Raw genomic sequence first — 56,067 nt, forward strand, 5'->3', positions numbered from 1 at the left:
TTCAATTCGGCGAATGGCGGCCGATGAGCTGTAACCGAATTCATGCACCATAAACTCGAATAAACTGGGATAGGCTTTATCCAGGAACAATCTACGAGAATCGATTTCCGCAATGTACTCCAAAACCATGTGCGTGATTTTTCGCTCGGTTTGCACAAGTCGACCGAAGCGGGCAAGTAATTCGTCAGAGGGAAGATGACATAGACTGGGATGCGGTTGGAGGGTATTGTCGTTAGCTATTTCTCCAGTGCCGCTGCCGTTACTGCGACAGTCGCCGTCGCTCCCATTTCTTAAAATACTTTTCATTTTATCTCCATATTTCTAAGCACAAATTCTTTCGGGGCTTTTTTGATAAACTATTTCTCAAACCAAATATTTCCCCAATCCTCCGTGCGCAGCAGGGGGATGTGGCGGGTCTTCAGGCGATGCACGACTTCGGCGTGAGGGTGTTTGTAGCGCTCGTAGCGGGCGGAGGCGATGGCAAGCTTCACGCCCGGCAGGCGTTGGAGCAGCTCATCCGAAGTGCTAGTGCGGCTGCCGTGGTGGCCCAATATCAGCACTCGCGCCGAGGACATCCATGACAGATTTTTCCATTGCAGTTCTGACTTCATCGGGGAATCTCCGGGTAAAAGGAAGTCCCCATAGCGCACAACCTGACTCAGACCATTGCTGTCCTTGCGTTTGTTCTTTCCGGAACCAGCAGATGTGTTCACTTTTGTTTCCTGCCAAACGGGTAGTTCCACCGGTTCCGAACAGCGAGGGAATTTTTTAAGCATTTTCATTTTTCCCGAAGACGATTTGCCGATGGGTGGCAACGCAATGCAAGTATCCCAACTTCGTGGCCAGCGGGAAAGGGCACCGATGTGATCCCAATCCCAATGACTAAGGTAGATGAAATTCTTTTTGCTGCGGCAAAGTCGTGCAACTTTTCCCCAGGCGAATCGTTCGCCGCCCACATCAAAATGTCGACAATGATTTTCCTCGACGGCGGTTATCCACAATCCCTGCCCCACGTTCCAAACGATGACGCCGCGGTGCTCGTTGCGGTTACTAACTGGAGTTGCACTAAAAGTAATCAGAAGAAAAGAGATCCACGCAAATCCTAAGAGTCTTACCAAGCGGAATCCTTTCCCTGGCGCAGTTTCAGACGAAGAAAATGCAACAGCACGTGCCAGGAGAATATCCACACCCACAGGTAGGTGATCTCGACAGTCGAGGCCCTAGCTGTGGGCACCGGCTCAGATGTCCAAACCAACATCCAAGAAAAAAACTCGATCACAAAATCAAACACGCCAACAGTGATCGGGAATGCCATCGTAAGAAATCCTAGCGGTAGTAATAGGTAGGATACCAAAGGCCCTAGCAATAGATTGTAGAGGAGGGAGAGTGGATGCAAAGAACTCAAGCCCCAAAGTGGAACCATCATGAAAACAAAAATGCACACTTGAGTGAACACAAGTCGATGTAAAGAATTTTTAATTTTTAAAAGTGAAACACTACTGAGTGCGAGGGCGGCACACCAACTCATCAAAAATGAAGTGGAGTTCCACCATTCAGGAAAAAGTATAAGTGTGAAACAACCCGCAATCAACGTCATGGTGTCCGCAGGAAAAGGCCATTTAAATTTTTTGAATGAACCGCGCAAACCCAATGCAGACAAGGCTCTTACGGCGGGTGGTTGCCAGCCAACGACCAAAGAGTAAAGACTCAAAAGTAAGAATCTTACAAAGAATGGAACGCGCAGAGTTGCGAATAGTTCGTCCAGCAAAAGTAAATGTGAACCGGAGATAACGAAGATATGGATGAGTGATGTTTTCTGCAAATTCTGTTTCAGGTTCTGATCTTGAAGTTGCTCACCACATACGATTGAGGCCAATGCAGTGTGGTTTTCAGACTCGAGAGGCACGAGTGTAAGACACTTTTGTTGATAACTCTGGGAAAGGCGTGATGCATTATTCAGCAATGAGTTGGATGATGAAATGCTTAAGCCCGCAGCAAGTAGAAGTATAATAATCATGAATTCGTGTACTTAGCAAAACTCGCTCCCAGCGCAGATTCTAAAATAATCTGTCTTGAGGTCTCTGCGTCCGTTTCATTCGGATTGTAAGATCTGAAATTGAGCTTTCTAAAAAAGAGGCGATTTTTCTAATTTATCAAGTGAATACATGTGTTTATGCTGTGCTTAAATTTCATGCAAATCGCTGAAACCCTTGAAGTGCAACAGGTCTAAGGTCCAGCATTACAATAACTCAACATTTTGTGTGGATAAGTCTGCTTGTTTGCACTTCTCATTGCATGTCATACTTAGAAAAGATCAAGGAGTGTCGAGAGATGAAGCAACTAGGACGATTGGCAGCAACACTACTTTTAAGCTTACCTGTGACTGCGATGGCAAAGACAACAATGATGCCCAAGAACGCAGCGCCAACTTCGAAACAGCAAGCTTTGCTGGTTGAATTAACAGGTCAGGATTTTACCAAGCAGTCTGACACAGAACTGTATGCTGAAATGATAGGCGCGTCACATCGCGATGATGAGATTGGCTTAAAAAGCCGCATGCAAAGCCTTTTGACACGTTTTCCGGCGAGTACATATGCGGACAATGCATTGTTTCTTGCAGGTAGAATGGCTGTGGACCACGGTAACTTCCCAGAGGCGATTCGTTATTTCGGACGCATTGAAAAAGCTTATCCAAACAGTGACAAGGCAGCGAGTGCAAAGTTCGCAAAGGCGATGACGTATAAAAAAATGAATTTGCCACAGTTTGCAAAACGCACGTTGACGGAAGTCAGAGCGAAATACCCAGGCAGTCCTGAGTCTTTCAGAGCTGACGCGGAATTAAGACTGTTCAACTAGAATAATCACCACTTGCAAGGATGCAAACAGTGACGAACACGAAGTTCTCTGTATCATTGATTCTCATTTTTTGCGCGCTGTTGTTGCAGACGCCTATTGCGCATGGACAGGACGCTCCACCTCCGGATACGACGTGGGAAGCGGATCCGTTGGATGTTCTTGAACCTAAAAATGAAACTCCGGCAGAACCTTCTGTTCCGGAGTTTACGGAAATTCCAGATCCTGAAATTGTAACACCGGATGTGCCGGCTCCAGAAATCGCTCCACCGATGAAATCCGCGCCGGAACCAACGCATGCTGATGCTTCGGCGACGATGTCATTCAGTGATGCAGGTGGTTCCGATCCTGACTTTAACAAAGAAAACTATTTCCATAACATCTACAAAAAATACAACCAGACTCCAACGTCTGATGAGGTTTGGGAAAAGGCAGTAGGAGAGCGCAAGTCCGAAGTTTACAAGGTTCAAAAAGGAAACACGCTTTGGGATATTTCCAATACGTTTTTCGGCGATCCAAATTTCTGGCCAAAGCTTTGGTCATTGAATGACGGCGCTATTTTGAATCCGCATGAAATCACACCGGATATGAATATCAAATTCTATCCGGGCACGATGGTGGATGCGCCAACTGTCGCACTTGCTGAAAAAGAAGGTGCAGAAACTCCTGAAGGGGAAAAGGTTGTGGAAGCCAGCGTGGCAGAGCCTCCTGTTCCTCCGGCTCGTCGCAAATACAATCCCGTGTTAAAGAAACTTCCGCAAAGTTTGCCGCTGGGTCGTTTTGGGATCTATGACGACAGTACAAGCACAGAAATTGAATATCGCAAAATCAATCTGCCAACACCATCGGAGTATCTGGGCTACTTTATCGCGGACAATGAAATCGTCGGTTCCGGTAAAGTAACTTCCACCGAACTGGATTCCAAGACCGCCAATGAATATCAGATCGTGTACGTGGAGATCACCGGTAATCCTGAAAAGAACTACATCGTACAAAAGAATCTTGGTGAGCTGGTTGATCCAGCAGCCAAACGTCGCAAAGCTCAGATGGTGGAAATCCAAGGCGAGCTGGAAATCATGGAGAAGGTCAATCCTACCAAGAATTTATATCGCGCCATTGTTCAAAAGGCGATTCAGCCTATTGAGGTCGGTGCGCAGGTGATTCCGGGTAAGGTGCCGATGATTGATCCTCGCCCAGGAGTGGTGAACAACTCTGCAGGTGCCAAGATCATGGGTGGCGAGTTAATCACGAAGCGCGGTTTGTTCGGAGTTAATGAACTGGTGTTCCTGGATGCAGGCACATCACGTGGTTTGCAGGAAGGTCAGAACCTGACGATCTTTGCGGACAGTGCTCTTCGTAACGGTGAATCCAAGGCGGTCATGAATGATCGTGCTATCGGCAGTGTGAAAATCGTCAAGGCCACGCCGAACTTTGCGACGGCTTATGTGACGAAAGCCAGCGAGGATGTGAAGCTGGGGGACTATGTCGGTAACAGCGGCGCCAAGACAGCTTCCGCAGCCCCGGTCATTGAAAGTCACTCGCCTGAATCTCCAAGTGAGCTCGACACAGAATTTGAGTTGGAGGGGGCGCCGGAAGTCACGCCACCGCCGGACTCCGGATCTGAAGATCTTGATTTGGAATTGTAAAATAATTGAAGGGCTCAGCAGAATTGCAGAGCCCTTTTTTTATGATTGAAATTCTCGCCATCTCTCAACTTATAAAGTCACACCCCTTATACAGCCTTCATCGGGATGAAATTCACCAGATATATCTGCGCTTGGCCCGTCTTGAGTGCCTGACAGAAACTCATCTTCGTCAGGCCCTGGCCGAGTACTTTCCGATGCTGGGGGAGTTCATGGATAAAAATCACTCTCTGTTCAAAGATTTTCGCAGCGAGTTTTTGCGCTGGAATCTAAAGGGCTTTCAATTCGTCGTTTATGGTGAATCCCTTTATCCCTCGCAGTGCTATCGCATGGCGGATCCCCCGTTAGTACTGAGTTACCGTGGCTCACCGGTGTGGATGATCGAAAGATCCTTGTCGATTGTGGGGAGTCGCGAACCCAGTGCGGAATCGTTGCGGTGGATGGAGCAAGAGTTGTCGATATTCCTGGATGCGCAATTGCCACTAGTGATCAGTGGGGGTGCTCGGGGAGTTGACCAAAAAGCCCATTCGTTGGCGCTGCGAAAGAACTGTCAAACGGCGGTGATATTGCCTTCCGGGCTGGATGAGATTTATCCCACCAGCTTGAATGAATGGATGACGCCGGTGTTGGATCAGGGGGGATGCTTCATCAGTGAATACGATCCTGGTCAGAAGATGCACAAGCGACTGTTTCATCATCGCAACCGTTTGATCGCGGCATTAGGGTGTGCCACTTTACTGGTGGAGGCGCGCCGGCGCAGTGGAACGTTGATTACTGCGAATCAGGCCGCAGAATTATCGCGTCCAGTTTGGGTTGTGCCGGGTCATCCCTTGGATCCGCATTTTCAGGGCGGCTTGGATTTGTTATTGGATGGTGCGCAATTGGTACGCGATGCCCAAGATTTATCCACATTATTCCACTCCGAGTTATTATCGGAAAGATTCAAAGGGGTAGGTATTGTGGGTGAAGATGAAATATCCCACTAGGGATAGTGGCGTGTTTCAAGTGACATACTGAGGACGAAAAAAGTGAAATCATCTAAAAAAATCTTTTGCAAGGGGCGGGGAATTGCTCTTACCATTTGATTCAAGGGAGGGGCGATGTGGTCAAGGATGACCGTGGTAGTAAGGATGCTGCTGCATCGCTCTTATTTGTAAAGACCGCCCCAACCTTCAGATTCTAAGTTCTTCTTAATTCCAATTTTTTCTTAAAGTATACAGAGCAATCAAACCAAATATTGCATTCGGCGCCCAAATCGCAAGACCCGCAGGCATTGATCCATTTCGTGCGGCACCTTCAGCTGCCAAGTATAAAACCCAGTAAAAGATAATAATCCCGATACACAGAATCATACCACCGGCTTTGGCTGCACGACGATTTGTGGTTGTCCCCAATCCGACGCCGATCAAGGCGAAGACCAAACACAACACAGAGATTGCCGAGCGTTTATGAAACTCAGTCTGCATTATGCGCAGCTCTTCAGGATCTTTGATACCTTGTTTGAGGCGATTGCGAACTTCATCCAGGGTCAACGACGGCGGAGATTTAGCACGCTCCACGTGTTGGTCCGGTTCTGAAAAATGCACATCGTAAGTGTCAAAGCTGATTTTAGTGTGAGTTTTGGTTTGGCGATGGATTTCGCCATTCTGAAGGCGCAATAAAACTTCCTGTCCCGGGCGATCCGGATCAGGCAGCATGCTTCCTTCTTTTGCGATGACTGTCAGTGGAACATCGCTGTTCTTTTCGTCATAGATAAAAACTTTACGAAGTTTGCCGTTTTTGGAATCCACTTCATTGGCATACACCACCATGTCAAAGAACCCCTCTGCAAAGGTTCCTTCTTTAATGACCGCGGTGGCTTTGGTGTTTGCCAGGCGCGTGTACAGAACCTCAAACTGGCGATTCCCCCAAGGAGCGATCACATAAGAGGTTTGTGCAGACACAGTGCCCACAATCAATGCCAACAGGATTGCGGGTAGCAGCAGGGTGCCCATTGCAAGGCCTGAAGCTTTCATGGCGACGATCTCGGAATCTTGGCTCAGACGTCCGTATGTCAGCAGGACTGAAAACAAAAGTGCCATTGGGAATAAGACGGGCAGCAGGGAAATCACCACGTAGCCGATGATTTGTGCAATGGTTTTAATGGCTATCCCGTGAACAAGGGCGAACTCTGTCAATCGCAACACTTGAAACATCAAAATGATGGATATGAAAACCAGAAGCCCTAAAATGAAGCTAGGAAGCATCTCGAAAAAAATGTACTGAACGGCTTTTTTACCATTAAAGATACTGAACATGCGCTCCATTGTAGACGGCAGGAAATCGTAAGTCATCGCGCCTATCGTCCAGTCTGCGGTTTGACCGAAGCTTAACCTTATCCGACAATAGATGGGTATGAGTAAAGTTCTTCTGGTGTATGAGGATTACGCAGATCTTATGAGCGTGGAGTCCACTTTGAAAAAAGTGGGTTTTGACGTCATTGGTTTGTCGAGCGAATACGCCGTCTCTGACCAAATTATCAGTTTCAACCCCGATGTTGTGATTGGTTCCGGAAAAGGAGCCAAGGTTTCCTCATTGGGTGTTGGCAAACGTCTGAAAGAGATGTCCCGGTGGGGCGGCAAGGCTGTGCTTATTTTTCCAGCGAATTTCAAACCAGCGCCTCAGGATCTGATTAAGATCCGCGTTGATATGATTTTGGAGTCTCCTGTTGCGCCGCTGCGAATCGTCCAGGTGTTGGCAAAGCTTCTGGGGCAGGATGAAGGCGCTTTGTTGGAGAGGCTGAATAAAGCCAGCCACCTTGAAGCTACGGGTGCAAAACCTGGAGCCGTTCCGGTGGGAAGTGGCGTTAAGTTTGCCACGGACAAAGAAGCTATTTTCGTTAAAGGAACCTCTCCTGAAGATCAAGAATCACCGGCGGGTGTTGGTTTTAATATCGATCAGGAATCTCAAGGTGAAGGTGTAGATTTCACGCTAAATAATGAAGAAGAGGCTGAAATTCCGCGCTTTAAGTTCGGCGCGAAGTTTCAGAAAGCGGATCAGGAATCCGACAGTGAAGCGGCCGAGAGCAATGAGTTTCCTGATGTCGATTTGAAGGCCTTGGAGCAAGAGCTTCTGGGGACGGGAACTCCAGAAGTGGAGCGCGTTGAAGCGACACCTGTGCCCGCGGCCCCAGAAAAAACACCGGATGTGCCGCCTTCCAAGGCGCGTCAGGATTTGGAAGCGGCTTCAGCCAAGCTCGCGGAGCGGATGAAAAAATACGCAAAGCTTGTGGAGGATGTGAAAGTAGCTCCAGTTAGTACTATTTCTCGTGTGGAGTCCCGCAAGCGTCAAGTAGACATCGCGTCAGAGTGGGATAAGGAAAGCATCAAGGATCTCGATAAGTTGCGCCAAGATTTCGCAAAAGCCCTTTTTAAAAAGTAATTGCTCCTTTGGGGGCCTTGACTATAAGGTTTCCGTATTCAAATTAAGTATGGTAATTTGGTCTAATACGGAGGCCTTTATGGGCGTTAATACTACAGCAGTAACAGATGGTTCTTTTGAAACAGAAGTTTTGAATTCTTCTACTCCAGTTCTTGTCGATTTCTGGGCTGAATGGTGCGGTCCTTGCCGTGCTTTGGCTCCAAAATTGGAAGAAGTGGCAAGCGAGTTGTCTGGCAAAGTTAAAATCGTAAAAGTAAACGTGGATGAGAACCCAGCGACTCCATCCAAATACGGCATCCGCGGTATTCCGGCGATGTTGTTGTTCAAAGGTGGCAGTGAAGTGGGTCAATTGGTTGGTAACCATCCAAAAGACGCTATCGTTGATTTCTTGACGAAAAACACATAGTTCATACACGAACCTGTTTAAAAAAATTAAGATTTTAAAAGAGGGAGCTTTTTCAAGTTCCCTCTTTTTTTTCACCAAAACTCACTCTTCCGGGTTTCATAGTGGCGAGATTCTTTGCATTGCCAACTATTCGTGGTAGAAATTGAATAGTTAGATTGGTGAATGGAACGTTATGATTGATACTGCTTTAATCTCTGAAAACCACAGCGAATTGAACCTTGCTAAGGAGTCGTACCGACATTCTTTGGTTCAATTTCATTCTCTGCTGACAAAACCACGTGCACTGAAGGGTGATTACCCGGGTTTGGCCTTTGACCGTATGCCGGTTCAGCATCAGGCACCAGTTGCCCAGGCTCTGGCAGAGTGGGTTGATTTTTTCCAGATGCACTCCACGGGCGAGGTCATTTCGGAAAAGCAGTTCTTGTGGCGCTTTTTGAAGAGATTCCGTTTGAAGGCTCATCCGGATTTTTTCTCTTCTGTGGACGATGAAACTTGTTTTGAAGTTGTGAATACCGAAGGTCGCCAGACATTCCGTAGTATCTCTGTGATGGATTTTTGCAGTTATTCACTGGATGAGTTGGTTTCGACGCCGTGGTTTGAGTTGTTCAGTCGTGATCAAAATATCACGGATCGTTACCTGGAGTTCCAGGAGCATTTGACCAGCGGGACATTGGTGCATACGAATCTGGAAGGAATTATTCCGACTCACGATGTGTATGAGAACTTTGGATTCGACAAAATGGTTCTGACGATGAAGCCGCTTTATTTGTCTCCGATTTACGACATGGATGACAATGTGGTGGGTGTGATCAGCGCTATCAAGATTTTAAACTGCCGCAGTCGTCGCACGGAAAATAAAGAGCGCGCGATGGTTGAGTTGGCAGCGGTTAAGTAATTTAGCTTTTAAAAATAAATGCAAAAAGCCCTTGGTTTTCACCAAGGGCTTTTTTGTTTTAAAGGTATATCTTAGTTTGTCGCCACTGTTGTGCGAGTAACTTCTGTGGTTGCAAGTTTCTTATAGAACTCACCGTAATTTTTCATTACGCGAGAGTTGTATTCTGCTGGCATCACGTTTTTAGCTACCAGGCGGCGTACGTTGCGTGGACCCATGTTATAGGCGCTCACGTATTTAGTGGCTTTGCCTGGGAACTGCTTACGAAGGTAGTCCATGTAAGCGGCACCGATGCGCACGTTGGAAACCGGGTTTTGCAAAGTCTTTTTACCCTTCCATGCGATACCGTATTTTTTAGCAATCCACTCAGCCGTGTCAGGCTTGATTTGCATCAGACCGATTTCACCGAAAGAACCCACGATCAAAGGATCGAATGAACTTTCAGTCTTAATGATGGCCAATACAAACACTGGATCCAAGTTGTACTTATCTGACTCAGAGATGATGACACTGGAGATGTCACCAGCACGGTTTTTCCATTGCGGAGCCAGGTAACCCTGAACTTTTTCGTAGATCATCACATTAAGTGCGCTACGGCCCTCGATTTTTTGAGCAGCACTGCCTTTATAGCGTCCACCAAGAAGTTCTTTGGCGTGAGCTACGCGGGAAGCCTCATTAACTGTTTCTACAAGCGGAAGCTTTAGAACCTTACTCCAGTCAACGAATTCGAAGTTATTAAACAGACCCATTACTAGAGTGGCGGTGACTAAAGCGAGTGTCGATTTGAGATGTTTCGTTTTCATTTCCCGTCCTCCTGTTACTGGTTAGGTAGTTCAAGGGTCGGGCCAACTGGTTAAGTCTGCGAAACTGTTGAAGTCCTTATTTGAGGCAGGAATCAGATGGAACGTGGGCGAATGTGAGGGTGGGGGTGTCAACCAATCACTGGACAGTGTCAGATCATTAGTTAGTCAAAACGAATCAACTTCTCACAATGAAACATCCCAAAAGGCGCCTGCCGGTTTTTTGATACGCAATGCGTCTGGGTGCGAGTTTTTTTCTTTATTCTGCCCCGGGGGCAGGTTCGAGCCTACTATCACGAGGTCATGATGAAGAATTGGTTGTCTGTAGGGGAATTTGGGAAAAAAACGGGGCTTAGTCATAAGGCTCTGCGCATTTACGAGGAAAAGGGCTTACTAGTCCCGCACACTCGCAGTGAGGGGCAGCACCGTGTTTATACCGAAACCCAGATAGTGATTGCCGAGAAAATCGTACAGTTTAAAAACTGGGGATTTTCTTTAGAGCAGATCAAGGTGCTTTTGGCTGAAACCAGCGAAGGCACGTTGAAGGAGTTGCTGGAGAGACGTCTTCAGGAAAGCCGTTCTGCTGCGGTTTCGCTGTCACAACAGATTAAAGCCTTGGAATCAGTGTTGGCCTCCTTAACCCTCGGTCACGAGTTGACCGAGCTTGAAAGGAGTCAAGTTATGGAAAATTTGTTGAATAGAAGTGTGAGTAATTTAAAGCGTCGCGGGGTGGTGGATTCTGAAGCCCTTTCGCGAGTGCAGAGCGAAGTCTCTTTGTATTCCGATAGCAAAAAGGAATTGATCGCGGGGGTCCGCAAAATCGTCGACTTCGCAAAAGCCAATAGTCTTCTGTTGGGCCCGGGAAGAGGGAATTCGGCAAGTAGTTTGGTATTATACTCAGAAGGCTATGGTTATTTTAATCCACTGAAGTACGGTCTTGTGCCGGAGTATTTCTCTGCAACAAAAAGCGTTTGGATTGATGTTGAGTATTCTCGCAGTCAGGAAGTTGGCAGACTGGCTGATGAGATTGCACAAAAAACGGGAATCGAAGTTTACGCCTTTAAGAGTCCGGTTTTGGATATTTTAAAGGATGTACAAAATCAGGTTGGAGAAATCGATTTCGATTCGTTCAGTGATGATGACCCGATGATTCTTTCGGCGCCTTCGAAGCTGGGTTTGGCTGGGCTCTGGGGAGTTGAGTACGGTGAAAACTATCATGCCTTTCAATCTCAGGATGAAGCTTCAAAAAAGAAATATTCCCTGAGTCACCTCGACTTTGAATCTTTGTATGCCAAGCCATTTAAATCTGCTTCTGACTTCATGATTAGAACAAGTTTGATTGGCTATAATCGGCTGAATAAGCTGGAGCTTTATAACTCCCGTAATGATGGAGAAGTAGATCCGCTCTATCCTGAGCTCAACGGCACCCGAGGTGTTATGATGTTTCATGAGGATTGGGATCGTGTTTTCTCCAGGGTTGCTGGAATTGACCTGACTGAGGCATCCCGAATTCGTCGACAAATTGTCAGCGAAATCATTGCCGATAAAGAACCCGAATCCGCTCAGCAGGTGCGTGCTCTGGTCAAAGACATGGCGACAGCGGATTTTCTGCTGGAGCACGTGGATAAGAACTTCATGAAAGCCCATGCCCTGACGGTGTGGTGGTACTACAAGCGTACTGCGATTTTGAAGTCCCTATGGCCGAAAGAGTACCGTGCTGCCATTGATCGCTGGGAACAAAAGCATCAGATGTGGTGGCAGGAGTTTGGCTATAAGATGGCTTCGGATGGGAAGCCTTATTTAAAGGCGTAAAAATTACCCAAAAACAGTGCGTTGGATGGATTTTTAGCTGGTCATGGGCTATCTCTAGCGGTTCAATATTTATACATATAACTGCCCGCAGGAGATAGCCTATGAAATCACTTTTGATTGCTTCCCTTTTGATGATCGCAACAAGCGCACAAGCCTCTTTCCTTTGCACTAGCAAAGAAGTTCGCGAAGACGGAAAGCCTGCATACGGCATGACTGTGAACGAATCAGAAACTGTAAACACTCACGTGCAAATCGCGATCTGGGCGACAGGCCGCGCTTCTGAAGCAGAGCAATTCGAATGTGTTCGTGAATCCATGGATTACGGCAATGGTCGTACTTCCCAGTATAAATGCGAAGCGAATGGCGACAAAACTTTGCAAGTCTACGCGCAACGTTCCGGTCAAAAAATCTCTGCAACTGCTGATTTGAAATCTCCAGCAGGTCAGTTGATCCTTTCCAGCATGTACTGCAAATCCATCGAATAGTTTTTAGAAAAAAAATAGAATCCTTAAAGCCGCATCGGAAACTGTGCGGCTTTTTTATTTTCAGCCAGCCAAAAATCTGACAACGCCGTCGCGCAGGTTTTTCATGCTCTCAAAATGACTGCCTTCCCAGTACACGCGCTGGCAGTCCGGACAGATAGAAAACTCGCTGTAGGTTTCGGCGACCAGGGGCGGGACCTGATCCAGAATTTGTTCTTTCGCGATGGGTTCCAGGGGAGTGTTGTCGTGAATACAGCGGGAGCAAAGTTGAGTTTCGCCTCCCAGATCATAACGTTTCATCACTTCCAGCAGTTGTTCCTGGGGAATATCACTGCGAACAAAATAACCCCGATCCACTTCGCGTCGTTTTAACAGGTTGCGGTCGCGAGTCAGCAGTAGACGATTTTCAAATTTTGAAATGCGCGCGATCTCCACATCATCCTGCAACCAGCGATCATAAATTACATCAAAGCCCATCATGCGCAGCAGGTGGGCGAGCTTACCCAGATTCACATCGACAATAAATTTGGGATCGTCACGTTGGTTGCGCAAAGGATCCTGCCGTAAGAGTGTCACATCTCCGACATCGATTTCCTCAAACATCGGATAAACGCTGACTCGATCGCCATCTTTAACCAAATATGTGAACGGGCGGCTGTTGCCATTGACCAGAATCAGGTCGATCTCGGTATGGGGGACTCCCAGGGACTCGATGGCATCCTTGACGGTGGTGGGCTGAAAAGTTTGAAAGATCACCTCTTGATGTCGATGCACCCGGGGCAGAAAATCATTCAGATCGTCATAGAATCTTAATTGCGCTTTCATATCTTAGATTTTATTTGGATTCTTATTCATCCGCGAGACCTGTGCCAAAAGGCAAGTCTCTGCAAGTGGCTGGCTCTCACAGTATAATGGAAAGGTCCATGGGAGGTTTTATGGCTGAAGCTAAAAAACAAAGTAAATTCTCTGATAACTTTTCGCCCGAGAAATTTGAAGATCCCGGCATTCCTCAGCGTGAACCTGAAGCTCCTGCCGGAGTTCAGGAAGCTGGACGTAAGAAAGCCTCCGAAGGAGCGCATCCTGTTCCAACCGAATGGGATCAGCCAGATGGGGAGTATTCGGAAGTGATGGACAGTGAGGGACATCGGGTGCGTATCAATCACTACTAAAAAAAAGGCTTCGAGTTGTCTCGAAGCCTTTTTGAAATGTCTAAAACAGGTATCTGCGGTAGGCGACGGAGGAGACTAATCCCAGGCCGGCCATCGTGGTTAACATACTCGAACCACCGTAGGACAAGAGCGGTAACGGAACCCCTACGATTGGCAACAGTCCGATAACCATTCCTAGGTTCACGAACATATGCCAGAAGACATAGCAGAGGACCCCCACCGTCAGGAGAGCCCCGAACTTATCCCGGGCATTCGTGGCTATTCGAATTCCCGTGATGAAAAGGTAACAGAAAAGACCGATAACTAAAATAGAGCCGACGAAGCCGTGCTCTTCTGAAAGAACAGAATAAATAAAGTCCGTATGGCGCTCTGGCAGGAACTCAAGCTGGGATTGCGTCCCTTTCATAAAGCCCTTACCGAAGAAGCGGCCGGAACCAACAGCAATCTTGGATTGAATCGAGTTATAACCAGTACCGCGCGGGTCACTTGTCGGAGACAAGAACGTCAATACACGATTTTTTTGGTAGTCATGCAAAACGAATTTCCAGGCAATGGGAATTGCCACGATACCCGCAGCGATTGCCGTGACCACGATCCAACGACGAACCTTTGCAAACAACACCATGGAGCTACCGATGGCTGCCAACATCATCGCCGTTCCCAAGTCGGGTTGTTCAACAACCAGCACGAAAGGAATGCCAAGAACAAACAAAGGACCAATCATTTCCTTGAAGCCCATGCCTTGTCCGTGGGTTGTTTTGGTCGAAAGGATTTTTGCCATGAGCATAATCAGGGCAAGCTTCATCGTTTCAGAAGGTTGATAACGGAAGAATCCCAGATCAATCCAACGTTGCGCACCCAGGGCGACCTTACCAAAGAAGGTCACGTAAAGAATGGCTCCCAAATTGAGGAAGTAAATGATCAAGGCGATTCGCGTGACGATCGCATAATCCAGGATGGTCATCACCAGGAAAACTGTCCAACCCACTACGAGCCACATGATTTGTGAAATAAATAGATTGGAAACGTCCACGGAGCTGGGTCCATGGGTCGCGCTGTAAAGATTGATCAATCCGATGATGTTCAATCCCAGGATCACAGCGATGAAATTGATGTCCAGTTTCTTGAAGAGCGTTCTCTCTTCAACGTGTAATGAGCTAAACACGATTACTCTCCCTCAGTCGTGGTCGCAGCTTCGACCTTTTTCTTAACGCCTTTTTGCTTCAGAGCATTGGCGATGATATCCGGATGGTATTTTTGGAAGTAGGCATTGTAAATGTCGCGGGCAATGGGAACACCTCCGGTATTACCGTGGCAAGAGTGCTCTGCCAATACCGCTACGACGATTTCCGGGTTGTCAGCCGGTGCATAGGATACAAACCAACCGTGATGTCGCATGTGAATCGGGCGAGCCGTACAGCTGGCATGGATTTGATCGGCAGAGAAACCCATGACTTGGGCTGTACCGGTTTTTCCTGCGAATTCAACGCCTGGAACTTTCCAGTAACGAGCTGTACCGCGAGGACCATTTGCCACCAGGCGCATGCCTTCCTTCACAACTTTGAAGGTGTCAGCGGAAACCTTGATGCCGTTAGGTTGAGTCTGCTGAAGGTCGCGAACCACTTGCGGGAAGTTTTCACGCAAAACTTTTCCATCCTGATCCAGGACTTTGCGGATGATGAAAGGTTTCACAACTTTTCCTTCAGTCGCAATAGTATTGTAGGCGATCGCCATGGAAATTGGAGTTGTCGTAACGAAACCCTGTCCGATGGCGGTGCTTAGATTTTCCCCGGGTTGCCATTCTTCACCGACAGCGGATTTCTTCCATGCAGAATTCGGCATGATGCCGGCCACTTCACGGCTGAGCTCGATGCCGGTTTTTTGTCCGATACCCATCGGGTTGATGTAGTCGTACATTTTATCAACACCCAGTGCGATACCCATTTTATAGAAGAACACGTTCGAGGATTGTTCAATCGCCTGATAGACCGTGATGTTACCGTGACCTTGCTTCAAAGAGTCATGGTAAGGACGACGACCAAAGTAAAACACGCCCGGAGCAGGGACGATCGTGCTTGGGGTGATCACTTTTTCACTTAAAGCGGCTACTGCCACCAATGGCTTAAATGTCGAGCCCGGTGGATTGTGATCCTGGATGATTTTATTACGAAGCGGTTTGAACGGATCGTTGATCAAGCGAGACCATGTGCCTGGTGTGATACCTGTCGAGAATTCATTCGGATCAAAGGATGGGGCGGAAACCCACGCCAAAACTTCGCCGTTTGTTTTCATAACCAGGATACTGCCGATGTGACCACGATTGTCGATGCCGGTCACAGTGAAGGCTTTGTAAGCGGCTTCTTGAATTTCCCGGTCAATTGTCAGGACAGCATTGTTACCGTGAACTGGAACCTGATCGCGGATTTGCTCACCATAAATATTAGGAGTCTGAGTCACGGCTTCGCGACCATGGGCATCGACCTGAATGAAGCTGATACCATCAGTTCCGCGAATGTCGCGTTCCAATGTTTCCTCAAGACCGCTCTTACCAATAATGTCACCTTGGTCAAACTTGATAAAGTCTTTGTACTGCTCGTTGAAAATAGGGATCTGACGTTTGGAAATCTCACCCACATAGCCGAATAGCTGCGCGCCGTTCTCTCTAAGTGGATAGTAGCGAACGATGGACTCACGGATTTCAAGCCCCGGAGTATCCAGGCGAACGCGTTTCAGACGGAAGACTTCCTCGCGGCTTAAGTTTTCTTTCAGACGAATTTGCGCGAACGGACCATTTTGACGGCGGCTCTTTTGGACTTTCTGAATGACCTTTTCAGGTTCCATTCCCAGAATTGGACCAATGGTTTTTGCCAGATCCGGAAGTGCTTCAATATATTGAGGCGTCAACAGGACTTCAAAGCCCGGAAGGTTTTCCACCAGGACTTTGCCGTCACGATCCAGCATCAGACCACGAGGAGCCGTGATCTTGTTTTGTTTAATACGGTTCTTCTCCGAGAATTCTCGGAGTTCATTTCCAGAAACAATTTGTAGATACCACAGACGCATTGTCAAAACGGTGAAAGTCAAAGCGATCACTATGTAGAACATGCGATAACGGCTGTGATATTCCTTAGCCTCATCAGGATTGCTGACGTAAGTACTCATAGATCCAATCCTCCCGGCTCATTCATAAGCTCGTCCTGCGTGAGCTTGTCTATTCTAGCCAGGATCCAATACATCGGAAGGGCGAACGACGGTGTCAGAATGATCTGCACCAGGCGGTCGACAATCTCGAAACTTGCAGGGTTTTTCTCCAGCACCATGGAGAGAAGAAAGTAAATCAGGTGATAAGCCACTGCCGAGAAACCACACATAATTGTATAGTATCCAGCGCCACTCCAAAAGACGCGACTTTTGATTCCATAGACCAAGGTAAATAAAATCAAAAGTGAGAACAGCATCATTTTAAGAGGCATGGCTGTGAATATGAGCAAAATCGCACCCATCGCGTAAATCGTGAAGATCGCCGGGAATGGTTTGCGATAAAGAGTCAGATACACAATCAGATTCAACCACAATAAAGGAGCAGGCACATTTCCAAAGAACTGAAACCACAATGTGGTTTGAATGCCTGCCACCAAAAGCAGGATCGTCAGAAAAATGAAAAAATTCAAAGTCGCGTTCCAGCGGATTTTCACTGTTGAGACTCCTGAGGTTTAGCTGCTGGAGTCGGAGACGGCTTAGGTGACGTAGCCGGAGATGCAGCCGGAGTCGCTTCCGGTTTTTTCAAAGTGGGAGTTGTCGTTGTTGCCGGTTGATTGACTGGTGGTGCTGTGGTTCCAGGAGTCGGAGCGGCCAAAGCGGCAGCTTCTTCGGCACTGAGAGCAGCTTGCGGAGCAAACTTGTCGCCAAAGTCCTCTTTGGAGGAATCCAGAATAATAAACACTTCTTCAACTTTGTAAGGGTCCACAACAGGACGCAAATCCACTTTCAAAGAAACACTGAAGGTCTTTCTTTCAACGGATTCAACGATCGCAACAGGGAAACCTTTCGGGAAGATATTATCCAGGCCACCGGTGACAACAAGGTCGCCTTCTTTCACGTCTTCCGTGCGCTCGACATATTTAAGAGCACAAATGGATTGGCTTTTGCCTTCGACGATCCCGTGAGCACGAGTGCGTTGAACAATACCATCAACCACGGCGTAGCGGTCGGTGATCAACATAACGTGAGCCGTGAACGGTTCAGGTTTAAAGATATAACCCAGCACACCCGCGGTCGTGATGACTGCCATGCCGCTTTTCAAACCGTCATTGGTGCCTTTATTGATCGTGACAGTGTTGTGATCAATGACCAGGTCGCGGCCGATCACTTGCGCTGATGTCAGCTTCATTTTGGTGGTTTGCTTAAATTCCAGCAAGCCACGCAAACGATCGTTTTCGATTTGCAGTTCATTCATGGATTGCAGGCGGCTTTGCAATTCATTGTTCGTGCTGTGCAGCTGCTCGCTTTGTTTCTTGATATTAATCAAGTCCAAGTACATGGCTGTTGTGTCCTTGACGCCGTGGCTGAAGCCGAAGAACGTTTCGGACACAGCGCTACCCAGCATGCTGAAAGGTTTCACCAGCCAGTGAGATTCTTGAGGACGTTGCTGCATGTTGATGGAAATGAGTGGCAAAGCCAAAACGATTCCGATGAGCACCAGTTTTTTGAGATCAAAGTTGAAAAAGTTCAAATGTCACCTACCTAATACTTTCCAACGCTATCAAAAGAGTTAAGGAATTCAACAATTTCCCCTTGAAAAAAAATAAAAATAGTTGGGTAATGGAGCGGCTTGTTTTGAAGATTGTTTCAGGAAGGAATATTTATGAGCGAAAATTTGGCAGATAAGATGAAGAGAAAGCTCAGTGCAAAGAGCACTGTCGCGATTCTTGTATTCGGTGCGATCATTCTTACTTTCGTGTTCACAGGGACTCAGGGCGGAATGAGCCTGGGTGTTGGTTCTGTAGCTCGTGTAAACAACGCGTTGATCTCAGTTGCTGACTTTCAAAACGAAGAAAACCGTGTTTCTGAATACTACAAATCGATCTTTGGCGATCAAATGGACTTTGGCTCTCAGCGTCAGCTGCTTCGCCAGCAAGCTATCGAGAATTTGATCCGTATGGAGCTGGTTTCTCAAGCTGCTCAAAGCGAAGGCATTTTGGCGACTGACGCAGAAGTACGCGACTTTATCGTTAAGGATGTGCCTTTCTTCCAGCAAAACGGTCAATTCCAACGTGAGTTCTACAATCGTTACCTGGAAGGGACTCGTACATCTCCAGGTGATTTCGAAAATAAAATCAGAAAAGACATCTCCAATATCCGCACGCGTCACTTGTTTGAAATCGCAAGTCGCACATCCGCTGCTGAAGCTGCAAAAATGCAGGAGCTTCGTGGCAGCAAAATCAACGTGGCTTTCGTAAGAATTGACGAAGAAGCTGTGACAAAAGCGATGACCAAGGAAAAAGCAGAAGCTGCTATCAAGGCTTTGGATGAAGCTTTGGCTAAAGGTGACGAAGCGGCAGTGAATGCTCAGTTGAAAGAAATGAAAGCAACTTGGGACGAAACAGGTTTCGTTGAAGTTGGAGCGGATTCTTTCCCGAAAATCACAAGCCGTGTGGCGACAGACTCAATCTTTGAGTTGAGCAAAGCACAGCCGACGTTGAAACGTCTGGTTCGCGATGGCAACCAAAAGTTCGTTTTGAAATTGAAAGAGGTTAAAATGGAAGGTGCGAAAGCACTGGAGCCAATGACTCTTGAAATGGCGCAAAAACGTCGTGGCGATGGTATGTTTGAGACTTGGATCAACCAATTCCGCAAAGACTCTCACGTTTCCATGAACAAACAAGTATTGGAAATGTAAACCAATGCTTCAGTTTGTACGAGAAATTCCTGTTTCCATCGTACTTCAATCAGCCTCGTCCGCAAGACGGGGCTTTTTGTTTAAGATGGCGGCTGGTTTTTCAAAACCTGTCAATCCCATGTCTGGAATGACCGTCAATTTGATGGTGGTGGATGAGTGGTTGGCTAAATTGAAATCGGACCTTGAGGGTTCGGTTTTTGAATCAAAGTCCGATAGCTTGAGTCGTGCTTTTGCCGAAGTGATGGCAGTGGCACGATTGAATCTTATCGAACAATGTGAATCCGAAGAAGCCCAGCTGATCAGTCTTTCTTTCGGGGAAGAACGGGGATGGGGCTTTAGTTGGCAACATCTGCAATCACCGCAAGTGATGACCGTTTCGCACGCACACTTTCTGGAAGCATTTTTACAGAACGCTGCTGATTTCGGATTGCTTAAAGTGGAGTTGAACTGGAATCGGGTTGCCAATTGCGAGGCCGATTTTTCGCATGAGGGATTCAAATTGCTAAAATCTTTGAGTGCACGAAACCTGACTGAGCTTTCCCAGAAGCTTGCACCTTTGAAAGAATTTCGTCTCTCCAGTGGCAGTTTTTTGCAGGAAATACACATTCAAAACCTCTCTGGACAGTACAGTTTAAAGCTCTAAAAGCATATATTCGACCCAAGCTGACTCTTTGCGTTTTATGTCGATTCTTGAGTGAAACCATGAGCATACTCCCCGGGAAACTTCGGGGGGAGTGTTCATGAAAGCATTGATTGGCATTTTGGTGATGTTATCTGCGACTTTGACTGCGACTGCATCTCGCGCAGAAATGGTTTTGTCTCCTGTGCAAACACCGCAGTTTTGTATGCAAAACTTCAACGCTTACGGTCCCATTTATGCTCCGGATACTTACCAGCGCATGGAGTGGATTGGTTCTCTGTTGCAGGCAGCACCTCGTTGCGGTGTGATTCAGCTGCAGGAAGTTTGGAACAGCTCCAATATCGATCAAATTGAAAATGCTCTAAAGTACAACTATCAAATCAGTTCTCCTAATCGTGATAATAAAATTGGCGTGATGTCCTTGTTTGATGGCGACATCAAGGGCGCTTGGACTTATCAGTTCAGAATCAACAATCTGGGTGGATTTCTGGATGAGATCCGCGAAACCTTTGGTGTGACCAAGGCTTTTCACATTGTTCAGACCCGACTTCCGGGAATTGACGAGGACTTTTACTTCGTAAACACTCACTTGCATCCCACCAGCACGGAAATTCGTATCACCCAAATCCTGGATATCTTGAAGTGGCGCCTGCAGAATCCTTCTTTGAAAATGTTGATGTCCGGGGATTTCAACGCCAACGAAAAGTCTTTTGAACGTGACTTTATGATGGCAGTGATGGGACTTCATGATTCTTTCGCAGACGCTTTGGGGGGCAGCTATCCTCCGGGTTATTGTTCGTACTGTGAAACCAATCCTCACAGCTGGATGCCAGGTAATCACATGCTGGATTATATTTTCGTCTCCAATGCCGGCGGGGCAAACTCCAAAATTCAGGCGGTGGCGGGGGAGCTTAATATGCGAGGCCCTTTACGTGATCCATTGTCAGATCACTACGGTGTGCGCGTGAGCTTTAAGCTGGTGCCGGGTGGCGTGGATTCCTTGACAGGTTCTCAGTGGATTCAGCGCCGTGATAAGGTTCTGGCCGTGCTATCCCAGGCCCAGCAGATTCTGGTCTCTTATGATGATGGTGATTTGGATCCCTATATTGCTGAGATCCAAGGGCTAAGTGCGCAGATTCAGAGCCAACAGGGCCCTTACTATCAATATTTTGGACAGTTCCGATAGATATTACAGACGGGGGCGCAATCGCCCTGTTTCATGATAAGTTCCCATTCGATCTACTTAAGGAGATATCCATGAATAAAGCTCTTTCTATGCTTGCGGTATTGGCAGTTTCTGCCTTCACTTTCTCTGCAAATGCAGATGTTAAAAAGCCCACTTTGGTTTGTAACTTCACTGAACCATTCATCCAGATCGTTGTTTTGGCTAAAACTCAAACAATCGGTACAGTAGGTGACCATGTAGCTTTGCGTTCCCCAGGTAAAGACACTGTGATGGGTGCCATTGAAAGCACTTCTTACCATGAAGGTGTGAACTCCTGGAAATTGTCCGGCGAGGGCCTTGATCAATACGTGCTGGATATCGTTTTCGGCAAAAAAGGCAACGACGGCATGTCCGATAAAGAATACGAATTCGAAGGCATCCTAAAAACGGCAGGCGATGAATTCGTCCTATACGGTGGTTGTGACCTGGTAAAATAGTTTAAAAAAAGGCTGGATGATCTCCAGCCTTTTTTTATGCGTTCTGATGCGGCAGTTTTGCCGCACTTTGCGGCTCCAAAATTGGATTTTCAGCTCGTCCAGCTGCTACATTTCTTCTGAAGTTAAATCGAACCTTCAGGAGTATCCATGAAATATCTTATTCTACTTTTAAGTCTTTTGGCGTCCACAGTCGTTTCTGCACAACCCATTGATGATGATGTAAAAATCCTGGCAGTGACATGCCATGAGTTGCGTACTGAAAACTACATGTATGCAAGCGTTGGCGTAGCTCAGGTTCAAGGTGAATCTGGTGAACGTTTTGCTTTGAAGTTGTGGGTAGACCGCTTTGCCGAAGATGCCGATGTCCATGCGGATAAGCTATGTAAAGACCTAAAGCAGGCTCTGAAAGAAAACACACTGGTCGAAGTTCGATATGATCTGTGGTTGGATTCCAACGACACCCTTCATAAATATATCGTGGCTGAGTAGTATTTGGTGAAAATTTACATCTGCGGCACTTTTGCCGCGGATTGCGGCAAAATAAGTGGAAAATGAGTCAATTACCTATTAAAAGCATCCCCATGCTAATCAATCATCTACAGTCGGTTTTTGCAGAACGCAGTCGCAAGAACCCTTCTTATTCACTTCGAGCTTTTTCCAAGTCATTGGACATGGACTCTTCGACGTTGTCAGCGCTTCTTAGTGGCAAGCGTCCGATGACCACGAAAACAGCGATGAAGATCATCGATCGTCTGGAGATCAATGAGCCTTTGCAGGTGCAAAAACTATTGATGGGAGTCCTGGGAGCTGAGGACGCCCCTCAGTCTTATTCAGATATTGATTTGGATTCTGCGGAAATGATCAGCTCGTGGGAGCATTTTGCGATTCTGGCAGTCCTGGAATTGCCAAAGGCAAAAACAGACACGACCTCCATCGCTAAGCGCTTGAACATTCCTATGGGAGTCGCGTTGGAATGCCTGGTTCGCTTGCAAAAGCTGGGATTGGTCGCAAAAGACACGACTCAGTGGAAGCTGACCGGCAATAATATGTCCACACCCAAGAATATCCCGAGCTCGAAGATCCGCGAGGGTCATCGTCAGTTTATTCACAGGGCGATCGAGTCCTTGGAAAGTCACTCAGTCGATCAGCGTGATATTACGGGCATCACCATGGCGATCAATAAAAAGAAATTGGTTGAAGCCAAAGGTCTGATCGAAGACTTCCGTCGCCGTTTGTCCGCTTTCCTTGAAACAGGGAATAGGGATTCTGTTTATCGTTTGAACGTTCAATTGTTTCCCTTAACTCAGGAGAACCAGAAATGATGAAGCGAACCACTTCGCGGCTCATAATGGCGATTCTCATCCTCTCGGTCGTGGGAGCGGATCTGGTACAGGCTAAACCTGTAAGCAGACAGCGCGTAACCACTTGGGCCATGAGAGAGGGATGGGATCACGGCAATGCAGGGGATTCCTTTGCTGCCGAATTTATCATGACTGCCAAGGACTTGGTTCAACATCTGAAAACTCTGCCAAGCACAGAATTAAAGGGATTCAAAATTGAAACCCTGATTGGTGCGATTGAAACCACTACAGTGCGCAGTGAGCCGGTGCTTTACTATGAAGACGGCCGCGAAGTAGAGGGTATTAATAAGCCAGAGCAAAAGTTAATCCTGATCAATCGTCGCATGTGGCGTGAAAATCGCGTCGAAACCGAGACGTTGCATCGCTATACATTCGTTTTGCACGAATACCTGTGGATTATGGGTATTGATGATACTCAGTACAAGGTTTCGGCACCCATCGTGGCTTTGTTGCCGGTGAAAAATTACGATCCATCCAAATGGTGGAATCCACTGAATCCGGTCAACTATTTGACGTTGAACCTGATCTACAACAGTGGTGGTTGCTCCCTTGAAGGTGCTTCTTTTAATTTGGCGAAGACCGAAGAAATGGTCATGGTCGAAACCAAAGGCGACTGCGGTGATGACTACAGAAAAGTGGTTATAGCCAAGAGCTCGTTGACAGCTCCTCCATCATCCAACGCGCGTGGTACGTTCCATCGTTATCAAGTGGCAGTTCTGGATCGCGATGGAAACAATCTGGGACAGTTGACCTACGAACCCGAGTGGGGTCGTTGTCTTGGTCCACAAACCGGGGCTTGTGCCTCGTCCGGCAAGATGCTTGTCGGTGGTGTTGAAATTATTTTTTGGCTAAGACCGTAAGGATACTCGTATGAAATTAAATTTATTTATTCTAATCAGTGCATTGATGATGACTCCCAAAGTATTTGCTTACTCTGCTTGTGTGGGCGAAACCTATCAGGGAAAAATCGTGATCGTGGAAATCATCACGGATGGCCCTTTGGCAAAAGCGCAAAGCGGTGTGGTTACAGTTGCTGAGGCGGGTGTCGGCAAATACACTTACCAACTGAAGCAAGAAGAAATCGCCCAGTACTTTGAAGGTGGCGACACAAATACCGCGATGGTGGGTTTAGCCGCTTATCAGGCAGGTAACAATCCAGTATGGATCATGTATCGTGGAATCAACTATCACGGTGACCTGGTCGCAGTTCTTCGTGATCCCGCCCGCGTAAAACAACCAGGCAATGAAATGCGCGTATGGCGCGGCCCGGGTTACCCGGCAGACCAACAAAGTCAATTTACCGACGTCATCTGCAATTTCTCTTTGGAGCAATAACCTAAAAGGTCGCGCCAGAGGTGAAGACACACCTTCTCCATATATTAAAATCTTCCAAGCCCTGCCTAACCAGCAGGGTTTTTTTATTGTTTTCATCGTGCGGCAAAGTTGCCGCGGTTTCGGTTTCCAGATTTAGGGGTTTTCATAGAGTCGATGTTAAAAAGGTCCCATCGAAAGATAACAACCTTAACTAAGAACACGGAGTCACTATGAAAACATTGATTTTTGCGACACTCTTACTAATCGGAACATCGGCATTTGCGGGGCCCGCAACGCCGCCAGTGGGAGAACGAGTTACTTTGCACTGTACGTTTACGGAACCCTTCTTTAATATCACGATTGTGGGCTTTGATGTCTATGAAGGGTACACGACTGGGATTGTAAACAAAGGTGATGTCGTTATTTACCAGGATCCATACACATCTGAGGATGGTGTCTATCGCAAAGAAACGACAGTCCTCGCGGCCTCTACAAAAGAAGAAAATGTTGTTGTGAAATTTGATTTGGGTGAGCCTTTGGGGATGCTGGTTCTGCATATGGATCGCCAAGAAAAAGGCTCCGACGGAATGTCAGACGAGGTCTATGATATGTCTGTTACTTCGATTCACCTGAACGGATCACGTTTGAGCAATATCGGCGGCTGTAATTTTGGAAAATAGAAGCTGAGAAGTTTACTAAAAAAAAAGCCCGGGAAACCGGGCTTTTTTTGCAGTGGAGAAAGTATGTCTTCACCTCTGGCGCGACCTTTTAGTCCAAATGCTTTGGCGTGAAGGCCTCCGGGAAGATGTCGCCAAACTTGAAAGTCTTCATTTTACCAGAAAGGTTCGCTGTGTAGATAACAGTCTCTTCGCTACCGAACTCCGCGATCACCTGGCGGCAGAAGCCACACGGTGGCCATGGTTTGTCAGCATCACTGATCACCATCACTTCTTTGACAGATTTGGAAGCGCCTTCGCTGACAGCTTTCCACAAAGCCACGCGCTCAGCGCAGACCGTTCCGCCGTAAGAGGCGTTTTCGACATTGCAGCCGTTAAAAATTTGACCATCCGCCATCAAAACAGCAGCACCGATATGGGCGCCAGAGTAAGGGGCATGGGCGCGTTTTTGGGCAACACAAGCGGCATCGTATAGTTTCTTTTGCATGTCGTTCATAGGTAACTCCTGAAGGTGCGCTTAAAGCGGACTACAAGTCTCCAGTATTTTGGATAGTTCAATCAAGGGTAATCCTTGGATCGCCGTAAAATCCTGGGATTCGATCTTGGAAAACAGCATAATCCCATGCTTTTCGATCTTATAGCTTCCGGCGCAGTCCGTCGGCATGTCCAAATCGACATAGCGTTCAATTTGTTCGCGGCTCATGGACTTCATGTGCATGCGGGTGATGTCGGTGTAGGGAATTGCTTTTTCGCCATCGAAAACGCAGATGGCCGTCACTAGTTCGTGAGTTTTCCCCTGCATGCTTAATAATTGCTCAATGGCCTTTTCGCGAGTGTGCGCTTTGCCAATAATCCGGCCCTCAAAGGAGACCAGCTGATCCCCGCCGATGACCACTTTTCCTTCACCTTTAAGGCTGGCCGCTTTTAGGCGCGCCAGATGCTCCGCCAAGGCGCGGGGAGCCAATGACGGGTCTTTCTCTTTATCTTCATCAATGAGGGGAGGTTGTGCAGTAAAAGGCACAGCCAAACGAGAGAGAAGTTCTTGTCTGTACTTGGAAGTCGAAGCCAGGATCAGTTGCTTTTTCATGTTATCGGTTATATTTCATTTTGCCTGTAAAAACTATAAAAACGGAGTCTTTACAGGGATTTTGCGGTAGAAGGCTGAGCTATGACGAACAAACATCTTCCAGACGTCGCTAAGGAAACTCATACAGAAAAATTCGCTCCCATTGACTGGGTGGGTATGGGTTCCATCGAACTTCCGATTTTGCTGAAACAAGCAGACGGTGTGTATCGTATTCCTGCGCGCGCCGACGCAAAAGTCAGCCTTGATAAAAAACCTTCTCGCGGTATTCACATGTCGCGCTTGTATTTGATCACTCAAGAGACATTGTCCAAAAACGAAATGTCCCTGGGGTTGCTCGGGCAGGCGACAGATGAGTTTTTGAAAACTCACGAAGACCTTTCCACGCAAGCTTTGATTCAGGTTCAGTTTGAAGCTCCCTTGGTTCGCAAGGCTTTGAAAAGTGCCAACCAAGCATGGCGCTCGTATCCCGTGGTGCTTTCCGCCTTCAACGAAAATGGCGTTAAGAAATACTACGTGGAAGCAGTGATCACTTATTCTTCCACGTGCCCGGCATCAGCAGCTCTTTCTCGTCAGTTGATTCAGGATAATTTCAAACAGCAATTTGGTGCACAGTCTTTGGATTTCGATGTGGTTCACCAGTGGTTGGGAACAACACAAGGGATCGTGGCGACTCCGCATGCGCAACGCAGTTTTGCTCGCGTGAAAGTGGAAGTCGGACCGAACTATGACTACGCAAAAATCATCGACGTGATCGAGGACGCTTTGCAGACGGCAGTTCAAGGTGCTGTGAAACGTGAAGACGAACAGGAGTTCGCGCTTCGCAACGGACAGAACTTGATGTTCTGCGAAGATGCGGCACGCCGTGGCAAAGAAGCTCTTGATAAAGAGAATGATATTTTGGATTACGTGGTTGAGTTCAGCCATGTGGAGAGTTTGCATCCGCATAATGCAGTTTCCCATATCTCGGCCGGGAAAAATTTACGTACTTTTTGAAATCTAAGTGATAATGATTGTCAGAACTATGGACTTTAACCCGCCGGGCGTCCTATATATCTTTGTTCGAGGAGCCATGAATGGGTAGAGATTCAGTACCAGTTTTACCAAGACAACATGATGAAGACATCGTGATCCATCACGATCCATTTGATGAGGCTGAACTTAAAAAGATCATTCGTGCGCTTAACCTTAAAGTCACCAGCCAACGTATGGCGATCCTTAAAACTCTTCATGAAGGCCGTCGCCACGTAACAGCTCAAGAGCTTTACGAAAAATTGGCGAAAGACCATCCTGAAATCGGTTTTGCCACTGTTTACCGCTTCCTTCGTACATTGACTGAAGGCGCTTTCGTCACTGAAGTGCGCATGGGCGGTTTGCCAGCTCGATATGAACTTACTCCTAAAGGTCACCATGACCATCTGACTTGCGTGAAGTGCGGTAAGATCTGCGAATTCGAAAATCGCGCGATCGAGCAACTTCAGGAAAAAGTCGCGAATCAATTTGGTTTCGCACTAACCCATCACATCCTGGAACTATACGGCGTCTGCCCAGACTGCCAAGCAAAAGCGGCCCGCTGAAAAGAACCCATCTGACTGCGTTGTCGGGCCTGCGCTTGCTCTTCGGCGTACTTTGAGTACGCCTGCGTAGGGAAGGCGCCTGCCGGTTTTTTGGGATGCGGTGCGGAACCGATGTTGGTTCTGCGGTGCGGTTTTATTATGTGTTGAGTTGGGGATGGGTTTTGCAGACACTCTTTGAGTCTTTGCAAAGGATCCCGTTTTGTCCGTCGAAAGTCTTTACCAACATTTTTTTAAACCTGAGGTGCGTAAGCAAGGTCACGAAGATTTTGCGGCAGGGCTCGCGGTACTTTCAGTGGCGGGTGATGCTCGAATTGAAGGTTATGTAAAGGCATCCAAGCCGGTAAAGGTTTTGTTTGTTGCAGAAAGCATTGCGAGCAACACCTTCACGGTGGATTGCATGTGCTCTTCGGCGGCGAAGGGGACTTTCTGTAAGCACATCTGGGCGATTCTTTTGCAAACCGAGAAAAAGCATTCGGACTTTTTAGATTCAAAAACGAATCTGGAAAAGGGCTCCTTGTTTGAGGTGGTTGAGTCACCATTCAAGGCCAAGCAAGCAGAGTTCAAAAAAATCCAATATCAAAAACAAAAAGAGCGCGCGAAAATTCAACGCCAAGAAATCAAAAACAAAGCAAAAGGAATTTCCAGCAAAACCTCCAAGGGAACCACGTTTTCCCAAGACGTGAACGAGGCCTTTGCATACTTCTCCCTGAACGGTTTTCCAATGGAAAGTGCTTTGGATGAAGAATCACTGAAGAATGCAAAGAAAGTTCTGGCTCGGGTTTTTCACCCGGATAAAGGCGGAACACATGACGAGTCGGTGACATTAAATTATCACTACCAAATTCTGATGGATTATTTGACTTAAAGGGACCTGAGTTTTCGGAGGGGTTAAAATGACCCCGGAATTTGTGGCATGGCTGTTGCTAAGGGGATTCTCACAACTAAAAAAGGGAGAATTTCATGAAACTTGGTAAAATGTTTCTAGCGACGGCTATAGTTTTGGCTTCAACTCAATCATTCGCAGCAAGTGTTTGCACACTAAGCCGTAATTACCATAGCTGCGATGGCAAACAAGTAGCGGCCGATCCGATTAAATCACTGAATACAACAGGGATCCTTCAAGACCTATTGAACCGTGGCTATAAAATCGTGTCCGTAAACACCCCGAGCGCTACCAGCGTGTACTATACCCTGGTAAAAGAATAGTGTAGAGGGGCGGAATATCTGTCCCCACCACCATTAGGTGGGGCGGTGTCGCGCTTTTAAATTGACGAAAGCCCCTTGTACGGCCCATTGTGTGGGGCATAACAACACTCGGGGAGAGTCTATGAAATCAGTAACTGAATTTCCGTATTTTACATTGAATAAAGGTCTTTCTGCAAAAGCAGAATTGACTGGCAAAACACCTGAGGAAATTCAGGCTAGCTTGGGTGAGACTTTCAAATTCGAAGGCGAAAAATTGACTCACTTCATGCACGCTCTTGAAGTTGCAGCGACAAACTCTGGTGCAAATCTTCGCCGTGTCTTGGTAGTGACTTTCGCTGAAGGCGAAAAGGTACCTGCTAAAGCAATCCAAGCAGAAGCTTTCCACTATGTTCCTGACTTTGTTCCAACTGCTAAACCAGCAGCTGAAGCGCCAACTGGTAAGGGCGGTCCTCGTAAAGGTGGCGGCGGTAAAGGTGGCGATAAAAAAGGCGGTTCTCCATGGGGTATGTCTCCTGAAGAATTGGCTGCAAAAAAAGGTAAAGGCGCTGCTGCAAAAGCTTAAGTCTTTGTACTTTAAAAGTTACCGAAAAGGGGACGCTAAAAGCGGCCCCTTTTTTTTTGAGCAGGATACAAATGTTGCTCAAAGACACTCTTGATGCGCCAAGGCGTTGGGCCAGAAAGTTGTGCGGCTTACCCAACAGGCGTACACTTTCAGGCTATGTCACAAGCAGAAGATGGAATCGTAGTAAAAGGCGCCAATGAACATAATCTGAAGAATGTCAGTGTGACCATTCCTCGGAACAAAATCACCGTGTTCACCGGGCTCAGTGGCTCCGGGAAATCCTCTTTGGCTTTTGATACGGTCTATGCCGAAGGTCAACGTCGTTACGTTGAAAGTCTTTCCGCCTATGCTCGTAACTTTTTGGAGCAACTTAAAAAGCCCGAAGTCGATTCCATCACCGGCCTGTCGCCAGCAATCGCCATAGATCAAAAATCTGTCAGTAATAATCCGCGTTCGACGGTGGGCACAGTCACTGAAATTTATGATTTCCTGCGCTTGCTTTATGCCAAAGTGGGCGTGCCTGAATGTCCAACACATCATATTCCGGTCAGCTCTCAAACTCCGCAGCAGATCATCGATGAAGTCGCCAAGAAAGGCCAGGGAGCAAAGTTTTATGTCTTGGCCCCTATGGCATCCGGGAAAAAAGGGGAGTTCTTAGCTGAGTTCCAACGCTGGGCTAAAAAAGGTTTCGTTAAAGCCAAAGTCGACGGAAAAATGATCGACCTTGATAAGGCCACCAAGCTTGCGAAAACCAAAACCCATGACATCGACCTGGTCGTGGATCAATTGATTTTGAAAGACTCCCTGAAGCTTCGCCTTAGCGAAAGTATTAATACAGCACTTTCCATGGCAAATGGCCGTGTGATTATTGAAACTTTGGATGGCAACCGAACGAATTACTCCCTGCATTCTGCGTGTCCAATTTGTGGCTATAGCTTTCCGGAAATAGAACCACGCATGTTCAGCTTCAATAATCCGCGCGGCGCCTGTCAGACCTGCAACGGCCTGGGGACTTTGGATTTGGTGGAAGAGGAATCCTTTTCTGATGGTGAAGTGGGCGGTAAAAAACTTGATAAAGTGGTTTACAAATACAAAGGCAAAAAAACTTCTGACGAGGACGATGAAGAAGGCGAGGACATGGTTCTGCATGACTGCCCTGATTGTCATGGCTCCCGCTTAAGACCTGAAGCCTTGAATATCAAAGTCGCCGAAAAAACAATTTCTGAGATGGCAACCATGAGCGCTGCTGATCTGCGCGAATTTGTTGGTGATATCAAGTGGACTAAAAAGAACGAAATGGTGGCAGAAAAGATCACCAAGCAGATTTCGGATCGTTTGGATTACCTGATTCGTGTGGGAACAAGTTATCTGTCGATGAATCGCTCTTCGCGCACATTGTCGGGTGGGGAAGCACAACGTATTCGTTTAGCCAGTCAGTTGGGATCCTCCTTGATTGGTGTTTTGTATGTGATGGATGAGCCTAGTATCGGTTTGCATCCGCGCGATCATCATCGCCTGTTGGATATCATCGGTGAACTCAAGGAGCGTGGAAACACGATCCTTTTGGTGGAGCATGATGAAGACACTATTCGTTATGCGGATTTCGTTGTGGACCTGGGACCTCGTGCAGGTCGCTTGGGTGGCGAGAAAATGGCGCAAGGCACTCCGGAGGAGTTGGAAAACAATCCCAACTCTTTGACCGGTAAATACCTCAAAGGCGAAGTGCGCATTCCTGTGCCAAAAAAACGCCGCACAGGCAATGGCCAGTTCCTTGAACTCAAAGGTGCGACGGGAAACAATCTGCAAAACGTGGATTTGAAAATTCCGCTGGGAACTTTGACTGCGGTGACCGGGGTTTCTGGTTCCGGCAAATCGACGTTGATCATCGATACTCTTTACAAGATTCTGGCGCAGAAGTTTTATAAAGCTCTGGCGGAACCGGCACCGTTTAAGAAAATCGAAGGCCTGGATAAAATTGATAAAGTTATCGATATCAATCAACGCCCTATCGGGCGTACGCCGCGCTCCACACCAGCGACCTACGTGGCGTTGTTTCCGATGATTCGTGATCTGTTCGCCAATCTTCCGGATTCTAAATTGCGAGGTTACGAACCAGGGCGATTTAGTTTCAATGTTAAGGGCGGCCGCTGCGAAACGTGTATGGGACACGGGCAGATCCGCGTGGAGATGCACTTTTTAAGTGACGTGTTTGTGACCTGCGATACCTGTTTGGGGAAACGCTACAACCGCGAGACTTTGAACATTAAGTACAAGGAAAAGTCCATCGCCGATGTGCTGGATATGAGTGTGGGTGATGCGCTGGAGTTTTTCAAAAACCACAGCCACATCCATCGCAAGCTGGAAACTCTTCACAGAGTCGGTTTGGATTACATGACCCTGGGGCAAAGCTCGACAACATTGTCGGGCGGTGAGGCGCAACGGGTGAAGCTTTCCAAAGAGCTGTCGCGCCGTGGAACCGGCAAAACTCTGTACATTTTGGATGAGCCAACAACGGGATTACATTTCGATGACGTCAGAAAGCTGGTCGAATTGCTGCAGGAATTGGCAGATCAGGGCAATACTGTCCTGGTTATCGAACACGCGATGGAGGTGGTTAAAACTGCCGATCACGTGATTGATTTGGGACCTGATGGTGGCAAGTACGGTGGGCGCATTGTCGCGGCCGGAACTCCTGAAGAAGTCGCCAAAATTAAAGACAGCGAAACCGGAAAGTTCTTGAAAAAGATCCTTAAATAGAATTACGTGGTGGAATGCTTAAATATTTCACTGGTTCTATTTTAATTACGATTATTGGTTTAATTGCGTCTTTCTTCGTCGGTCAATATTACGGCGGAACAGTGGCTGCGGGCTTGCAGGCTTTGTTCATCGCTTCGGTGTTGGCGGTGCTAGAGATTTCACTTTCATTTGATAATGCCATCGTGAATGCGACGGTTCTTAAAGACATGACTCCGGTTTGGCGTCATCGCTTTTTGACCTGGGGTATGTTGATCGCGGTCTTCGGGATGCGTTTGGTATTCCCTTTGGCCATCGTCGGAGTCATGGCTCATATCAATCCGTGGGAAGCCCTGGTTATGGCGGCGACACGTCCGGATGAATATGCGGCGTTGATGCTAGCGGCCCATTTGGAAGTCGCAGCCTTCGGTGGAACTTTCTTGTTGATGGTGGCGTTAAGATTCTTCTTTGATGCGGAAAAAATCGAACACTGGGTGTCGTCAGTCGAAAAACCCATGTCGTTTTTGGGACGTATTGAAGCCATTGAAATCGGTGCCGCATTAATCATCCTGATTACGATTTCTCATTTTATGCCGCAGCAAAACGAAGCCCATGCCTTCCTGAAAGCAGGTTTGGCAGGGTTGATCGTTTTCGTCGCTGTCGACGGAATTGGTGCCTTCATGGAGGCCTCTGAAGAAACAATGCACAATGTGCACAAAGCAAGTGCTGCAAGCTTCCTGTATCTGGAAGTACTGGATGCATCCTTCAGTTTCGATGGTGTCGTGGGTGCATTCGCGATCACGCACAATCTTTTCATCATTATGATTGGTCTTTCCATCGGCGCATTCTTTGTCAGAAGTTTGACGATCATGTTCGTGGAAAAAGAAGCCCTGGCGAAATTCGCATACCTTGAGCATGGCGCTTTTTACGCGATCTTTGTGCTTTCGATGGTGATGCTAACGGCGCCGTTCCTGCATATTCCAGAGTGGGTGACGGGTCTTTCTGGCGCGATTATTCTTGGGGTTGCTTTCCTGTGGTCTTTGAAGAAGGGTCCGCAAGAATCTGTATAGCCGAAGCTGCCATGATAATCAGAGCGCCGAAAGCCTGAAACCAGGAAAGGCGCTCTTGCAGCAGTAAAAATCCAAACAGTGCCGCAAACGGGGATTCCAGCAGGAAAATCATGCTCGCTGTAGAGTCCGACAAAACCTTTTGCGCCCTGATCTGAATCGAAAAAGCAATGATACTGGAACCTAAACCCAACATTGCAACTCCCGCCCAAGCCTCCCACGGAGCTGTCATGTTGACTGACTTTTGCGTCAATAACAGTGGACTTAGCAGGAGTAAAACCCAAATCGACTGAAAATTGTTAAAGCGAAAGGCATTGTCCACTTTGTGGGTGATTCTGCCGATGTAAATGATATGTCCTGCCGCCAGTACGGAGCAGGCCAGTGTCCAAAGGTCACCGGTGTTAACGTCAGTGACATTCGCATCCATCAACACGAAGGTTCCCGCCAAGGCCACAAAAGCCAAAGCATAATTCAGCAGACTGCTGCGGGTTTTGAAAATCAGCGTATTGATCAAAGGCACCAGAATCACATAAAGGCTGGTGATGAATCCGCTTTTGGTGGCGGTGGTGTATTGCAGTCCGATCGTTTGCAGGATCAGCATGCCGCCCAAAAAGAATCCTGCCGGGAGAGCTTTTTTAAAGTCCGATTTCATGGAGGGAAGGCCTGCAGGTCTGAAATACAGGTAGATCAACTCCCCAAAAACAGAGGCGATTAAAAAACGATAGACCATCGCTTCGACAGGTGAGAATGCACGAAGGGCAAATACGGTCGCGACGAAGCCAAAGCCCCAAAGAGCTCCGGCCAGAATCAATTCAATGGCGGCGCGATTTTTCGTCAGCACAACCTAGTCGAAAGCTTCCGACCAGATCTTGTTTTTTTCGATACCATCAACTTCGATCAGCTGATGTTTAACTTCTTTGATCATTCCACCATTGCCACACATGTAGAATGTCGTCGGGATGTTTTTGTAATCAAACTCTGAAATGAAGTTTTGGATGTAACCCTTTTTTCCGGTCCATGATTCCTGAGGGCGACTTAGAACAAACTCAAATTTGAAATCAGGAAGTTCTTTGGCAAGGGCCTCCAGCTCGGGCTGATAGTACATGTCTTTTTCGCTGCGAACACCAAAAAGCATGCGATAGCGTAAATTTGGATACTGCTCTTTCTTGGAAAGCAGGTAGCAAATGTGCTGGGAAAGTCCTGTGCCCGTATTCAGGAAAACAATTTGTTCAGTCGGTGGCTCCTGGAAGAAGACTTTGCCGAAGGGGCCGGTGAAATTCACGGTTTCGCCGCCTTTAAGATTCCAAACAAACGTCGAGGCGATTCCGTTTTCCACGAATTTGAAAAGGAGACGGAAGCCGTTGGGCGTTCTGTCATCACTTGCGATAGAGTAGGCACGCAAAACAGGTTTTGCTTCGCCTTGTGGAACATTCAACATTACAAATTGACCAGCTTTAAATTTGAATTCAGCAGGAGTTTCTGTCTTTAGCACCAATTCGCGAACTGTCGGCGTGTGATCGATGATTTGTTCGACTTTCATGTGATAGACGGTGCGTGCTGAAGACATTTTTTCTCCTTCGGATAAGAGCCAGTCATAATCCGAAAATACCAGACAGTCCAACAATTTAGCTTGTTGATTACGAATCAATTAAATAAACTTATGGGCAGTGAGGGAGTCTTCGTGAATAGTGCACAGCATCTGATTTTATCTCTTATTGCAGTATTGAGTTTGTCTGCTCAAGCACAAGAAAATCTGGAAACGGCAGCTACTGCCGACGAAATTCCTGCTCCGCAGCAGTCCCTGATGAAGTCGGCGGCAAATAAGGAATACCCTAAACCTATGTTCTTTGATCAGCTCGATAATGGTGTTTTATTGCCGCCTCTTGAGCTGGAGTACGATTTATCGATCCAAAACGGCAAAACCTTGAAGTTGGGGCCGGTTTTCATCAATCAAAGCACATTTAATTTTCAATTAAAGCCGTTAGGGCAGGCACACCCTCAGCTGGCGAAAGTTTTGTCTCCAGAGCAAAGAAATTTAGAAACCCTGATCATTGATTGGCCTGTGGAGCTTTTGGGATCTGCAAATCTGGAAATGATCTCCAGAACAGGAAACGTCCTTTGGCAGTACGAAATCACAGAGGTTGAGCAGAAAAAATGGAGTGCGCAGACCCAGGCTTGGCGTGCGAGTTTGATGGCACAAAAAGTTCCCGCAGCAGAGCTGACCAACGCAGGATTTTTTGGCAGCGCCTTTGCGATTCCGAACTTCAAAGCCGCGGGCAGTCCTTTTGGAAAGCTAAATGAGATCTTTCGTTTCTGTTTGTCCCACCAGGTGGGGCGTGGTTACACACGTCTTTGTTCTCAGTGGTACGGGAATCAAAAACTTGAAGACGGAAAAATGGTTTTGGGGAAAGCACGTGTCGACGTCACAACTCCACGGGTTTTGTTAAACAACCAGGAATCCTTGATGCGTCAGTCTGTGCCGGCGCAGTCGGAAGGACCGACGGCTTTCTTTGCGGAGTTGGCGACGGGCGAAAGTTATGAGTTCCTGGTTGAACCCAACAAATTGCAGCTGATGGATATTGCCGATACAGCACGTCCGGGCACGTTGCGTATTGTGGGTTATGAAACCCGTCCCATCGGGCGTTCGGTGCTGCTGAATCCGGATCAGTATCTTAAAATCACCAAGATGTTTGGTTTTGAGTCGACAATCGGGGACGATCGTAAGTATTGGGCCGCGGCTTTGCAAAAAGATGACGCCAAAGTTTATCTTCCGGGCAAAGGCGGCGGCGTATTCAAGCAGCGCTTTGAATTGTCTGTCATTCCACGTCGTCAGGCTCGTCTTTATTTGCACGAACGTACTCCGACAGGAACGTACAACGATAACATCAAGATCTTTGGTCGTAAGCTTAAAGACGTGGCTTTGAATACGGATCAAAACTCGGTTTCAGTCGAAAAGAATGAACCGGATGAATTCACCTGGAGATTCAAAGCGACAGAGCGTGGTGAAATCAACCGCTCTTACATGAATTTGAATTTCGAAGGTCAGCAATACCGTTCGTATTTTGAAATTTACAAAGGCTTTCCACGAGAGCTTTCAGCGCGTCTGTCCGTAGCGAAGTCCTCAGCGGATTTTGTTTTCATGAGTGAGGTGGCTTACAATCAGTGGTTCGAGGATCTGTTCACTTGGACGAACTACTGGATTTCCCGCCAACGCTGGGGGATCAGTGCCAAGTATTTCCGCTCTATGAATGAAATCAAAGTCAGCACTGCCGGTCGTACAGCCCCGTTGGATGTGTTAACGGTGGATCTGAAGTACCGATTTGTTCCCGGTCTTTGGAATCGTGATGAAACAGTCGGTATGATGGCCTCTTATCAGAACGTGAACTTTGGTGATCTTGCGGCTCCCATGGTGGGTGGCGGTATTTTCTGGGCGCGTTCCATGCCGAAACTTTTTGATGATCTATTCAATCTGGTTCCGTTGTTCCGTTATCCAAAATGGGTGGATGTTGAGTTCATTTACTATGCGCAAAGTATGAAGGAAAATGTGAAGTTGAATTCCTCCATGTCCCTGAACTTCCACGGTAAGGTGCTTTGGACGGATACTTTGTTCGGTGAGGCGGGCTTTGGTATCAAACGATATGCCTTTGTTGATTCTGAAAAAAATCAAAAAGCGGAGCTGAACACCTTCTACGGTACCGTGGGAATGGGCCTTAGTTTCTAAGCTGAGTGCCCCTCATTGTTCCCTGTCTAAGCTTTAAACAACTGTAAACGCTCTTAGTGCTGCTCGGGCTGGTCCCGAGTTTGCTCCATGGGAGTCCATGGATAAATTCATAAAAATATGGATGGTGGCCGCTTTGTCAGCTGTGTGTTTTCAAACGGCGCATGGCGCGGATTCAAAGGTAATCAATGACTCGCTGGTGAAGGATCTTTCCTGCCGGAACTTGTCTGTGGATTCCATTTATTCCGCAATCTATCCTCGCACGGCATTTCATACTTATTATCATTTGCCGGTCCAAAACTGGTATTTCAAATCCGGTGGCCCGGCGTTGGGCGTTTGCTGGGGACTGGCCAGTGCCCAAAGAAAAATGTTCTACCTTGCGCGATTTGACGAGAAAGAAGAGCTTTCCAAGGATGAGCTGATGCGCAGAACCCTTAATATGGTTCGTGGTCATGATCTGAGCCCGCAACAAGTGGGTGAGGGTAACGTGCGTATGGTGAAATCACCCATAAATCGCTACGAAGTCTTAAAGTATGCCGATGATTCGTTATTGCATTCGTGGATTAGAGAGCCAATAAACCCAGAGGGTATTTTTCCTTTGATCAACAAAGGGTACAAAGAGGAAGTCCGTGGTAAATCTTATTGGAAGACCTTCAAGCTGGATGTGGAACGGGCCCAGCAAGAGCGTTTCTTCAGGTTTTCGAACTTATCCATGGTGGTTGGCGACGAGGATGATCGTGGGACAGTGGAGAACATGCTGACTTTCAGTGCGTTGAAAAAGAATCTTGAGACCCATCGCCTGACCCTTTTGAATTTGCGTTTTGGGCGAATGGATCAACACGTTGTTGTAGCCAAAGATTTGAAGGTTTTTGACAATAAGGTTGCCATCTTCGTTTATGATTCGAATCAGCCACTGACTGAAAACGTCATCTGGTACGACATGGAAAAGAAATCCTTTCACTCGCCGGGAGTATATCAGGGAGTGAAAAGTGAGGGTGACCCCAAGCGTGCCATCGGTGTATACATAATGGATGAAGAAGAACGTGGGCCGATTGAGGCCGCGATGTTGCGACATTATCAAAAAGAGTGCACTAAGTAGGTTGGACCGGAGAGAGCATGGCGATTAAAATAGTAATAGCGTGTGCTCTTGTCCTGATTGCCCTCGCGATGTATACAGCTTAGAAATAGGCGAAGATTCCGGCGCTACCTGTGAAGCCCGTATTTGCGTAATAGCCACCCGTGACGGTCTGGCGTTCATACATATAGCCCAATTCAATACGAAAACATGCCGAGCTTGAAGTCGGAAACCATTTTACCACCATGCCACCAAAAGCATCAGCAATGTCAAATTTGGTTCCGTTACCGCGATCGGTGTTGCCAAATGCACCCCATGCCGTCAGACCATAAATAAAAGCTTCCCCGGTGATATTGGGAATTAAGTTATAGTCGCCAAAGGCGCCGACTTTCCAGGTGCTGGAAGTAACGTCATTGGCGTGATTCATAGTAAATTGCAGCAATGGGCCGAATTCATAGGTTGCAAGATTCCATCCATAGCGCGCAGTCAAGCTCATGGAAGATTCGCTTGTCGCATTCTCAGCATCAGACTTGGTGTTGGAAAATCCAAAATTCAATCCGATGGAGTTATCCCGTGTGGGCATCCCATCGTTGTCACCAAACTGATCCTGGGAAATCAGGTCGTAAACGGCCCCCGGTGCAAGTGGGGCATTGCTTTCAATGATGGCAGTGTTGCCTTTGACTTTACGAACCTTGATTTTCTGTGCATACGCGGAGCCAGCAGACAGAGATATCAGTGTGAAAATCAAAAAAAGCAGTCTCATCTTGGCTCCTTGTATTAGCGGTATCTTTATTTTTAGAGTGAACCATAAGGGAGTCAACGGGAACTTGTCTCACTCTGAGAATCTGCGTCTCAGGGAGGTTAAGTTTATCCAGACCAAGGCCGATGAGTTTTTAAGGGAATGAAGGGAGTGGCATGTCTTCGAAATGGGGAAATATTCCGTCGTGGGCTTATGATTCCGCGAAATCGTTGATGCAAACTTTGAAAATTGTCGACCCGGAAACCTATGCGCACTGCTGCCGTGTCGGAGAGTTGTCACGCAAGCTGGCCCGGGATGCGGGATTGAATGAATACGAACAAAAGCTCGCTGAGTTTGCCGGACTCTTTCATGACATCGGCAAAATGGGTGTTTCTCAAAGCATTATTGCCAAACCAGGAAAACTGGATCCCAAAGAGCAGGAGATCATGCGCTCACACCCGGTAATGAGCGAAGAAATCATTCAGCCACTGGCCTCTCATAAGTTCTTTGAAACCATCCTGCCGGCGATTCGTGGACACCACGAACGTGTCGATGGGACGGGATATCCTGATAAAATTGCCGGAGATAAAATCGATATCCTGGCGCGTGTGATTCTGGTGGTGGATACCTACGATGCGATGTCGCAGACCCGTGCTTACCGTAAAGGACTTCCTGACGAAGTGGTGTACGAGGAACTTGTGCGTTGTTCCGGCACGCAGTTTGACTCTCAGTTGGTTAAGATATTCCTGCAGGCTCATCCGCATTGGGCGGATCAGGGGAATGATCAGGAAACCGAACATCTGATCATCCGCAAAATTGCATAAAAAAAGCCTCCGATCAGGAGGCTTTTTTGTTTTTAGGAAAGAACAATTACTTTTGTTTGTTCGTGCTTTCAAAGATCTTGTCAGCCGATTTGGCGACGAAGCCCTGATAGAACTTTCCGTTTTCCATTTTATAGCGTTTTGCAAATTCATAGTAGCAACCTGGAATGTTATGGGTGCCATCGTTGAACTTCACCGGAATTTCAGATGCCATCGTGGAGGATTGCTCCAGGTAATCCGCCTGAGTGCCTTTTACCAAACCACCTGATTTATTCAAAACAACGCCTTTGTCTTGCAGGTAATCATTCAGATAGTTGATGTCCTGAAACTTTTTAAGATTGTTGATGTTCACAGTGAAATGGTTGGGACGGAAGCCATAAGCCGCCACCCATGAAGCGTATTCGGATTCTTTAGCCAGCTCCGAGTACAATTCAAAGGAAATATCCCAAGGGCGACCACACATCGAGAAGTCTTCGCTGTCGATCACGCTTTGTGGAATGGAATCAGCCAGTTTGTTCAGTGTTTCGCGAATGAACGGAGACACCTTTTCCAGTTCCAGCTCGGAAATGAAAATTTTTGGCATCTTTTCATCAGGATGTTCGAAGTGAAGTGCAAAAAGCTTTTTTTCAGTGAAGATGTAGGGTTCGCCTTTTTGTTCGTAACCGAATTTTTTGAACTGTTTGGCCAAAGACTCGATACCAAGGCGAGGATGATTAAAGGTACGAAGGGCAATGTGGTCATTCAAGACAGTTTCGCCTTCAGCGACAAACATGTCGTGAATGCGTTTGGCTGCCGGATTTAGTTTGCAGTAATCTGCCCACATATTTTCTAGTAATGTATCAAGGGTCATGTTGTCTCCCGTTTAGAAATAAAGGATACTTCTGTTGGCAATTCGGAGCAATGGAAGCACTTGGCTTAAAGCGTTAATGTCGGAGCGTAAATGAGTACAATTCCTGAGATCCAACAAATTGAATCCCGCATCCTGAGCTTGGGTAATTCTGTGCGTTCTGAGGTTCTGGCCTACAGCCAGGATGGAGACAGTAAATTGCCAATTTATAAAATTACATTCGGTTCTGAGGATCCCCAGGCTCCGGTTTTGGGAATCGTGGGCGGGGTCCATGGACTTGAGCGCATCGGTGCACAGGTGACTGTTGCGATGATGAATTCATTCTCTGAACTTGTGCGCTGGGATCGACAATTGCAAAGAACCCTGCAGGATGTTCGGGTGTTTTTCATTCCGACCGTGAATCCGATTGGAATTTTGCGCAAAACCAGATGCAATCCACGGGGTGTGGATTTGATGCGAAATGCTCCGGTTGATGCAGATAAACCAGCGCGCTGGCTGGGTGGGCATCGTTACTCCAATAAACTTCCGTGGTATCGTGGCAAAGAAAACGAACCGATGGAAGTCGAATCTTTGGCGCTGATCAAGGGAGTACAAAAGGAAATCGCAAGCAGCCGCCTGGCGATCACTTTGGATTGTCATTCGGGATTTGGCTTGCAGGATCGACTGTGGTTTCCTTATGCCAAAACTCAAAAACCGTTTCCGGAGTTGGGCTTGGTTCATTCCTTTAAAAATCTGTTGGATCAAACCTATCCACATCACTTTTACAAAGTGGAGCCTCAGGCGGGAACGTACACCACACATGGAGATTTGTGGGATTACCTGTACTTGCAGCACAACGGTGTTGCGCAGGGAAAACAATACCTGCCATTGTGTCTGGAAATGGGTTCCTGGATGTGGGTGAAAAAACATCCGTCTCAGTTATTCAGAGCGGATGGTCCGTTTAATCCATTGATTGGTCATCGTCATCAGCGGACTTTGCGTCGTCATAACACTCTTTTAGAGCTGATGATTCGCGCCGTTTCCAATCCTGAAGCGTGGGCGACTTTGACCTCAGAGCAGAAACTTCACCATGAAGAAAAGGCGCAGGAGTTGTGGTATGCAGGCACCTAGAAAGTGGATTTTGTTACGAGGGCTTGGTCGCGGTAAGGGACACTGGGGGACATTCCCTCAGGAAATGCAAAAATTTTTTCCTGAAGATCAAATTGAGATGATCGATCTGCCTGGAAACGGGGAGCGCAATCACGAGCAAAGTCCTCTCGCGATCAAACAGTATGTCAAAGATCTGCGTGCAAATTCCAAATTTGTCTCTCAAGGAGAGTCGTTTCATTTATTGGCGATTTCCCTCGGTGCCATGATTGCAGCGCAGTGGTTGCACGATCATCCGGATGAAATCATCAAAGCGCATTTGATTTGCACCAGTTCGTCCGGCACCTCTCCATTTTATCATCGCTATCAGATGCATAACTATCTTCCGACCTTGAAGTTATTTTTGGCCGGGACAGATCCGGTGGCCTACGAGCGAGCCATCCTGGAAATGACGACGAACGATCTGAATAGACGGGCGGCAGAGTTTCCTGGATTTGTGGAGTATACAAGAAAGTATCCGGAGGCCCGCGGAAATGTCCTTCGTCAGTTGTTGGCGGCGTCACGATTCAAAATTCCTAAAAAGCTTCCCAAGGAAGTGAACTTAATGGGCAGCTATGGCGATCGCCTGGTTTCCCCGCACTGCACTTTGCAATTGGGAAGACTGTGGGGAGTGCAGCCCAAGATGCACGATTCTGCAGGACATGATCTGCCCATCGATGCCCCCCAATGGGTGCTGGAGCAGTTACTCTAAATAAGGGTGCCTTAGTTCACAGAAAGATTTTCAGAAGAGTCCTCAGGTCTATTGTATTCGATCTGATGGTTTTGGGAAACAGGGTGTCGTTGACAGCTTTTCACTCTTAATATTCTCTACTGGCTGGACTTAAATCCAGAGGAGAACGTGAGGGGAACAACCTATCTGCTGGCGCTGTTAATCAGTGTTTTTGCAGGCTCCAATTCCATCGCCGCTGAATCCAGCCTAAGAATTCCGAAGTCGGAGGGCGTCAGCAAAGTCAAGAATCCTGAGAAATCAGAGGATTCCAGGCCGGCGTACGTCTACGGCCAAATTCGTATGGAAGGGATGCAGTACTTCACGGCTATTCCGGATTCTCCGCAACTTTCAAACTCTCAGCTTTTATCCGCGCGACTTTCTGTTCTTAAGGAAGCAAGTTGGATCGATGGTGCGTTCGATGTGACTGGTGGTACTTACTTTGCCCGTGGTCAGAATCACATGATTTTGCACGAGGCTTACGTGGCTTCCAAGGGTGATGAGTTCAAAGTTTTTGTCGGTCGCAAAAAAAAGGACTGGAGTGACATCGATCACCGCTGGAACCTGGGTTTGTGGCAACCGTATTTGACTTTGGATGCGCTTCGTCCCGAGGAAGAGGGGCTGACCGGTATCTTCTTTGATTATAACAAAAAGAACTATCAGGTTTTGTTGATGGTCACTCCCATGTTTATTCCAAGCATGGGGCCGGATGTTCGCGAGGAAGGCGGCGGCTTGGTTGCTGACAATCGCTGGTATCGAGCACCATCACGCGATTACGCATTCAACTCCCGTATTAATCAGATTACATACAAATTGGATATTCCCGAGCAAGCGAAACTCGTAAATAACGGTGGCGCTTCCATGATGACTCGAATCGGGGATAAATCAAAAGGGACTTGGGTTGTGGCCAGCGCCGGGTACCTGCCAGTGAATGATCTGTTGTTGAAACGTCAGGCGTTTAAGCAAACATCGGCAGATAAAGTCGATGTGACGGTTTCACCAGCGGTGACGTATCACAAGATCGCTTCCGTGGACGTCGGTTATTCTTTTAAAGCTGTTAAAACCACGATTTCCGCCTTAACAGATGAGCCTGAAGCGAAATTGCCGGAGGAAGAGTGGAGTATGCAAAGCTTGAAGCCACTGCAGGCTTATTCTGCAGCGGTGGATTTTGCTTTGAACGATATTATCACTCGCCCGATTGCCGTGCAGATTTCTTACTTGAAAGTGGTGGGTGGCTCCATCGTGGATATCGATTCCACGGGCGTTCCTGATGATTTCACACTTTATGATTCACGTATGAAGTTTTCCAACAGCTTGATGTTGCAGTTGGAAGGTCAGGTGGCAACCTGGTTCAGACGTCCGTTGGTGACGCGAATCAAATACCGCTATGACTATGATCAACGGGGCTCTTTGTTGAACACAGAGTTTCAATATTTCCCCACGCAGAAATGGGCCGTGGTGCTGGGCGGAGACGTTCTGGGTGTTCAGGATGAAGGGCATTTGCCTTCCAGTTTCCTGAATCAGTTCCGTGCCAACGACCGTTTCTATGGAGGCATGACATATGTTTTCTAAGAACTCTTTGATCGCCACTTTGATGGCGGCTGTGGTTGTATTTACTGCGGGATGTGATTCTAAAATCGGTGAGGCCCCACCTGAAACTGAAGCTCACGAGTATGCGGGTGCCTCTTGCCTTTCCAATACCGGTCCGGTGATTCAGGATTTTATCGCTGGCGAAGCACAAGATGGCGAGATCAATGCCCTGTGGAATTGCTTGAGTGGGGCAGTGCACAGTTTTCAGAGATATGTGCGTGGTAGCGACAAGTCCCGCTATACTTCTCAGGAGCTTGCGACGTTCATTGAAAAGAACTTCATGGACCAGACCAAGTCTCCGCATATCAGCCCGGAACTACAACTTGAGTTCATGAAGCTTAAGCAGTTGTTCTTGGGTGGAAATGTCAATTACCTGACGCAAAAAGAACTGACTCGTTTGCAGGATGTATTTGCTCTGCTTAACGGCATCACTCTGCGCATGAATCCGTACATGAAAATCATGGTTCTGAAGTGGGCTGTATCGGAAACAAACCAGGTTCAAAGGGACATGCAGTTTTTTGAAGATGCCAATAAGGAATTGCAGAACTCTGCAAAATCCCTGGCCGTGCATATCGAAAACAATGGTCAGGCATACAACATGTCTGATTTCGTCGCATTCCTGGATCAGTTGTCAGTGGCTTTGAAAGAAGACTGGTCGGCGGTGGAGTTGGTTCGCACCTACATGCCGGTGGTTAAAAAAGTTAAAAAAGCCCTGGCGGGTGGTAATGAACATGCCATTGCTCCCAATGAATGGCGTCGTTTCAGTTTGTTGGGTGCCCGTGGTTACATTCAGTACCTGCGATATCACTATTTTATCGAGGAAGTCCCGGAAACCGACACGGGTTATCGTCTGACCTATCTGGCGCGCACAATGGAAGATGTGCTTTCCGTATTCCATGATCTGGTTTCTGAAAAACCAGAGGGCGTGGTTTCTCGCGAGGAAGTAAATGATCTGTTGCTGACTTTCTCAAAGGTTTGGCCAGAATTTAAAATCTCCTCAAAAATGATCATGGAATCCATGAAGGTGAAACAGCTGATCTTTGGTGGCAGTATGGACTCATTTACCACAAATGATTTCAAGACCGCTCGGATGAAGGTGAACCGCCTGAAGGTGTTGGTTGAAAAGTTCCTGCCATATTATCCGATCTACAGTCGTGACTGGGATCCTCAGATGTATTCCTTCGAGGAAGCCCAGAAGTATTTCGCGGACGCGCAAAGTGTTTTGGAAAATTCTGGCACTGAGCTCGGGGCTTTGGTTGAAGGTCCTTACGACCTCAATGACCTGATTGTGCTTTTGCGCGAATACGAAAAACTTTATCCTTACAAACCAAAAACAGGGGATGCGAAAAAAGACTATGTTCCTTTAAGCGAACAGCTGCAAAAATTAATGCCGCTGATAGTGGATGGCAAGAACATGGTCTTTGGCGGCAATGACTCCACGTTGTCGAAAAAAGTCTGGAGCCCTTTGATGGCCCTGGGGGCTCGTGTTTACATGAGTTCCTTGTACCACCATTACTTTGTGTCGGGTAAGGCTTTGGATGAGGCGCAGACGCTTACGTCGGTTTCCATTTTCACCAATCAAAGTTTGAATCTGGCCCGGGATATTCTGGTTAAAAAATCGTCTCATCAGTTGTCGATCAAAGAAATCATGTTGATTGCGAACCGTCTGAATCAGGCAGGGTATATGCCTGAAAAAACCAAGATGGACTCCTTAAAGACCTTGATTGATCTTGTGGTGAACAATGTTCTGGTTTCGCCGGAAGACCGTCTGGGGAATTACGTTCCGAATGCGATCACGATGCACTCCCTGGAGTTGTTGCGTGAAGAAGTGCAGATCTGGGTGGATACAGAGATCTTCTTTTCCAAGCTGACTCGCAAGTTCAATAAAAACGATGGCCTGCGCCCTCGTGATTTTGCTGAGGCTATTGAAAAAGGTCGTACCAATATTGATAGCTCAGCGGCTCTGCGCGAAGGTTTGAAAGAGCTGGGCTTTGCTGTCAACACTCCGGCGCCGATGACGATTGATTCCAAAGGTCGTTTGTATATTTCCCGTGAACTGGCTCAGGTCTATGACCGTGCCTCCATGGCACAGCTGAATTTGAATCGTATGTTGGCGCGTGTGATGATGCGCTCGTTTGCTGGCAATCTGTCCCGTATCAAGGCCTATGCGGGCGTGACGCTGGAGGAAGTAAACGCCGTATTTAAAACGGTGAAACCATTCTTTGTGGATCTTGAGATGCTGGAACCGGAAAACGACACCTTCGGGGATGCGCGCTTCCGTGATGCCAATATCTTTATGGGGCATTCAGACGGCAACAAGTACGCTTCATTTACTGAGCTGACGGATTTGGTCGGGATGTTGTGGTCCGGTGTGACTGTGAATACCATGCTGACAGAAACTTTGCCTAAAGACTGTCAGTTTGAAGAGTGGGTAAAGAACAAGAAAACCGGCAAAGCCAAGCTTGAGAAAATGGTGAAGGTTGATTGCGCAGCCAATGCGTATCGATTCTCATTGATGGATTCCATGACGGCGACACCGGCATTCCGCAGTTACCTGAAGTCTGCGAACAAAGAACTGACTTTGGAGTTTATCAATAACATCTTCAAGTCCTCGGGCTATATTCCGAACAAATCCCGCACGACGAAGCTTGCGGATTTGGGGCAGGTTCCTCATGCCATCCAGTACGTGGAAATTCTATTTGCACGCTTTGATATGGATAACGACGGTTATTTGACTCAGTACGAAGCGTCCAAGGCCTTTGATCTGTTCGCGGATTTGCTAAAGCAATACGCCGGTGATCAAGTGGCTCCGAAAGATTTGGAATCCGTGTTCATGTTCCTGCTTCGTTACGGAAAAGCCCCAACAACGCTAAAAGAAAAAGCGACGTGGTTCCTGCGTTGGAAGGGCAAGCCCCACAACTGGCAAGTGGCCGCAGATCGCGGTCAGCTGGCACGCATCCTGGGCTACATCGCCGACATGAGCAACGCCTCAACAGCCGCATCAGTGCCAGAAATCTCCGAACAGGATCTGGCTCTTTAAACTTCCAGCCAATCTAAATTTAAAAGATACAGGGTTTCCGACGGTGATGGGTCGGAAACTTCGCGGACTTTTTTGATGGAATCCAAAAGCAGGCTGCGCACTTTCGATACGTCCTCTTTGGAAAGGCAAATCGCCAAACTATAGGCAAGCTCGCTGGTGCTTTCCATTGATGCGTGACGGGACATCGCTTGCAGGCGCCACTGACTGTGATGGGTGCCGATCTGATAAGAGTCATGACCCAAGTGCATGTGCGTGGGGCCTACGTTAAAGCGCGTGCCTTCCTGTATGCAAAGTCCTTTGTCCAACAGAAAGTCCATGGCATCGGAGCATTCTTTAACTGGTATACCCAGGCGTTTTGCAATGTCTTCGATGGAGTTGCACTCGGGGAGCACGGACGCCAGGCGAATGGCTGCATAAACCCAGGAAGAATAAAATCGAGTGTTGTCTTCCGAAGACAATAAAACATTTTCATGGGGAACAACGCCGGAAATTTGATTGTGCTTCAATCTGAGCTCTTCAAGTTCACGGGACAACTCCTGACGAAGTTCTTCGGAACCTGCGCGATCGTAGTCAGCCATTCGTAAGAAATAACGTTTTTGCCATGTACCCAGACTCATATAGTTTGCGATGCCCAGGGCTTGTTCTGCATTTAATGAGCGCTCGCCGCTTAAAATCAGACTGAAATACGACGGGAAGACGCCAGCGGCTTTTGACAGACGTCCATTGATTCCACGACGTTCCGTCGGTGAAAGGCTTTCGATATAGGCCTTCACGAAATCGACGGGTTTTTTGAAAAGGAAGATGTCAGTCATGGCGCGCAATTAATCAAATGATTAATGAAAACACAATTAATTAGTTAATAATTAATTTACGCGCATCGCAGCACTGTGCTAGAACCCTTCTCATTCAAGGAGTTCAAGGTGATGAAGCATCTTTTGCTAACGGCAGTTCTGACTGCATTTTCCGTAACTACATTCGCACAAATGGGCCCAAGCAATGGCGGCGGGGGCGACGTAGTGGTTCTTCCGAACGACGATGTGGTTTTGGCAGATCCATTTTTGGATCACGGCGGTAATCAACCGAACAACATGCCTCCAGTGCGTTCATTGAATCCGCGCATCCTTCAAGCGGTTCAGCAATATGCAAAGTATTCCGAAGGCGTGCTGAATCGACTGTCCGTAAAAACCAGCGAAATTTGGGCGGAGATGGGTAAGCTGGCAACCAGAAAAAATGATTTAAGAATTTATGCGGTTCAGTCGGTTCAAGAATTGAATAATTTCTGCGCGCCAGGAGGGAAGAAAAGCTATCAATTGCCAGATGGAGCTCTCGTGCAGAACGTTGCTTGCACAGCAGGCAATGAAACATTTTTGATCGAGCCTATGTTTTTACGACTGACTATACGTGATCAAGCCTTGTTGATGATTCACGAGCGTTTAACTACTTTGCGTGATGCAAATGGCGGGAAGAACTATTCTGCTATCGCACGTTTTACGACAGGACTTCGAACCTTTTTGGAGGTTGGTAAAGAACAGCTTACTGGCAAGTATAGACAACTTTCTGAAAACGAAGTTCACCGTTTGACTGAGTTTTATATCGCGACGGAGGAGATCGAAAAGCGTAACAGTGAAGTGGGTGAAGACTCATTCATGTGGCGCGCACATTCAATGGGCGGTGGAATGGTTCAATCAGATACAGCTATCGGAGCAAATGTATTGGTGAATCTTCGTTCCCGGGTAAATGCAGGTGTTGTCATTGGTGATAATGTTCGTTTGGTAAATACTGTCGTGGGTGAAGGCGTTAAAATTGGCAACGGAACGTTGATTGAAGACAGTTTTGTTGTCGACAAGTCCATTGTAGGTGCTGGCGCTTTCCTAAAGAACTTCACATTTGTTTCTAGTTGGAATGATAAATCTTCCAAGGTAGAGATTGAATCTGGAGTTCAGGCTCAGAATGTTACAATTCGTTGTAAATACAATGGACCTTGCATTCGTAACTTTGTGATCGGTCAAGGCACATACCTTAATAATGTTGTTATGGAAGTTGACGAGCAAACAAAAATCGCATCGGGTCAACGCTTGAGTAACGCGGAAGTTGATCGTGAAGCGAATGCCTACGCACCAGTTGGTTATAAACTTAAAGAAATGAATTCTGAAAATTCAGTAGCATGTCCTACAGGCGGAAAAAACTGGGGATCAGGTGAAAGTCGAATTGAAATCATCACGACCAAACTTATTGGCAAAGAGAAGGTGTTTGGTACGGATTGGAAGTACAGTAAGTGCAGTGTGAAAATCCACACAAGCAACTCGCTGTCCCCGAAAGGCTCAGGCAATCTATATGGTCTGAACATGGATGGAGTTCTGTATAAAGCTGGAGTTAAAATCCGCTATAGAATGGTAGAAGCTCAATATCCAGCCATGATAAACTTTTTGCGGTCCCAGGGTTTTGGCTTTGTTGAAGACCATCAAGGTCTGTTGTTTATCGATGCTCCAGTCGTTAAAGAATAATCTTATAAAAATAAAAAGAGAGCCTATGTGCTCCCTTTTTTACTGGAATGCGTAAACGAAGGATGCTCCGACAATGTGATTGCTTACAGAGGTGACGGGAACGTCGAAGCCTTGTGAGGCATCTAAAGCCTTATTCCATACGTTCTCGTCTTCCGTAATCATGCGGGCGAATACTTTTACGATCGCTGATTCAGTTAAGTAAGTGTAGTAGCCTAAAGTCAGGATGATATTTTTATTAACGGCGGCGATACTGCCACCGGAAGCCGGTGAGGACCAAGAGATCCAGCTGTATGCCATACCAACTCCCCCGGACACAAAGGGAGTGCCCCAGTCCGTCTTGTAGTTTAACTCAGACGAAATGCCCAGGCTGGTTCTAAGGATCTGAAAATCAGTGCTGTCCAGAAGGGCGGCATCAGATGAAAAATGAAGATTGTTAAAGGCAAAGGTCACTTCCGGGCCGGTTTTAAATCCGAATCCCTTGGCTTGGTTTCGGGGAGGCGCGATGGCAAGGCTTATCGCATTAGCAAATTGTCCAACGCCGTCGCTGTTCGAAGCACTTGCATTCGGTGATTTGATGCTCTCCCGATCCAGCAAAAAGACGGTCGTGCTATTCATTGCTAAATCAAAAGAAACTGAGTTTGGCAGATAGGATGTGATCTTCTCTGTAAGAGAAGTCTCCTGCGCCAAAGCAGACTGAGAAAATAGCATTAATAAAGCGATCAAGGATTTCATCAGGTTTACTTTGTCTGTGCTCTTGTGTCCAACTCGGTCTTCATTTGTTTGGCGATTTCGACAAACATATATGCCAGTGCTGGGAAGTCTTTAACCGCACTATTGAAGTTCGGAATGCCAAAGCCTTCGTACCTTGTACCCAGCTCAAGGATGCGGGAGGCGTTGTTTATGCCGTCTTGGGTTGAAGCAATACAGGCAGTAAGCACTTCAGAACTCATGGTTTTTATAACAGTAGCGGATGTTTTATTAGCCAGAACATCTTGAGTGATGCCGTTCCCAGTGAATGTTCTAACCATTAAAAAGAAGAGCCTAAAACGTATTTCCATTTCAACGTTGGATACATCGCGATTCTCTACGGCTAGAGTGATGTTATTAACATTCTGTCTGGCATACACATCACCCAGAAAGCGATAGGCTTTCTTTCTGGAATTGATGATTCGTTCTTTCTCGGGAAAAAGAACCACTCTGGTGTCACCCAGTTCAATCAGCTTGTCGGCTTTTAAAATATACTTTTCCAAAAGCACCTGAACGGTTTCTAACTCTGGAATTGGAGGAACTGGTTCATTTTCTGGAAGGGGTTTTAGTGCCGCATTCAAATCCATCTCATGCTGTTTCAATTCCGCAGCGATTTGATCCAGGTTTGCAACTCCATCAGAATGTACTTGAGTGTCTTCAGTCTTTTTAACGCCCTCTTGGCAGGCCGTTGTGAACGAAATCATTAGCGCAGAAATGGCGATCAAAAGTACCGGCTTTTTCATAAGTCATTCCCTCAGGATTTTGGATGGTCGATTTTACCATTTTCCTTAGGAGTTCTCTTGTTTTGAGTATGTGCTGGTAGATAAGTAAAAAGGTGTAGATAAGTTCGACAGAGACGATTAGTTCAGGATTTTAGCGGTGCCGATAGCGGCACCTGTGACGCGGGCTTGGTTTACTATCAAGCCGGTATAGATTCCTGCCGCCTGCTGGCTGGCTGGATAAGCGCTGTTAAGGTCGCCGGAGCTGTTAGTATCCAGATCCGCAGTGGCTGCGGCGTAAGGGGTGTATCTCCAGATCAGAACGCGGGTTTTATTGCTGCCACCGGTGTCGTTATGGATGTCGATCACGAAATCCAAAGCCAGGGGCGCATACATATTGGTGATGGAACTTGCGACCGTCACCCAGTTGCCATTCACGCCGACTTGCACACCGACATTGATGCCGTTGCGAGTGAACTTAACGGCAATCCCGGAATTTTCCGTAACATTCAGATCGTTGGAATTAAAAACCAAAGTGGTCGTGGCAGTCATGCTGCCGTCCAGTTGGCCTTTGAAGACGAAGGAGTTGTTGGTCAGAACTCCCGCCAGGGGAGTCATAAATCTGACTTTGCCGATGCCATTGATTTCAGTCGCGGTGGCCGTGGTTAAGGTGCCGCCGATTTGTGTGTAGGAATCGATGCCGGTGAATTCGTCGGAAGTGGAACCGCCGCAGGCGCTTAAAAATAGAAAAGGCGAGAGGACAAGTCCACTCACCAATACAGTTGATAACGCATTTGCAGCTTTTCGAGAGAATCTTAGAACGAATTTTTCCACATCATTGATTCCACTGGTAAAGGAAGCTTCTCGTTGTACTTAGCAGAAGGCTTCACGTTATACGGCGTGAGGATTTCACCTTTTACTTCAAAGTAGATCAACTGCCCAACGGGCATTCCAGTGTAAACTCTGACGGGTTGTTTTACGGAGATTTCAAGAGTCCAGAAGTTGCAAAAACCAACATCGCCCTTACCAGCTGTCGCATGGATATCGATACCAAGGCGACCGACACTGGATTTACCTTCAAGGAATGGAACGTGTTTCAAAGTCTCAGTGTATTCCTGAGTAACGCCCAAATACAAAGTATCCGGCATAAGGACAAAGCCCTCATCCGGAATCTCGAAGGTACGAATCTTGTTATGCTTCTTAGCGTCCAGCACTTCGTCTTCATACACTGCAAGAGTTTTACCCAAGTGAACATCGTAAGAGTTCGTACCCAGGCATTCTCTGCGGAAGGGCTCAACCTTGATTGTGCCAGCTTCCATGTGTGAGAGAATCTGCTGATCCGTAAGAATCATTACTTAGTTTCTCTGTGAACCGTGTGACGTTTCAAGTTTGGATTGTATTTTTTCTTTTCAAGACGGCTTGGAGTCTTAGTTTTGTTTTTCGTTGTAGTGTAACGAGAAACTGGTTTGCCTTCACCGCGAGCTTCAGTGCACTCAAGAGTGATGATGATTCTTCCTGATTTTTTAGCCATTTCGTACCTCTTAAACTTATATGTATTGCCTCGCGGAATATGCGAGAAATGACAATACCTTTTCGAAGGGGCTCAAGGTATCAAAGGAAAATAGAAACTTCAACAGACAATTTCACCTCTTACGAGGGAAATCGTAATGACCTTCCCTCGTACATGCCTAATCTAAGGGCAGCTCCGAGGGGAAAGGTGGAGTTCGCTCGGGTCTGTGAACCATACTCCAGAAGAGGGTGGATTTCCAGAGCAGTAGCGTCATACGCCTAAGGCCTGTCTGGTATTATTTACAGGCCTGTTTCCTAAAAACAATGAGTTCACTCCATACCAAGAGTATGGAGTCCGGGCTGGTTATCTATAGCTGGAGCCCGCAAAAAGTCCAGCCCCAGAGAGGGACATGTGAAATCGGTTGTTAATTGACCGAGGAATTTTCTAAAATAGGGGAACCGTTTGAAGGAGTCCCAATGTTTCCCCTCGAAACCCGCATCTTGGTAATTGATGACATGCCCTCTATCAGAGACTTGGTGAAAAACACACTCAAGGCGATGGGCTTTAAAAATATTCAGGAAGCCGGCGATGGAGAGGAAGGATTGAAAGTCCTTATGCAAACCAATGTGCCGGGTTCCAGCATTCAACTGGTTATTTCTGACTGGAATATGCCGAAAATGAAGGGCTTGGAATTGTTGAAGCACGTTCGCGCGACAGCGGAATGGCAAAACCTACCATTTGTACTTTTAACTTCTGAGTCAGAACGCGATCAGGTGACAGAGGCGGTACTTGCCGGTGTCTCCCAATATATCGTGAAACCATTTTCAGCGAAAATTTTTGAAGACAAACTTAAAGCAGCTTGGACTAAACACAATCCAAAATAAGTGAGGGGTATGGAACAATCCCAAACATTTTCTCCACGGGCCGGTCTGAAAAGAACACTTTCGGACAGAGCGCTGTTAAAGCTTTTCTACTATCTTCTGATCCCGGTGGCATTGGCATTTGTACTGCCATTTGTGCCGATGATCCTGATGGCGCTGGAAGATGGAACTCCTCTGACGGCTATTAGTTTCGTGGCTTTGGCGATTCCAATGCCGGCAATCATTCTATTTCAGGCATTTTCGTTCTTCAAGCCTTTGGCATTTTCACAAGTAACGATTTTTCCGGATCGTTTGCAAATGTTGGGCAAAGACAAAAAGAATATCGACGTGAGTTTCGCTGATATCAAGGAAGTGAAGCTGTCTCATCTGCCATATCAAGGCGGTTCTTTTACCCTGGTGATGAAGGATGATACCAAATACAGATTCACAGTGATTCTGGAGCGCAGTGAATATGTGCTGGAGGCAATTTCCTCTTTCAACCCTGAGTTGTTACCACCGACATCATTTGAAACTTACCGCCGCACGGCCATCTGTGCGGATCACAACTACACTCGTATGAACGATTCTTTGAAAAACTGGCGCATGCTGGTTGTGAAGTACATGTTGCTGCCGGTGATTATCTCGGTGGTGGTTCTGCTACTGGCTCCATATGTGGGGCACGTGTCCATCACAGATGACCTGGACAACGTATTTCGCAAGATTACGCTGGTAAATTTGATCTTAGGAGTGGCGAGCTTCCTGATTCCTGCTTTGTACATCACGGGTTTGACCAACCAGGCTTTGATAAAAGAACCGAACAACGCTCGCCGTAACATGGCCCTGGAAGGCAAAGTTTATAAAATAGCGACTGTCGTCCATTGGGTGACATTTGTTGCTTTTGTTATTTACATTGTCATGCGCTAAGCGGATTAAGCGGCTTTGATTTTTTTTGCCGGCAATAGCTCGGTGATATAAGGCACTTCAACCAATAGGGAAGTGCCTTTTCCATTTTCAGAGGTGACGCTGACGACACCGCCCAGATTTTCTGCAGCGTATTTAATCGCATCCATACCCACGCCACGCCCTGAGGTTTCAGTGACCTGTTCGCGGGTGGAGAACTGGCTGTCAAAGATATGCTGAATCACTTGTTCATCTGACTCTGCGGAAACATCCAGGCCCTTGGCTGTCAGTTTCTTGCGAATGATTTCCGGATTCACCCCAGCACCATCATCTTTGATGCGGATTTGCAGCCAATCGACGTCCGGTTTTCTTAGAACATCAAACTGCACGGTGATCGTGCCGGCTGCTGATTTGCCGGATTCCTCGCGCTGAGAAGGGGCTTCAATTCCATGATCCACAGAGTTGCGGAAGGAGTGCACGAAAGTCGCAAACAAACCGGAATAGATCTCTGGCAATACTTTGATCTCAGAATTATTGAAGATCACCGGATTTAGTTGCTTATCCTGCTTTTCAGCAAGCCTCAGAGCGACATCACTATAGGAAGTAAAGAATGAACCAATCGGTTCCATCAAAAAGTCATTCATGATCATGCGGGCAGCAGCGCCGCCTTGTGGAAGATTTTTTAACTCATCCAATGTGTGCTGCAATTTGCTGACAGGGATTTCCAGCTGGCGTTCCTGTGACAGCGCTTTGTGACCCAGGATCTCCGTGGTTTTATCCAGGAATTGCGCAAAGGATTTTTCCACCAAGTGGCTTTCCTGTTGCAGCTTCTGGTATTGTTCAGCACTGCGGGATTCTTTGAACTCTGCAAGCAGAGTCTCGGCCTTGTGGCAGTATTCCGTCATGTCCTGGATAGAGAACAGAGCGGCTCCGCCTTTCAGGGTGTGCAGCTGGCGGAAAAGGGATTCGTCGTCAGCGGACTCCCAAGAGGCAGTAAGATCATTTTTCAATTCCTGCAGCATGGATTCAGACTCGCGCACAAAGCGACCGATCTGGTTTTTATTCTGAACCATGTTGATGATAAGGTTTGCATAGGCACGGTCTTTTTCCGCCTGCTCCTGTGCTTCCACCAGTCGGGTGATATCAGAAGCCACCATCACGATGCCTTCCATTTTCCCTTCGCTATTGCGAAGAGGGAAGTACTCAAGGGAAATATGGTTGCCTTGGGAATGAGGGTATTTTTCCGGGCCCAATGGTGCCAGATCCTCAAAAGGCAGCATCTCCATAAAAACGGTTTTCATCCATTTTTGGAAGCCATCCACTTTTTTCTCTGGAAGTTTCAAAACATCCCAGATGTTTTTTCCCTGAGGGCGGTCCTCGATGGTGTTTTCACAGGCGCGGGAAGTGATTTCCAGTACGCGGCCTTCTTCGTTGAAGATCAGGAAGCCCTGATTCAAACTGTCGAGGAGGGCAGTCATCATTTGATTCAAACGGGACAATTCGGCCGTGCGATCCGCCACCATCTTTTCGAGATTTTTAGAGTAGTTTTCAAGCTGAACTTTGGCGTCTTCAAGATCTTTGATGACGTCCTCTTTTTGCTCCAGCTCCGCACGATATTTTTTTTGCAGACGTTCTTCCAAAGTCACGTCGCGCACGAAGACGATCCAGTTCTTATCGCCCATGGAATCGAACACCGGTTGCAGGGTCAGTTGAACCTTGCCTTCGCCGCCTTGGGGTGTTTGGAAAGTGACTTCCTTGTAGGGAGTCGGATCGCAGATATGTATAAGTTTATCCAGGCTCTCGATCGGTTCGCTGAAGGTGAACAAGTCCAAAAACTTCATTGTCCCGCGAGTGATCTTTCGGACGGAAAGACCGCAGACAATCGC

58 protein-coding genes (2 of these 58 running past the window's edge) are annotated in these 56,067 nt (G+C 47.2%); 35 read left to right on the top strand and 23 right to left on the bottom strand.

Annotated features, from left to right (window positions below; all coding sequences use genetic code 11):
• The 3 genes in view from AAAA73_RS04090 to AAAA73_RS04100 are tightly spaced (at most 50 nt apart) and all read right to left on the bottom strand, a layout consistent with a single transcriptional unit that may run on beyond the window.
• On the bottom strand, positions 1-306 hold the start of the coding sequence (locus tag AAAA73_RS04090; protein ID WP_340596900.1) for an HNH endonuclease. It extends 798 nt beyond the left edge of the window; the window shows 306 of its 1,104 coding nt (coding positions 1-306); the start codon lies at positions 304-306; its stop codon lies beyond the left edge, outside the window.
• 50 nt (positions 307-356) lie between these two features.
• Entirely contained in the window at positions 357-1,118 is a 762-nt protein-coding gene (locus tag AAAA73_RS04095; RefSeq protein WP_340596901.1) for a ComEC/Rec2 family competence protein, read from the bottom strand.
• A complete protein-coding gene (locus AAAA73_RS04100) occupies positions 1,112-1,876 on the bottom strand; it encodes a ComEC/Rec2 family competence protein (protein ID WP_340596902.1) in 765 nt (254 codons plus the stop codon). Before AAAA73_RS04100 ends, AAAA73_RS04095 begins: the two co-directional genes overlap by 7 nt.
• A 455-nt stretch (positions 1,877-2,331) precedes the next feature.
• Here AAAA73_RS04100 and AAAA73_RS04105 point away from each other — a divergent pair, with 455 nt between their 5' ends.
• The 3 genes from AAAA73_RS04105 to AAAA73_RS04115 are packed head-to-tail and all read left to right on the top strand — an operon-like array spanning position 2,332 to position 5,482.
• Positions 2,332-2,856 carry a tetratricopeptide repeat protein gene (locus AAAA73_RS04105; RefSeq protein WP_340596903.1) on the top strand — a complete coding sequence of 175 codons (525 nt, stop codon included), beginning with the start codon at positions 2,332-2,334 and terminating at the stop codon, positions 2,854-2,856.
• Between the two features lie 20 nt (positions 2,857-2,876).
• The gene (locus AAAA73_RS04110) at positions 2,877-4,499 is read left to right on the top strand and encodes a LysM peptidoglycan-binding domain-containing protein (protein ID WP_445292020.1); all 1,623 of its coding nucleotides are present in this window, start codon (positions 2,877-2,879) and stop codon (positions 4,497-4,499) included.
• 41 nt (positions 4,500-4,540) lie between these two features.
• Entirely contained in the window at positions 4,541-5,482 is a 942-nt protein-coding gene (locus AAAA73_RS04115) for a DNA-processing protein DprA (RefSeq protein WP_340596905.1), read from the top strand.
• Between the two features lie 204 nt (positions 5,483-5,686).
• Here AAAA73_RS04115 and lptF read toward each other — a convergent pair whose 3' ends face one another.
• Positions 5,687-6,829 carry an LPS export ABC transporter permease LptF gene (gene lptF / locus AAAA73_RS04120; protein ID WP_340596906.1) on the bottom strand — a complete coding sequence of 381 codons (1,143 nt, stop codon included), beginning with the start codon at positions 6,827-6,829 and terminating at the stop codon, positions 5,687-5,689.
• A 61-nt stretch (positions 6,830-6,890) separates the two neighbouring features.
• Here lptF and AAAA73_RS04125 point away from each other — a divergent pair, with 61 nt between their 5' ends.
• From AAAA73_RS04125 to AAAA73_RS04135, 3 genes are all read left to right on the top strand, one after another.
• Positions 6,891-7,916, top strand: coding sequence for a hypothetical protein (locus tag AAAA73_RS04125; protein ID WP_340596907.1), 1,026 nt, complete (start codon positions 6,891-6,893; stop codon positions 7,914-7,916).
• Between the two features lie 79 nt (positions 7,917-7,995).
• A complete protein-coding gene (trxA, locus tag AAAA73_RS04130; protein ID WP_340596908.1) occupies positions 7,996-8,322 on the top strand; it encodes a thioredoxin in 327 nt (108 codons plus the stop codon).
• 172 nt (positions 8,323-8,494) lie between these two features.
• A complete protein-coding gene (locus AAAA73_RS04135) occupies positions 8,495-9,217 on the top strand; it encodes a hypothetical protein (protein ID WP_340596909.1) in 723 nt (240 codons plus the stop codon).
• 71 nt (positions 9,218-9,288) lie between these two features.
• Here the strand turns inward: AAAA73_RS04135 and AAAA73_RS04140 are convergent, their stop codons facing one another.
• The gene (locus AAAA73_RS04140; protein ID WP_340596910.1) at positions 9,289-10,017 is read right to left on the bottom strand and encodes a lytic transglycosylase domain-containing protein; all 729 of its coding nucleotides are present in this window, start codon (positions 10,015-10,017) and stop codon (positions 9,289-9,291) included.
• Positions 10,018-10,317: 300 nt separating this feature from the next.
• Between AAAA73_RS04140 and AAAA73_RS04145 the strand changes: the two genes are divergently transcribed.
• Positions 10,318-11,826: a MerR family transcriptional regulator gene (locus AAAA73_RS04145; RefSeq protein ID WP_340596911.1), complete on the top strand. Its 1,509-nt coding sequence runs from the start codon at positions 10,318-10,320 to the stop codon at positions 11,824-11,826.
• A 101-nt stretch (positions 11,827-11,927) separates the two neighbouring features.
• Positions 11,928-12,311: a hypothetical protein gene (locus AAAA73_RS04150; RefSeq protein WP_340596912.1), complete on the top strand. Its 384-nt coding sequence runs from the start codon at positions 11,928-11,930 to the stop codon at positions 12,309-12,311.
• Positions 12,312-12,371: 60 nt separating this feature from the next.
• On the opposite strand, the gene AAAA73_RS04155 is transcribed toward AAAA73_RS04150, so the two are convergent.
• The gene (locus AAAA73_RS04155; RefSeq protein ID WP_340596913.1) at positions 12,372-13,133 is read right to left on the bottom strand and encodes a Mut7-C RNAse domain-containing protein; all 762 of its coding nucleotides are present in this window, start codon (positions 13,131-13,133) and stop codon (positions 12,372-12,374) included.
• Positions 13,134-13,243: 110 nt separating this feature from the next.
• Here AAAA73_RS04155 and AAAA73_RS04160 point away from each other — a divergent pair, with 110 nt between their 5' ends.
• A complete protein-coding gene (locus AAAA73_RS04160) occupies positions 13,244-13,477 on the top strand; it encodes a hypothetical protein (RefSeq protein WP_340596914.1) in 234 nt (77 codons plus the stop codon).
• Between the two features lie 40 nt (positions 13,478-13,517).
• On the opposite strand, the gene rodA is transcribed toward AAAA73_RS04160, so the two are convergent.
• Genes rodA through mreC form a run of 4 tightly spaced genes read right to left on the bottom strand, consistent with a single transcriptional unit; the run spans position 13,518 to position 18,209 of the window.
• Positions 13,518-14,642 carry a rod shape-determining protein RodA gene (gene rodA, locus AAAA73_RS04165; protein WP_340596915.1) on the bottom strand — a complete coding sequence of 375 codons (1,125 nt, stop codon included), beginning with the start codon at positions 14,640-14,642 and terminating at the stop codon, positions 13,518-13,520.
• Positions 14,643-14,644: 2 nt separating this feature from the next.
• On the bottom strand, positions 14,645-16,639 hold the full coding sequence (mrdA, locus tag AAAA73_RS04170; RefSeq protein WP_340596916.1) for a penicillin-binding protein 2: 1,995 nt from the start codon (positions 16,637-16,639) through the stop codon (positions 14,645-14,647).
• Positions 16,636-17,172: a hypothetical protein gene (locus AAAA73_RS04175; RefSeq protein WP_340596917.1), complete on the bottom strand. Its 537-nt coding sequence runs from the start codon at positions 17,170-17,172 to the stop codon at positions 16,636-16,638. The genes mrdA and AAAA73_RS04175 overlap by 4 nt, the downstream gene beginning before the upstream one ends.
• Positions 17,169-18,209 (bottom strand): rod shape-determining protein MreC, encoded by a 1,041-nt coding sequence (gene mreC, locus AAAA73_RS04180; protein ID WP_340596918.1) that lies wholly within the window; start codon positions 18,207-18,209, stop codon positions 17,169-17,171. Before mreC ends, AAAA73_RS04175 begins: the two co-directional genes overlap by 4 nt.
• Before the next feature lie 132 nt (positions 18,210-18,341).
• Here mreC and AAAA73_RS04185 point away from each other — a divergent pair, with 132 nt between their 5' ends.
• The 9 genes from AAAA73_RS04185 to AAAA73_RS04225 all read left to right on the top strand — a co-directional run bounded on the left by AAAA73_RS04185 (position 18,342) and on the right by AAAA73_RS04225 (position 25,033).
• Positions 18,342-19,376, top strand: a complete 1,035-nt coding sequence (locus AAAA73_RS04185) for a SurA N-terminal domain-containing protein (protein ID WP_340596919.1) — start codon at positions 18,342-18,344, stop codon at positions 19,374-19,376.
• Positions 19,377-19,380: 4 nt separating this feature from the next.
• Positions 19,381-20,019: a hypothetical protein gene (locus AAAA73_RS04190; RefSeq protein ID WP_340596920.1), complete on the top strand. Its 639-nt coding sequence runs from the start codon at positions 19,381-19,383 to the stop codon at positions 20,017-20,019.
• Between the two features lie 97 nt (positions 20,020-20,116).
• Positions 20,117-21,202, top strand: coding sequence for an endonuclease/exonuclease/phosphatase family protein (locus tag AAAA73_RS04195; protein ID WP_340596921.1), 1,086 nt, complete (start codon positions 20,117-20,119; stop codon positions 21,200-21,202).
• A gap of 71 nt (positions 21,203-21,273) precedes the next feature.
• Positions 21,274-21,678 (top strand): hypothetical protein, encoded by a 405-nt coding sequence (locus AAAA73_RS04200; protein WP_340596922.1) that lies wholly within the window; start codon positions 21,274-21,276, stop codon positions 21,676-21,678.
• Between the two features lie 147 nt (positions 21,679-21,825).
• Positions 21,826-22,167, top strand: coding sequence for a hypothetical protein (locus AAAA73_RS04205; RefSeq protein ID WP_340596923.1), 342 nt, complete (start codon positions 21,826-21,828; stop codon positions 22,165-22,167).
• 92 nt (positions 22,168-22,259) lie between these two features.
• Positions 22,260-23,000 (top strand): TIGR02147 family protein, encoded by a 741-nt coding sequence (locus tag AAAA73_RS04210; protein ID WP_340596924.1) that lies wholly within the window; start codon positions 22,260-22,262, stop codon positions 22,998-23,000.
• Positions 22,997-23,899, top strand: coding sequence for a hypothetical protein (locus AAAA73_RS04215; RefSeq protein WP_340596925.1), 903 nt, complete (start codon positions 22,997-22,999; stop codon positions 23,897-23,899). The genes AAAA73_RS04210 and AAAA73_RS04215 overlap by 4 nt, the downstream gene beginning before the upstream one ends.
• 10 nt (positions 23,900-23,909) lie before the next feature.
• Positions 23,910-24,374 carry a hypothetical protein gene (locus tag AAAA73_RS04220; RefSeq protein WP_340596926.1) on the top strand — a complete coding sequence of 155 codons (465 nt, stop codon included), beginning with the start codon at positions 23,910-23,912 and terminating at the stop codon, positions 24,372-24,374.
• Positions 24,375-24,583: 209 nt separating this feature from the next.
• A complete protein-coding gene (locus tag AAAA73_RS04225; RefSeq protein ID WP_340596927.1) occupies positions 24,584-25,033 on the top strand; it encodes a hypothetical protein in 450 nt (149 codons plus the stop codon).
• A gap of 88 nt (positions 25,034-25,121) precedes the next feature.
• Here AAAA73_RS04225 and AAAA73_RS04230 read toward each other — a convergent pair whose 3' ends face one another.
• A complete protein-coding gene (locus tag AAAA73_RS04230; protein WP_340596928.1) occupies positions 25,122-25,526 on the bottom strand; it encodes a cytidine deaminase in 405 nt (134 codons plus the stop codon).
• A 21-nt stretch (positions 25,527-25,547) separates the two neighbouring features.
• Complete coding sequence (locus AAAA73_RS04235; protein WP_340596929.1) at positions 25,548-26,117, bottom strand: Maf family protein; 570 nt, start codon at positions 26,115-26,117, stop codon at positions 25,548-25,550.
• Between the two features lie 81 nt (positions 26,118-26,198).
• Between AAAA73_RS04235 and folE2 the strand changes: the two genes are divergently transcribed.
• The 7 genes from folE2 to AAAA73_RS04270 all read left to right on the top strand — a co-directional run bounded on the left by folE2 (position 26,199) and on the right by AAAA73_RS04270 (position 33,262).
• Positions 26,199-27,110, top strand: coding sequence for a GTP cyclohydrolase FolE2 (gene folE2, locus AAAA73_RS04240; protein WP_340596930.1), 912 nt, complete (start codon positions 26,199-26,201; stop codon positions 27,108-27,110).
• An 80-nt stretch (positions 27,111-27,190) separates the two neighbouring features.
• Positions 27,191-27,691 (top strand): Fur family transcriptional regulator, encoded by a 501-nt coding sequence (locus tag AAAA73_RS04245; RefSeq protein WP_340596931.1) that lies wholly within the window; start codon positions 27,191-27,193, stop codon positions 27,689-27,691.
• Between the two features lie 241 nt (positions 27,692-27,932).
• Positions 27,933-28,556, top strand: a complete 624-nt coding sequence (locus AAAA73_RS04250; protein ID WP_340596932.1) for a hypothetical protein — start codon at positions 27,933-27,935, stop codon at positions 28,554-28,556.
• A 95-nt stretch (positions 28,557-28,651) separates the two neighbouring features.
• Positions 28,652-28,897 carry a hypothetical protein gene (locus AAAA73_RS04255; RefSeq protein ID WP_340596933.1) on the top strand — a complete coding sequence of 82 codons (246 nt, stop codon included), beginning with the start codon at positions 28,652-28,654 and terminating at the stop codon, positions 28,895-28,897.
• Between the two features lie 121 nt (positions 28,898-29,018).
• On the top strand, positions 29,019-29,459 hold the full coding sequence (locus tag AAAA73_RS04260) for a hypothetical protein (RefSeq protein WP_340596934.1): 441 nt from the start codon (positions 29,019-29,021) through the stop codon (positions 29,457-29,459).
• 156 nt (positions 29,460-29,615) lie between these two features.
• Positions 29,616-32,216: an excinuclease ABC subunit UvrA gene (gene uvrA, locus AAAA73_RS04265; RefSeq protein ID WP_340596935.1), complete on the top strand. Its 2,601-nt coding sequence runs from the start codon at positions 29,616-29,618 to the stop codon at positions 32,214-32,216.
• Positions 32,217-32,230: 14 nt separating this feature from the next.
• The gene (locus AAAA73_RS04270) at positions 32,231-33,262 is read left to right on the top strand and encodes a DUF475 domain-containing protein (protein ID WP_340596936.1); all 1,032 of its coding nucleotides are present in this window, start codon (positions 32,231-32,233) and stop codon (positions 33,260-33,262) included.
• Here the strand turns inward: AAAA73_RS04270 and AAAA73_RS04275 are convergent.
• Together AAAA73_RS04275 and AAAA73_RS04280 are read right to left on the bottom strand one after the other, a co-directional pair.
• On the bottom strand, positions 33,204-34,100 hold the full coding sequence (locus AAAA73_RS04275) for a DMT family transporter (protein ID WP_340596937.1): 897 nt from the start codon (positions 34,098-34,100) through the stop codon (positions 33,204-33,206). The genes AAAA73_RS04270 and AAAA73_RS04275 overlap by 59 nt on opposite strands.
• A gap of 3 nt (positions 34,101-34,103) precedes the next feature.
• Positions 34,104-34,826 carry an FAD-binding oxidoreductase gene (locus AAAA73_RS04280; RefSeq protein ID WP_340596938.1) on the bottom strand — a complete coding sequence of 241 codons (723 nt, stop codon included), beginning with the start codon at positions 34,824-34,826 and terminating at the stop codon, positions 34,104-34,106.
• Positions 34,827-34,940: 114 nt separating this feature from the next.
• Between AAAA73_RS04280 and AAAA73_RS04285 the strand changes: the two genes are divergently transcribed.
• A complete protein-coding gene (locus AAAA73_RS04285; RefSeq protein WP_340596940.1) occupies positions 34,941-36,980 on the top strand; it encodes a hypothetical protein in 2,040 nt (679 codons plus the stop codon).
• 97 nt (positions 36,981-37,077) lie between these two features.
• Entirely contained in the window at positions 37,078-38,076 is a 999-nt protein-coding gene (locus AAAA73_RS04290) for a hypothetical protein (protein WP_340596941.1), read from the top strand.
• Between the two features lie 79 nt (positions 38,077-38,155).
• Here the strand turns inward: AAAA73_RS04290 and AAAA73_RS04295 are convergent, their stop codons facing one another.
• Positions 38,156-38,815, bottom strand: a complete 660-nt coding sequence (locus AAAA73_RS04295) for a hypothetical protein (protein ID WP_340596942.1) — start codon at positions 38,813-38,815, stop codon at positions 38,156-38,158.
• 152 nt (positions 38,816-38,967) lie between these two features.
• Between AAAA73_RS04295 and AAAA73_RS04300 the strand changes: the two genes are divergently transcribed.
• On the top strand, positions 38,968-39,615 hold the full coding sequence (locus AAAA73_RS04300) for an HD-GYP domain-containing protein (RefSeq protein WP_340596943.1): 648 nt from the start codon (positions 38,968-38,970) through the stop codon (positions 39,613-39,615).
• 46 nt (positions 39,616-39,661) lie between these two features.
• Here AAAA73_RS04300 and AAAA73_RS04305 read toward each other — a convergent pair whose 3' ends face one another.
• Positions 39,662-40,462, bottom strand: a complete 801-nt coding sequence (locus AAAA73_RS04305) for a DUF1338 domain-containing protein (protein ID WP_340596944.1) — start codon at positions 40,460-40,462, stop codon at positions 39,662-39,664.
• A 90-nt stretch (positions 40,463-40,552) separates the two neighbouring features.
• On the opposite strand from AAAA73_RS04305, the gene AAAA73_RS04310 reads away from it, so the two are divergent.
• The 4 genes from AAAA73_RS04310 to AAAA73_RS04325 all read left to right on the top strand — a co-directional run bounded on the left by AAAA73_RS04310 (position 40,553) and on the right by AAAA73_RS04325 (position 46,941).
• Positions 40,553-41,569 (top strand): DUF2817 domain-containing protein, encoded by a 1,017-nt coding sequence (locus AAAA73_RS04310; RefSeq protein ID WP_340596945.1) that lies wholly within the window; start codon positions 40,553-40,555, stop codon positions 41,567-41,569.
• Positions 41,556-42,296: an alpha/beta fold hydrolase gene (locus AAAA73_RS04315; RefSeq protein ID WP_340596946.1), complete on the top strand. Its 741-nt coding sequence runs from the start codon at positions 41,556-41,558 to the stop codon at positions 42,294-42,296. Before AAAA73_RS04310 ends, AAAA73_RS04315 begins: the two co-directional genes overlap by 14 nt.
• Positions 42,297-42,443: 147 nt before the next feature.
• Positions 42,444-43,883 (top strand): transposase, encoded by a 1,440-nt coding sequence (locus AAAA73_RS04320; RefSeq protein ID WP_340596947.1) that lies wholly within the window; start codon positions 42,444-42,446, stop codon positions 43,881-43,883.
• Complete coding sequence (locus AAAA73_RS04325; protein ID WP_340596948.1) at positions 43,873-46,941, top strand: hypothetical protein; 3,069 nt, start codon at positions 43,873-43,875, stop codon at positions 46,939-46,941. The genes AAAA73_RS04320 and AAAA73_RS04325 overlap by 11 nt, the downstream gene beginning before the upstream one ends.
• Here the strand turns inward: AAAA73_RS04325 and AAAA73_RS04330 are convergent.
• Entirely contained in the window at positions 46,938-47,753 is an 816-nt protein-coding gene (locus tag AAAA73_RS04330; protein WP_340596949.1) for a TIGR02147 family protein, read from the bottom strand. The genes AAAA73_RS04325 and AAAA73_RS04330 overlap by 4 nt on opposite strands.
• A gap of 108 nt (positions 47,754-47,861) precedes the next feature.
• Between AAAA73_RS04330 and AAAA73_RS04335 the strand changes: the two genes are divergently transcribed.
• Complete coding sequence (locus tag AAAA73_RS04335) at positions 47,862-49,445, top strand: hypothetical protein (RefSeq protein ID WP_340596950.1); 1,584 nt, start codon at positions 47,862-47,864, stop codon at positions 49,443-49,445.
• A gap of 39 nt (positions 49,446-49,484) precedes the next feature.
• Here the strand turns inward: AAAA73_RS04335 and AAAA73_RS04340 are convergent, their stop codons facing one another.
• The 5 genes from AAAA73_RS04340 to rpmG all read right to left on the bottom strand — a co-directional run bounded on the left by AAAA73_RS04340 (position 49,485) and on the right by rpmG (position 52,442).
• Complete coding sequence (locus AAAA73_RS04340) at positions 49,485-50,177, bottom strand: hypothetical protein (RefSeq protein ID WP_340596951.1); 693 nt, start codon at positions 50,175-50,177, stop codon at positions 49,485-49,487.
• 5 nt (positions 50,178-50,182) lie between these two features.
• Positions 50,183-50,935 carry a hypothetical protein gene (locus AAAA73_RS04345; protein ID WP_340596952.1) on the bottom strand — a complete coding sequence of 251 codons (753 nt, stop codon included), beginning with the start codon at positions 50,933-50,935 and terminating at the stop codon, positions 50,183-50,185.
• A 117-nt stretch (positions 50,936-51,052) separates the two neighbouring features.
• On the bottom strand, positions 51,053-51,745 hold the full coding sequence (locus AAAA73_RS04350; RefSeq protein WP_340596953.1) for a hypothetical protein: 693 nt from the start codon (positions 51,743-51,745) through the stop codon (positions 51,053-51,055).
• On the bottom strand, positions 51,727-52,263 hold the full coding sequence (dcd, locus tag AAAA73_RS04355) for a dCTP deaminase (RefSeq protein ID WP_142700723.1): 537 nt from the start codon (positions 52,261-52,263) through the stop codon (positions 51,727-51,729). The genes AAAA73_RS04350 and dcd overlap by 19 nt, the downstream gene beginning before the upstream one ends.
• Positions 52,263-52,442: a 50S ribosomal protein L33 gene (rpmG, locus tag AAAA73_RS04360; protein ID WP_142700722.1), complete on the bottom strand. Its 180-nt coding sequence runs from the start codon at positions 52,440-52,442 to the stop codon at positions 52,263-52,265. Before rpmG ends, dcd begins: the two co-directional genes overlap by 1 nt.
• A 455-nt stretch (positions 52,443-52,897) precedes the next feature.
• Here rpmG and AAAA73_RS04365 point away from each other — a divergent pair, with 455 nt between their 5' ends.
• Together AAAA73_RS04365 and AAAA73_RS04370 are read left to right on the top strand one after the other, a co-directional pair.
• Positions 52,898-53,305 (top strand): response regulator, encoded by a 408-nt coding sequence (locus AAAA73_RS04365; protein ID WP_340596954.1) that lies wholly within the window; start codon positions 52,898-52,900, stop codon positions 53,303-53,305.
• A 9-nt stretch (positions 53,306-53,314) separates the two neighbouring features.
• Positions 53,315-54,205 (top strand): hypothetical protein, encoded by an 891-nt coding sequence (locus AAAA73_RS04370; protein ID WP_340596955.1) that lies wholly within the window; start codon positions 53,315-53,317, stop codon positions 54,203-54,205.
• Positions 54,206-54,210: 5 nt separating this feature from the next.
• On the opposite strand, the gene AAAA73_RS04375 is transcribed toward AAAA73_RS04370, so the two are convergent.
• Positions 54,211-56,067, bottom strand: the 3' portion of a protein-coding gene (locus tag AAAA73_RS04375) for an ATP-binding protein (protein WP_340596956.1). The gene runs 93 nt beyond the window's last position; the window shows 1,857 of its 1,950 coding nt (coding positions 94-1,950); its start codon lies beyond the right edge, outside the window; it ends in the stop codon at positions 54,211-54,213.

This window comes from Bdellovibrio sp. GT3 (assembly GCF_037996765.1).
Taxonomy (GTDB): domain Bacteria; phylum Bdellovibrionota; class Bdellovibrionia; order Bdellovibrionales; family Bdellovibrionaceae; genus Bdellovibrio.

What these genes read in the sequence shown, in the direction of transcription:
- AAAA73_RS04105 (WP_340596903.1), top strand. Translation starts at nt 2,332, where the DNA reads ATGAAGCAACTAGGACGATTGGCAGCAACACTACTTTTAAGCTTACCT.
- AAAA73_RS04110 (WP_445292020.1), top strand. Translation starts at nt 2,877, where the DNA reads ATGCAAACAGTGACGAACACGAAGTTCTCTGTATCATTGATTCTCATT.
- AAAA73_RS04115 (WP_340596905.1), top strand. Translation starts at nt 4,541, where the DNA reads ATGATTGAAATTCTCGCCATCTCTCAACTTATAAAGTCACACCCCTTA.
- lptF (WP_340596906.1), bottom strand. Translation starts at nt 6,829, where the DNA reads ATGACTTACGATTTCCTGCCGTCTACAATGGAGCGCATGTTCAGTATC.
- AAAA73_RS04125 (WP_340596907.1), top strand. Translation starts at nt 6,891, where the DNA reads ATGAGTAAAGTTCTTCTGGTGTATGAGGATTACGCAGATCTTATGAGC.
- trxA (WP_340596908.1), top strand. Translation starts at nt 7,996, where the DNA reads ATGGGCGTTAATACTACAGCAGTAACAGATGGTTCTTTTGAAACAGAA.
- AAAA73_RS04135 (WP_340596909.1), top strand. Translation starts at nt 8,495, where the DNA reads ATGATTGATACTGCTTTAATCTCTGAAAACCACAGCGAATTGAACCTT.
- AAAA73_RS04140 (WP_340596910.1), bottom strand. Translation starts at nt 10,017, where the DNA reads ATGAAAACGAAACATCTCAAATCGACACTCGCTTTAGTCACCGCCACT.
- AAAA73_RS04145 (WP_340596911.1), top strand. Translation starts at nt 10,318, where the DNA reads ATGATGAAGAATTGGTTGTCTGTAGGGGAATTTGGGAAAAAAACGGGG.
- AAAA73_RS04150 (WP_340596912.1), top strand. Translation starts at nt 11,928, where the DNA reads ATGAAATCACTTTTGATTGCTTCCCTTTTGATGATCGCAACAAGCGCA.
- AAAA73_RS04155 (WP_340596913.1), bottom strand. Translation starts at nt 13,133, where the DNA reads ATGAAAGCGCAATTAAGATTCTATGACGATCTGAATGATTTTCTGCCC.
- AAAA73_RS04160 (WP_340596914.1), top strand. Translation starts at nt 13,244, where the DNA reads ATGGCTGAAGCTAAAAAACAAAGTAAATTCTCTGATAACTTTTCGCCC.
- mrdA (WP_340596916.1), bottom strand. Translation starts at nt 16,639, where the DNA reads ATGAGTACTTACGTCAGCAATCCTGATGAGGCTAAGGAATATCACAGC.
- AAAA73_RS04185 (WP_340596919.1), top strand. Translation starts at nt 18,342, where the DNA reads ATGAGCGAAAATTTGGCAGATAAGATGAAGAGAAAGCTCAGTGCAAAG.
- AAAA73_RS04190 (WP_340596920.1), top strand. Translation starts at nt 19,381, where the DNA reads ATGCTTCAGTTTGTACGAGAAATTCCTGTTTCCATCGTACTTCAATCA.
- AAAA73_RS04195 (WP_340596921.1), top strand. Translation starts at nt 20,117, where the DNA reads ATGAAAGCATTGATTGGCATTTTGGTGATGTTATCTGCGACTTTGACT.
- AAAA73_RS04200 (WP_340596922.1), top strand. Translation starts at nt 21,274, where the DNA reads ATGAATAAAGCTCTTTCTATGCTTGCGGTATTGGCAGTTTCTGCCTTC.
- AAAA73_RS04205 (WP_340596923.1), top strand. Translation starts at nt 21,826, where the DNA reads ATGAAATATCTTATTCTACTTTTAAGTCTTTTGGCGTCCACAGTCGTT.
- AAAA73_RS04210 (WP_340596924.1), top strand. Translation starts at nt 22,260, where the DNA reads ATGCTAATCAATCATCTACAGTCGGTTTTTGCAGAACGCAGTCGCAAG.
- AAAA73_RS04215 (WP_340596925.1), top strand. Translation starts at nt 22,997, where the DNA reads ATGATGAAGCGAACCACTTCGCGGCTCATAATGGCGATTCTCATCCTC.
- AAAA73_RS04220 (WP_340596926.1), top strand. Translation starts at nt 23,910, where the DNA reads ATGAAATTAAATTTATTTATTCTAATCAGTGCATTGATGATGACTCCC.
- AAAA73_RS04225 (WP_340596927.1), top strand. Translation starts at nt 24,584, where the DNA reads ATGAAAACATTGATTTTTGCGACACTCTTACTAATCGGAACATCGGCA.
- AAAA73_RS04230 (WP_340596928.1), bottom strand. Translation starts at nt 25,526, where the DNA reads ATGAACGACATGCAAAAGAAACTATACGATGCCGCTTGTGTTGCCCAA.
- AAAA73_RS04235 (WP_340596929.1), bottom strand. Translation starts at nt 26,117, where the DNA reads ATGAAAAAGCAACTGATCCTGGCTTCGACTTCCAAGTACAGACAAGAA.
- folE2 (WP_340596930.1), top strand. Translation starts at nt 26,199, where the DNA reads ATGACGAACAAACATCTTCCAGACGTCGCTAAGGAAACTCATACAGAA.
- AAAA73_RS04245 (WP_340596931.1), top strand. Translation starts at nt 27,191, where the DNA reads ATGGGTAGAGATTCAGTACCAGTTTTACCAAGACAACATGATGAAGAC.
- AAAA73_RS04255 (WP_340596933.1), top strand. Translation starts at nt 28,652, where the DNA reads ATGAAACTTGGTAAAATGTTTCTAGCGACGGCTATAGTTTTGGCTTCA.
- AAAA73_RS04260 (WP_340596934.1), top strand. Translation starts at nt 29,019, where the DNA reads ATGAAATCAGTAACTGAATTTCCGTATTTTACATTGAATAAAGGTCTT.
- uvrA (WP_340596935.1), top strand. Translation starts at nt 29,616, where the DNA reads ATGTCACAAGCAGAAGATGGAATCGTAGTAAAAGGCGCCAATGAACAT.
- AAAA73_RS04270 (WP_340596936.1), top strand. Translation starts at nt 32,231, where the DNA reads ATGCTTAAATATTTCACTGGTTCTATTTTAATTACGATTATTGGTTTA.
- AAAA73_RS04280 (WP_340596938.1), bottom strand. Translation starts at nt 34,826, where the DNA reads ATGTCTTCAGCACGCACCGTCTATCACATGAAAGTCGAACAAATCATC.
- AAAA73_RS04290 (WP_340596941.1), top strand. Translation starts at nt 37,078, where the DNA reads ATGGATAAATTCATAAAAATATGGATGGTGGCCGCTTTGTCAGCTGTG.
- AAAA73_RS04295 (WP_340596942.1), bottom strand. Translation starts at nt 38,815, where the DNA reads ATGAGACTGCTTTTTTTGATTTTCACACTGATATCTCTGTCTGCTGGC.
- AAAA73_RS04300 (WP_340596943.1), top strand. Translation starts at nt 38,968, where the DNA reads ATGTCTTCGAAATGGGGAAATATTCCGTCGTGGGCTTATGATTCCGCG.
- AAAA73_RS04305 (WP_340596944.1), bottom strand. Translation starts at nt 40,462, where the DNA reads ATGACCCTTGATACATTACTAGAAAATATGTGGGCAGATTACTGCAAA.
- AAAA73_RS04310 (WP_340596945.1), top strand. Translation starts at nt 40,553, where the DNA reads ATGAGTACAATTCCTGAGATCCAACAAATTGAATCCCGCATCCTGAGC.
- AAAA73_RS04315 (WP_340596946.1), top strand. Translation starts at nt 41,556, where the DNA reads ATGCAGGCACCTAGAAAGTGGATTTTGTTACGAGGGCTTGGTCGCGGT.
- AAAA73_RS04325 (WP_340596948.1), top strand. Translation starts at nt 43,873, where the DNA reads ATGTTTTCTAAGAACTCTTTGATCGCCACTTTGATGGCGGCTGTGGTT.
- AAAA73_RS04330 (WP_340596949.1), bottom strand. Translation starts at nt 47,753, where the DNA reads ATGACTGACATCTTCCTTTTCAAAAAACCCGTCGATTTCGTGAAGGCC.
- AAAA73_RS04340 (WP_340596951.1), bottom strand. Translation starts at nt 50,177, where the DNA reads ATGAAATCCTTGATCGCTTTATTAATGCTATTTTCTCAGTCTGCTTTG.
- AAAA73_RS04345 (WP_340596952.1), bottom strand. Translation starts at nt 50,935, where the DNA reads ATGAAAAAGCCGGTACTTTTGATCGCCATTTCTGCGCTAATGATTTCG.
- dcd (WP_142700723.1), bottom strand. Translation starts at nt 52,263, where the DNA reads ATGATTCTTACGGATCAGCAGATTCTCTCACACATGGAAGCTGGCACA.
- rpmG (WP_142700722.1), bottom strand. Translation starts at nt 52,442, where the DNA reads ATGGCTAAAAAATCAGGAAGAATCATCATCACTCTTGAGTGCACTGAA.
- AAAA73_RS04365 (WP_340596954.1), top strand. Translation starts at nt 52,898, where the DNA reads ATGTTTCCCCTCGAAACCCGCATCTTGGTAATTGATGACATGCCCTCT.
- AAAA73_RS04370 (WP_340596955.1), top strand. Translation starts at nt 53,315, where the DNA reads ATGGAACAATCCCAAACATTTTCTCCACGGGCCGGTCTGAAAAGAACA.